Annotated in this window: 60 protein-coding genes, 1 rRNA gene and 1 riboswitch (1 of these 62 cut by a window edge); of the genes, 48 read left to right on the forward strand and 13 right to left on the reverse strand. The window is 68.9% G+C overall.

The features are described from left to right. Positions 1–180: 180 nt before the first annotated feature. Positions 181–293: ribosomal RNA gene (gene rrf / locus HHL11_RS24535) — 5S ribosomal RNA — on the forward strand. A gap of 65 nt (positions 294–358) precedes the next feature. On the opposite strand, the gene HHL11_RS24540 is transcribed toward rrf, so the two are convergent. Continuing rightward, positions 359–1,276: an MBL fold metallo-hydrolase gene (locus HHL11_RS24540; RefSeq protein WP_169421247.1), complete on the reverse strand. Its 918-nt coding sequence runs from the start codon at positions 1,274–1,276 to the stop codon at positions 359–361. A gap of 12 nt (positions 1,277–1,288) precedes the next feature. Next, positions 1,289–2,977: an AMP-binding protein gene (locus HHL11_RS24545; protein WP_169421248.1), complete on the reverse strand. Its 1,689-nt coding sequence runs from the start codon at positions 2,975–2,977 to the stop codon at positions 1,289–1,291. Positions 2,978–3,086: 109 nt separating this feature from the next. Between HHL11_RS24545 and HHL11_RS24550 the strand changes: the two genes are divergently transcribed. From HHL11_RS24550 to HHL11_RS24560, 3 genes are all read left to right on the forward strand, one after another. Next, positions 3,087–4,019, forward strand: a complete 933-nt coding sequence (locus HHL11_RS24550) for an esterase/lipase family protein (protein WP_169421249.1) — start codon at positions 3,087–3,089, stop codon at positions 4,017–4,019. An 80-nt stretch (positions 4,020–4,099) separates the two neighbouring features. Next, the gene (locus HHL11_RS24555; RefSeq protein ID WP_169421250.1) at positions 4,100–4,753 is read left to right on the forward strand and encodes a helix-turn-helix transcriptional regulator; all 654 of its coding nucleotides are present in this window, start codon (positions 4,100–4,102) and stop codon (positions 4,751–4,753) included. Between the two features lie 61 nt (positions 4,754–4,814). Next, the gene (locus tag HHL11_RS24560; RefSeq protein ID WP_169421251.1) at positions 4,815–5,474 is read left to right on the forward strand and encodes a Crp/Fnr family transcriptional regulator; all 660 of its coding nucleotides are present in this window, start codon (positions 4,815–4,817) and stop codon (positions 5,472–5,474) included. 6 nt (positions 5,475–5,480) lie between these two features. Here the strand turns inward: HHL11_RS24560 and HHL11_RS24565 are convergent, their stop codons facing one another. After that, the gene (locus tag HHL11_RS24565; RefSeq protein WP_169421252.1) at positions 5,481–7,220 is read right to left on the reverse strand and encodes an adenylate/guanylate cyclase domain-containing protein; all 1,740 of its coding nucleotides are present in this window, start codon (positions 7,218–7,220) and stop codon (positions 5,481–5,483) included. A 188-nt stretch (positions 7,221–7,408) separates the two neighbouring features. Between HHL11_RS24565 and HHL11_RS24570 the strand changes: the two genes are divergently transcribed. From HHL11_RS24570 to HHL11_RS24650, 17 genes are all read left to right on the forward strand, one after another. Further along, the gene (locus HHL11_RS24570; protein WP_169421253.1) at positions 7,409–8,065 is read left to right on the forward strand and encodes a GNAT family N-acetyltransferase; all 657 of its coding nucleotides are present in this window, start codon (positions 7,409–7,411) and stop codon (positions 8,063–8,065) included. Positions 8,066–8,144: 79 nt separating this feature from the next. Beyond that, positions 8,145–9,038, forward strand: coding sequence for a transporter associated domain-containing protein (locus tag HHL11_RS24575; protein WP_169421254.1), 894 nt, complete (start codon positions 8,145–8,147; stop codon positions 9,036–9,038). Further along, positions 9,035–10,579 carry an apolipoprotein N-acyltransferase gene (gene lnt, locus HHL11_RS24580; protein WP_240980428.1) on the forward strand — a complete coding sequence of 515 codons (1,545 nt, stop codon included), beginning with the start codon at positions 9,035–9,037 and terminating at the stop codon, positions 10,577–10,579. Before HHL11_RS24575 ends, lnt begins: the two co-directional genes overlap by 4 nt. A 90-nt stretch (positions 10,580–10,669) precedes the next feature. After that, the gene (gene glyQ, locus HHL11_RS24585) at positions 10,670–11,575 is read left to right on the forward strand and encodes a glycine--tRNA ligase subunit alpha (protein ID WP_169421255.1); all 906 of its coding nucleotides are present in this window, start codon (positions 10,670–10,672) and stop codon (positions 11,573–11,575) included. Positions 11,576–11,578: 3 nt separating this feature from the next. Then, positions 11,579–13,684 carry a glycine--tRNA ligase subunit beta gene (glyS, locus tag HHL11_RS24590; protein ID WP_169421256.1) on the forward strand — a complete coding sequence of 702 codons (2,106 nt, stop codon included), beginning with the start codon at positions 11,579–11,581 and terminating at the stop codon, positions 13,682–13,684. Continuing rightward, the gene (gene gmhB / locus HHL11_RS24595; protein ID WP_169421257.1) at positions 13,681–14,280 is read left to right on the forward strand and encodes a D-glycero-beta-D-manno-heptose 1,7-bisphosphate 7-phosphatase; all 600 of its coding nucleotides are present in this window, start codon (positions 13,681–13,683) and stop codon (positions 14,278–14,280) included. Before glyS ends, gmhB begins: the two co-directional genes overlap by 4 nt. After that, complete coding sequence (locus HHL11_RS24600; protein WP_169421258.1) at positions 14,277–15,050, forward strand: lysophospholipid acyltransferase family protein; 774 nt, start codon at positions 14,277–14,279, stop codon at positions 15,048–15,050. The genes gmhB and HHL11_RS24600 overlap by 4 nt, the downstream gene beginning before the upstream one ends. A gap of 41 nt (positions 15,051–15,091) precedes the next feature. After that, positions 15,092–15,988, forward strand: a complete 897-nt coding sequence (locus HHL11_RS24605) for a M48 family metallopeptidase (RefSeq protein ID WP_169421259.1) — start codon at positions 15,092–15,094, stop codon at positions 15,986–15,988. 42 nt (positions 15,989–16,030) lie between these two features. Further along, entirely contained in the window at positions 16,031–16,444 is a 414-nt protein-coding gene (locus HHL11_RS24610) for a MerR family transcriptional regulator (RefSeq protein WP_169421260.1), read from the forward strand. A 35-nt stretch (positions 16,445–16,479) separates the two neighbouring features. Continuing rightward, positions 16,480–16,938 (forward strand): PaaI family thioesterase, encoded by a 459-nt coding sequence (locus HHL11_RS24615; protein ID WP_169421261.1) that lies wholly within the window; start codon positions 16,480–16,482, stop codon positions 16,936–16,938. Positions 16,939–16,955: 17 nt separating this feature from the next. Beyond that, a complete protein-coding gene (locus HHL11_RS24620; protein WP_169421262.1) occupies positions 16,956–18,134 on the forward strand; it encodes an isovaleryl-CoA dehydrogenase in 1,179 nt (392 codons plus the stop codon). 27 nt (positions 18,135–18,161) lie between these two features. Continuing rightward, complete coding sequence (can, locus tag HHL11_RS24625) at positions 18,162–18,815, forward strand: carbonate dehydratase (RefSeq protein WP_169421263.1); 654 nt, start codon at positions 18,162–18,164, stop codon at positions 18,813–18,815. A 26-nt stretch (positions 18,816–18,841) separates the two neighbouring features. Next, complete coding sequence (locus HHL11_RS24630) at positions 18,842–19,633, forward strand: alpha/beta hydrolase (RefSeq protein ID WP_169421264.1); 792 nt, start codon at positions 18,842–18,844, stop codon at positions 19,631–19,633. A gap of 36 nt (positions 19,634–19,669) precedes the next feature. Beyond that, positions 19,670–20,851 carry an acetyl-CoA C-acyltransferase gene (locus HHL11_RS24635; RefSeq protein WP_169421265.1) on the forward strand — a complete coding sequence of 394 codons (1,182 nt, stop codon included), beginning with the start codon at positions 19,670–19,672 and terminating at the stop codon, positions 20,849–20,851. Further along, complete coding sequence (locus tag HHL11_RS24640) at positions 20,848–21,513, forward strand: SDR family oxidoreductase (protein ID WP_169421266.1); 666 nt, start codon at positions 20,848–20,850, stop codon at positions 21,511–21,513. The genes HHL11_RS24635 and HHL11_RS24640 overlap by 4 nt, the downstream gene beginning before the upstream one ends. 49 nt (positions 21,514–21,562) lie before the next feature. Further along, positions 21,563–22,816, forward strand: a complete 1,254-nt coding sequence (locus tag HHL11_RS24645) for a glutamate carboxypeptidase (protein ID WP_169421267.1) — start codon at positions 21,563–21,565, stop codon at positions 22,814–22,816. 13 nt (positions 22,817–22,829) lie between these two features. Continuing rightward, positions 22,830–23,960, forward strand: coding sequence for an acyl-CoA dehydrogenase family protein (locus HHL11_RS24650; protein ID WP_169421268.1), 1,131 nt, complete (start codon positions 22,830–22,832; stop codon positions 23,958–23,960). Here the strand turns inward: HHL11_RS24650 and HHL11_RS24655 are convergent, their stop codons facing one another. From HHL11_RS24655 to HHL11_RS24665, 3 genes are read right to left on the reverse strand one after another with little or no spacing between them, the layout of a single operon-like run. Further along, positions 23,961–24,368, reverse strand: coding sequence for a response regulator transcription factor (locus HHL11_RS24655; protein WP_169421269.1), 408 nt, complete (start codon positions 24,366–24,368; stop codon positions 23,961–23,963). It lies immediately after the preceding gene. A 7-nt stretch (positions 24,369–24,375) separates the two neighbouring features. Then, positions 24,376–24,771, reverse strand: coding sequence for a hypothetical protein (locus HHL11_RS24660; RefSeq protein ID WP_169421270.1), 396 nt, complete (start codon positions 24,769–24,771; stop codon positions 24,376–24,378). Between the two features lie 57 nt (positions 24,772–24,828). Continuing rightward, complete coding sequence (locus HHL11_RS24665; protein ID WP_169421271.1) at positions 24,829–25,230, reverse strand: YybH family protein; 402 nt, start codon at positions 25,228–25,230, stop codon at positions 24,829–24,831. 50 nt (positions 25,231–25,280) lie between these two features. Between HHL11_RS24665 and HHL11_RS34190 the strand changes: the two genes are divergently transcribed. The 9 genes from HHL11_RS34190 to HHL11_RS24700 all read left to right on the forward strand — a co-directional run bounded on the left by HHL11_RS34190 (position 25,281) and on the right by HHL11_RS24700 (position 32,328). Beyond that, entirely contained in the window at positions 25,281–25,700 is a 420-nt protein-coding gene (locus HHL11_RS34190; RefSeq protein ID WP_205964639.1) for a rhodanese-like domain-containing protein, read from the forward strand. Beyond that, entirely contained in the window at positions 25,697–26,107 is a 411-nt protein-coding gene (locus tag HHL11_RS34195; RefSeq protein WP_205964640.1) for a YchJ family protein, read from the forward strand. The genes HHL11_RS34190 and HHL11_RS34195 overlap by 4 nt, the downstream gene beginning before the upstream one ends. After that, a complete protein-coding gene (locus HHL11_RS34200) occupies positions 26,104–26,772 on the forward strand; it encodes an HAD family hydrolase (RefSeq protein ID WP_240980429.1) in 669 nt (222 codons plus the stop codon). Before HHL11_RS34195 ends, HHL11_RS34200 begins: the two co-directional genes overlap by 4 nt. A gap of 93 nt (positions 26,773–26,865) precedes the next feature. Next, complete coding sequence (locus HHL11_RS24675; protein WP_169421272.1) at positions 26,866–27,723, forward strand: STAS domain-containing protein; 858 nt, start codon at positions 26,866–26,868, stop codon at positions 27,721–27,723. Positions 27,724–27,732: 9 nt separating this feature from the next. Beyond that, positions 27,733–28,107, forward strand: a complete 375-nt coding sequence (locus tag HHL11_RS24680) for an STAS domain-containing protein (protein WP_169421273.1) — start codon at positions 27,733–27,735, stop codon at positions 28,105–28,107. Next, on the forward strand, positions 28,097–28,504 hold the full coding sequence (locus HHL11_RS24685) for an anti-sigma regulatory factor (protein ID WP_169421274.1): 408 nt from the start codon (positions 28,097–28,099) through the stop codon (positions 28,502–28,504). The genes HHL11_RS24680 and HHL11_RS24685 overlap by 11 nt, the downstream gene beginning before the upstream one ends. Continuing rightward, a complete protein-coding gene (locus tag HHL11_RS24690) occupies positions 28,495–29,511 on the forward strand; it encodes an ATP-binding protein (protein ID WP_342593271.1) in 1,017 nt (338 codons plus the stop codon). The genes HHL11_RS24685 and HHL11_RS24690 overlap by 10 nt, the downstream gene beginning before the upstream one ends. A gap of 1 nt (position 29,512) precedes the next feature. Further along, positions 29,513–30,358: a sensor histidine kinase gene (locus HHL11_RS24695; RefSeq protein ID WP_169421275.1), complete on the forward strand. Its 846-nt coding sequence runs from the start codon at positions 29,513–29,515 to the stop codon at positions 30,356–30,358. Beyond that, positions 30,355–32,328 (forward strand): hybrid sensor histidine kinase/response regulator, encoded by a 1,974-nt coding sequence (locus tag HHL11_RS24700; RefSeq protein ID WP_169421276.1) that lies wholly within the window; start codon positions 30,355–30,357, stop codon positions 32,326–32,328. The genes HHL11_RS24695 and HHL11_RS24700 overlap by 4 nt, the downstream gene beginning before the upstream one ends. Before the next feature lie 17 nt (positions 32,329–32,345). Here HHL11_RS24700 and HHL11_RS24705 read toward each other — a convergent pair whose 3' ends face one another. Both HHL11_RS24705 and HHL11_RS24710 read right to left on the reverse strand, forming a co-directional pair. Then, a complete protein-coding gene (locus HHL11_RS24705) occupies positions 32,346–33,674 on the reverse strand; it encodes an EAL domain-containing protein (RefSeq protein WP_205964642.1) in 1,329 nt (442 codons plus the stop codon). Between the two features lie 139 nt (positions 33,675–33,813). Then, complete coding sequence (locus tag HHL11_RS24710; protein WP_169421277.1) at positions 33,814–34,515, reverse strand: GntR family transcriptional regulator; 702 nt, start codon at positions 34,513–34,515, stop codon at positions 33,814–33,816. 87 nt (positions 34,516–34,602) lie between these two features. Here HHL11_RS24710 and HHL11_RS24715 point away from each other — a divergent pair, with 87 nt between their 5' ends. Next, positions 34,603–35,577 (forward strand): Bug family tripartite tricarboxylate transporter substrate binding protein, encoded by a 975-nt coding sequence (locus HHL11_RS24715; RefSeq protein ID WP_169421278.1) that lies wholly within the window; start codon positions 34,603–34,605, stop codon positions 35,575–35,577. A 13-nt stretch (positions 35,578–35,590) separates the two neighbouring features. Further along, on the forward strand, positions 35,591–36,862 hold the full coding sequence (locus HHL11_RS24720) for a glucarate dehydratase family protein (RefSeq protein WP_169421279.1): 1,272 nt from the start codon (positions 35,591–35,593) through the stop codon (positions 36,860–36,862). On the opposite strand, the gene HHL11_RS24725 is transcribed toward HHL11_RS24720, so the two are convergent. Beyond that, positions 36,859–37,782, reverse strand: a complete 924-nt coding sequence (locus HHL11_RS24725; RefSeq protein ID WP_169421280.1) for a LysR substrate-binding domain-containing protein — start codon at positions 37,780–37,782, stop codon at positions 36,859–36,861. The two genes, HHL11_RS24720 and HHL11_RS24725, sit on opposite strands and share 4 nt — an antisense overlap. Positions 37,783–37,868: 86 nt before the next feature. Here HHL11_RS24725 and HHL11_RS24730 point away from each other — a divergent pair, with 86 nt between their 5' ends. Genes HHL11_RS24730 through HHL11_RS24755 form a run of 6 tightly spaced genes read left to right on the forward strand, consistent with a single transcriptional unit; the run spans position 37,869 to position 42,845 of the window. Continuing rightward, complete coding sequence (locus HHL11_RS24730) at positions 37,869–39,320, forward strand: lyase family protein (RefSeq protein ID WP_169421281.1); 1,452 nt, start codon at positions 37,869–37,871, stop codon at positions 39,318–39,320. Between the two features lie 32 nt (positions 39,321–39,352). Then, positions 39,353–40,312: a Bug family tripartite tricarboxylate transporter substrate binding protein gene (locus tag HHL11_RS24735; protein ID WP_169421282.1), complete on the forward strand. Its 960-nt coding sequence runs from the start codon at positions 39,353–39,355 to the stop codon at positions 40,310–40,312. A 25-nt stretch (positions 40,313–40,337) separates the two neighbouring features. Then, positions 40,338–40,769 (forward strand): FKBP-type peptidyl-prolyl cis-trans isomerase, encoded by a 432-nt coding sequence (locus HHL11_RS24740; RefSeq protein ID WP_169421283.1) that lies wholly within the window; start codon positions 40,338–40,340, stop codon positions 40,767–40,769. A 35-nt stretch (positions 40,770–40,804) separates the two neighbouring features. Next, positions 40,805–41,428 (forward strand): glutathione S-transferase family protein, encoded by a 624-nt coding sequence (locus HHL11_RS24745; RefSeq protein WP_169421284.1) that lies wholly within the window; start codon positions 40,805–40,807, stop codon positions 41,426–41,428. A gap of 3 nt (positions 41,429–41,431) precedes the next feature. After that, positions 41,432–42,208 (forward strand): SDR family NAD(P)-dependent oxidoreductase, encoded by a 777-nt coding sequence (locus HHL11_RS24750; RefSeq protein ID WP_169421285.1) that lies wholly within the window; start codon positions 41,432–41,434, stop codon positions 42,206–42,208. Between the two features lie 10 nt (positions 42,209–42,218). Further along, a complete protein-coding gene (locus HHL11_RS24755) occupies positions 42,219–42,845 on the forward strand; it encodes a phosphatase PAP2 family protein (RefSeq protein WP_169421286.1) in 627 nt (208 codons plus the stop codon). 7 nt (positions 42,846–42,852) lie between these two features. Here HHL11_RS24755 and HHL11_RS24760 read toward each other — a convergent pair whose 3' ends face one another. From HHL11_RS24760 to HHL11_RS24770, 3 genes are read right to left on the reverse strand one after another with little or no spacing between them, the layout of a single operon-like run. Beyond that, a complete protein-coding gene (locus HHL11_RS24760; RefSeq protein ID WP_205964643.1) occupies positions 42,853–43,917 on the reverse strand; it encodes an NAD/NADP octopine/nopaline dehydrogenase family protein in 1,065 nt (354 codons plus the stop codon). Then, complete coding sequence (locus tag HHL11_RS24765) at positions 43,914–44,879, reverse strand: Bug family tripartite tricarboxylate transporter substrate binding protein (RefSeq protein WP_240980430.1); 966 nt, start codon at positions 44,877–44,879, stop codon at positions 43,914–43,916. Before HHL11_RS24765 ends, HHL11_RS24760 begins: the two co-directional genes overlap by 4 nt. A gap of 22 nt (positions 44,880–44,901) precedes the next feature. Continuing rightward, positions 44,902–45,111, reverse strand: a complete 210-nt coding sequence (locus HHL11_RS24770; RefSeq protein WP_169421288.1) for a DUF6356 family protein — start codon at positions 45,109–45,111, stop codon at positions 44,902–44,904. A gap of 127 nt (positions 45,112–45,238) precedes the next feature. Between HHL11_RS24770 and HHL11_RS24775 the strand changes: the two genes are divergently transcribed. Then, a complete protein-coding gene (locus HHL11_RS24775) occupies positions 45,239–45,700 on the forward strand; it encodes an Lrp/AsnC family transcriptional regulator (RefSeq protein ID WP_169421289.1) in 462 nt (153 codons plus the stop codon). Positions 45,701–45,706: 6 nt separating this feature from the next. Here HHL11_RS24775 and HHL11_RS24780 read toward each other — a convergent pair whose 3' ends face one another. Beyond that, positions 45,707–46,801, reverse strand: coding sequence for an amidohydrolase family protein (locus tag HHL11_RS24780; RefSeq protein WP_169421290.1), 1,095 nt, complete (start codon positions 46,799–46,801; stop codon positions 45,707–45,709). A 91-nt stretch (positions 46,802–46,892) separates the two neighbouring features. Between HHL11_RS24780 and lhpI the strand changes: the two genes are divergently transcribed. The 9 genes from lhpI to HHL11_RS24825 all read left to right on the forward strand — a co-directional run. Further along, the gene (lhpI, locus tag HHL11_RS24785; protein ID WP_169421291.1) at positions 46,893–47,840 is read left to right on the forward strand and encodes a bifunctional Delta(1)-pyrroline-2-carboxylate/Delta(1)-piperideine-2-carboxylate reductase; all 948 of its coding nucleotides are present in this window, start codon (positions 46,893–46,895) and stop codon (positions 47,838–47,840) included. A 10-nt stretch (positions 47,841–47,850) separates the two neighbouring features. Further along, on the forward strand, positions 47,851–48,198 hold the full coding sequence (locus HHL11_RS24790; RefSeq protein ID WP_169421292.1) for a RidA family protein: 348 nt from the start codon (positions 47,851–47,853) through the stop codon (positions 48,196–48,198). 22 nt (positions 48,199–48,220) lie between these two features. Continuing rightward, the gene (locus HHL11_RS24795) at positions 48,221–48,496 is read left to right on the forward strand and encodes a DUF2164 domain-containing protein (RefSeq protein ID WP_169421293.1); all 276 of its coding nucleotides are present in this window, start codon (positions 48,221–48,223) and stop codon (positions 48,494–48,496) included. Between the two features lie 16 nt (positions 48,497–48,512). After that, positions 48,513–48,608: riboswitch (TPP riboswitch) on the forward strand. A gap of 61 nt (positions 48,609–48,669) precedes the next feature. Further along, on the forward strand, positions 48,670–49,509 hold the full coding sequence (gene thiD, locus HHL11_RS24800) for a bifunctional hydroxymethylpyrimidine kinase/phosphomethylpyrimidine kinase (protein ID WP_169421294.1): 840 nt from the start codon (positions 48,670–48,672) through the stop codon (positions 49,507–49,509). Continuing rightward, on the forward strand, positions 49,506–50,600 hold the full coding sequence (locus HHL11_RS24805) for a LuxE/PaaK family acyltransferase (protein WP_169421295.1): 1,095 nt from the start codon (positions 49,506–49,508) through the stop codon (positions 50,598–50,600). Before thiD ends, HHL11_RS24805 begins: the two co-directional genes overlap by 4 nt. Continuing rightward, the gene (locus HHL11_RS24810; protein WP_169421296.1) at positions 50,597–52,054 is read left to right on the forward strand and encodes an acyl-CoA reductase; all 1,458 of its coding nucleotides are present in this window, start codon (positions 50,597–50,599) and stop codon (positions 52,052–52,054) included. The genes HHL11_RS24805 and HHL11_RS24810 overlap by 4 nt, the downstream gene beginning before the upstream one ends. Then, complete coding sequence (locus tag HHL11_RS24815; RefSeq protein ID WP_169421297.1) at positions 52,051–52,776, forward strand: ABC transporter ATP-binding protein; 726 nt, start codon at positions 52,051–52,053, stop codon at positions 52,774–52,776. Before HHL11_RS24810 ends, HHL11_RS24815 begins: the two co-directional genes overlap by 4 nt. Beyond that, positions 52,773–53,522 carry an ABC transporter permease gene (locus HHL11_RS24820; RefSeq protein WP_169421298.1) on the forward strand — a complete coding sequence of 250 codons (750 nt, stop codon included), beginning with the start codon at positions 52,773–52,775 and terminating at the stop codon, positions 53,520–53,522. Before HHL11_RS24815 ends, HHL11_RS24820 begins: the two co-directional genes overlap by 4 nt. An 11-nt stretch (positions 53,523–53,533) precedes the next feature. Continuing rightward, positions 53,534–53,725, forward strand: the 5' portion of a protein-coding gene (locus HHL11_RS24825; protein ID WP_169421299.1) for an ABC transporter substrate-binding protein. 804 nt of this gene lie beyond the right edge of the window; only the first 192 of its 996 coding nucleotides appear in the window; the start codon lies at positions 53,534–53,536; the stop codon falls past the right edge of the window.

Here is a 53,725-nt window from a genome sequence, read left to right on the forward strand (position 1 = left end):
AATGCGTTAAGCTAACCAGTACTAATTGCTCGTGCGGCTTGACCCTATAACTTTGATCAGACGATCAAGGTGTTGTGCCAGGGTTGAACGCAATCAAAATCCCACAGCTGTAAAGCTGCTGCTGATAAGACTCTATGAATTGGCTGCCTTGCTCCAAAAGCAAGGTGGCAACAAGTTATGCCTGATGACCATAGCGAGGTGGTCCCACTCCTTCCCATCCCGAACAGGACAGTGAAACGCCTCTGCGCCGATGATAGTGCGGATTCCCGTGTGAAAGTAGGACATCGTCAGGCTGTTATAGCGAGAAAGGCCCGTCAGTAATGACGGGCCTTTTCTTTTGCGCGCGCGGAAATCGCACTTAGCGATTCGCGATGTACTCGCCTTCGCGCAAGGCGACGCCGGATCGCTCGAGATCGGAAACGAGCGCATCAAACCAGGCTTCCGCGGACATCGACGAGAACCAGCGCGCCCGAACCATCCCGAAATAGCGCGTTGCGAGCGCCCACTGCAGCAGCTCGGCGCGTGGCACGCTCTGCAATTCCAGCAACTTGAACTTCAGCAGCACTTTGGCGCCGTGCGAGGCATGCCGCTCGGGTTGCGCCAGGTAGGCTGCAAGCCGGCTGCGTGCGCGGCCCAGCGCCAACCCGACGTCCGAGAACACGCTGCCATGCCCAGGCACCACAACGGCCGGTTGCAGGGCCTCGATCAGGTCCAGCGTCGCCGCGACTGCATCGAACGCATGCTCGCCCTCCAGTTCGGGGAACACCACGCCGAATCCGCTTTCCCAGAGTGCGTCGGCCGACAGCAGGGTGCGCGAGCAGGGCTCGAACAGCACAAGTGAATGCGGGTCATGCCCTGGAGCCGCGTGGACTTGCCACAGGTGGTCACCCAGCTGCAATTCGGAGCCGGGCCGCAGCATGTCCGTGAAGCTGAACCGCTCGCACGACTGCCCGGTGGTCGCATAGCTGAGAGCCACCGTGTCCCATCGGCTCACAGCGCCGGCTTGCGTCGCGGGAACCCAGGTCCGGAGCTCGGGGAACCCCGTCTGCAAATCCGCATTGCCGCCGCAGTGGTCGCTGTGCAGGTGAGTGTTCACCAGGACGTCGAGATTCCTCCCTTGAAGCGCATCGCGCACCAAAGCCAGTGTTTGCTGCGAATGCGTCGCATAGCCGCTGTCGACCAGCGCTGTGCCGCGATCGCCAAGGAACAGGATGTTGTTCGACGACAGCCAGCCACGCTCGAAAACACGCATCCCATGCAACAGCGGCGCGGACATCGAGCGTTTCCCTCAGGCCGACGCCCGCAGCTCACGCCGCAGGACCTTGCCAACATTGCTCTTGGGCAGCTCGTCGCGGAACTCGATGTACTTCGGCAGCTTGTAGCCGGTCAGGTGCTGCCGGCAATGGCTTGCCACACTCTCCTCGGAAAGCGTGGGATCGTTCTTGACGACGAACACCTTGATCGCTTCGCCCTGCTTCTCGTCGGCCACGCCAACGGCAGCGCACTCTACGACGCCCGGACAGGTGGAGATGACGTTCTCGAGCTCGGTCGGATAGACGTTGAAGCCACTCACCAGGATCATGTCCTTCTTGCGATCGACGATGCGGGTACGGCCGCCGTCGTCCATGATGCCGACATCGCCGGTGCGCAGAAAGCCGTCGGCGGTGAAGGCCCTGGCATTTTCCTCCGGCTGGCAGTAGTAGCCGGCCATCACGTTGGGTCCACGAATGCAGATCTCGCCCGCTTGGCCGACGGCCAGCGAGCGTCCCGCATCGTCCTTGATCGCGATCTCGATTCCGGGCAGCGGCAGCCCGATCGTGCCGGAGAAATCGGCGCTGTCGACCGGGTTGTTCGTGCCGATCGCGCACGTCTCGCTCATGCCCCAGCCCTCCACCATCACGCAGCCCGTGGCCAGCCGCCATTGCCGTGCCGTTCCCGGAGTGGCTGCCATGCCGCCCGCCTGGGATACCGCAAGCTGCGAGAAATCGATGCTGCGGAATTGCGGATGCTGGAGCAACGCATTGAACAGCGTGTTCACCGCCGGCAGGATATGGAACGGCCGCCTCTTCAACACTTCGACGAACCGCCCGACGTCGCGCGGGTTGGGGACCAGCGTCATGTGCGCTCCCCAGCGCATGGCAAGCAGGCAAAGGCCCAGCGCGAACACGTGGTACAGGGGAAGAGCCGCCACGACGTTGGCGCGGCTGACGTCACCAACGCGCTTCAGCGCCGGCGTGAACCAAGCTTCGGCCTGCAGGATCGCGGACACGATGTTGCCGTGCGTCAGCACCGCGCCTTTCGAGACTCCGGTCGTCCCGCCGGTGTACTGCAGGAAGGCCACCGATTCCAGCGTCTGTGCCGAAGGCTTCAGCTGCAGGCGCCCGCCCTCGTGCAACGCCGCGGCAAGCGGCGTCAGCGTGCGCCCATCCTCCAACGGCAACCGGAAGGCCGGCACCATTTTCGCCAAGTGCCGGACCGCAAACGTCATCCAATGGCCGTACAGGCCGCCCAGCAGGTCGCCCATGCCCGTGAGCACCACGTGGCGGACCGGCGTGCGGCCGATCACTTCCGACAGCGTCTTGCCGAAGTTCTCGAGGAGGATGATCGCCGACGCGCCCGAATCCTTCAGCTGGTGCTCCAGCTCGCGCGGGGTGTACAGGGGATTGACGTTGACACATGTGTAGCCCGCTCGCAGCACGGCCGCCATCGCCACCGGGAACTGCGGGATGTTCGGCAGCATGATGGCCACGCGCGCACCCGGCTCGAGCCCGCGCGACTGCAGCCAGGCACCCAGCGCTCGCGACCACTCATCCAGCTCCCGATAGGTCATCCACCTTTCGAAACACACGCTCACGGGCCGCGCCGCATGCTTGCGAAACGACTCCTCCAGCAAATGTGTAAGTGACGTGTACTGTCGCGGCTCCACGTCGTGCGGGACACCGGGAGGGTAGTTCTTCAGCCAGGGCTTGTGCTCCATGCCCGACATTGTGGAAAGCGGAGCGCGCGGCGCCAGCGGACTTGTCCTAGGGCGCCAGCAGCGTCGTCCCACAGGTGACAAGTGGCAGGCATCAGGGATACTGCGCCGCATGCCGCGCAGCTCCGAACTCGCACGACTTTCCCGCGCCACCGGCGCGCTGCAACTGGCAGTCCTGATTGGCTGGCTCCTCTGGTGGGCGCCGCGTTCGACGGTGACAGCAGTGGCCGGTGCACTGGTCCTGCTGGCCATCGGTCCGGTGACGCTTGCAGTCGAATTCGTCCTGCTGGTGCTCGTGCAGCGCGGCGACCCCGGCATTCCCAAGCCGACCCTGCGCGAACTGGCACGGTCCTGGGCCGGCGAAACGCGCGAGATGTACCGCGTCTTCTACTGGCGCCAGCCGCTGCGATGGCGCGACCCGCCGGACCTGCTGCCCCAGGACGCGCAAGGTCGACAAGGCGTAGTCTTCATCCACGGCTTCGTCTGCAACCGGGGCTTCTGGGCGCCGTGGCTTCGGCGACTGCGCGCGCGCGGCCAGCCCTGCATCGCGATCAACCTGGAGCCGGTCTTCGCGCCGATCGGCGACTACACGCCGCTGGTGGAGGACGCGGTGCGGCGCATCACGGCCTGCACCGGCCGGCCGCCCATCCTCGTCTGCCACAGCATGGGCGGCATCGTCGCTCGTTCGTGGCTGCGCGACATGCGCGCGGGCGAGCGCATCGCGCGCCTGGTCACCTTGTGCAGTCCGCACCATGGTACCTGGCTGGGACGCTTCAGCCGCCGGCCGAACGGGCTCCAGATGCGGCTGCAAAGCACGTGGCTGCGGCAACTGGAGGCGGACGAAGCGGCGCTGCCGCAGCCGCCGCGGACCTGCTGGTACACCAACTGCGACAACATCGTCTTCCCGGCTTCCACGGCGTCGCTCCCGGGCGCGGACAACCGGCTGGTTCGCGGCTTTGCCCATGTGCAGATGGCCTTCACTCCCGCCGTGATGGACGCGGTTCTGGATGCGCTTAGCGCAGGCGACCCCGTGCCGTCCAGGTGAATCTTTCACAAACACCCCGGGGAAATTGCCTCGCAGCCCATGCGTCGGCTTCCTAAGCTTGTCACAAACGGGGGGAAAACATGAACGAATTCGCTGATGCAAGCAGCGAGGCCGGACTCGGCCATCCGCTCCAGGGCGCGGAAGTCGGCGGCGCGTTGACGCTGCTGGTCGACGAACTGGCGCATGGCGTCGTCGTCTCCTCGGCCGAAGGCCGCGTCCTCCATGCCAACCAGGCTGCGCGGCACGAGCTCTCCAGGCGCGACGTGCTCGCCGTTCACCAGGGCCACCTGCAGGCCCACGACCCCAAGCAATCCCGGCTGCTGCTCCAGGCCCTGGCCAAGGGCGGCACCGGACTGCGCAGCATGATCGCGCTGCGCAATCCATCGGGCTGGTCTCTCAGCGTGGCTGTCGTTCCCCTGCGTGCCGAGTCGTCCGCGCAGGGCGCCATGCTGGGCCTGTTCCTGTCCCGCAGCGCCGTGTGCGACTCGCTCATGCTGTGCTTCTTCGCGCGTACCCACGGCCTCACGAACAGCGAGGAGCAGGTGCTGGCCATCCTGTGCCAGGGCTTTTCCGCCCCGGAGGTCGCCGCGCAGCTGCATGTCGCTGTCTCCACCGTCCGCAGCCACGTGCGCAGCATGTGCGCCAAGACCCACTCCAACGGCGTGAGGGCGCTGGTGGGGCTGGTCGCCGTGCTGCCGCCGCTCGGGAGCTCGCTGCACCATCCCGTGCACTAGGCGCCGGCCCTCTTGGGCGGCGCAGCGCGCCATGCTAGAGTGAATTCACAGGGGGGACGCCATGAACGTGTCCAGGAACGCCGCCGACCAGGAGCGGCTCATCTCCAATCTGGAGCCATCCATCGGCCGGCTGGCTGCCCGCGGCATCCTGCGCAGTTACCGCAAGAACACGATCATCCTCAACGAAGGCGAACCGGGCGACTCGCTCTTCGTCCTCCTGCAAGGCCAGGTCAAGGTCTACGCCACCGACGAAAACGGCCGCGAAATCACCTTTGGCTTCATCGTCGCCGGCGACTATTTCGGCGAGATGTCCCTCGATGGCGGCCCGCGCTCGGCCTCCGTCATGTCCATCGAGCCGGTGCTGTGCGCGCTGGTGCCGCGCCAGGCCGTGCAGCAGCACCTGGACGACGAACCGGGCTTCGCGATCAAGCTGGTGACGCAAGTGATCCGGCGCGCGCGCAACGCCACCGAGACGGCGCGGCAGATGGCGCTGCTGGACGTCTACGGGCGCGTGATCCACACGCTCGAAAGCCAGCAGGGCCCCGCTGGCCTGCAGTCGCCGGTGGAGCTGACGCAGATCACCCACCAGCAGATCGCCAGCCGCGTCGGCGCCTCGCGTGAAATGGTCAGCCGCCTGCTGAAGGATCTCGAAAAGGGCGGCTACGTGGAACTGGGCGTGAAGCGCATCACGCTCAAGAAGAAGCTTCCGGCTCGCTGGTAGGCCGCGTCAGCCGGGCGGCGCGCCCACCTGTGCCAGGTACTCCGAGACACGGCGCAACACCGTGTCGCAAGCCGGGCAATCGGCCTGCATGCGAGCCAGCGTGAAATCGGGGCGGACACGCAGCAGCCGCTGCAGGCTGGCCTTCGCGCCGGCATGCTGGCCCGCAGCCGCTTGCGCCGCCACCAACTGGACGTGCGCCGCCGCGAATTCCGGTTGGCGCGCCACTGCGCTTTCCGACAGCAGCAGCGCCTGCGGGAGGTCTCCCGCCACCAGCGCCGCCAGGCCCGCGACCTGCTCGTACCAGTAGCGCAAGGGCGCGAGCATGCACAACGCCAGCGCCCGCTGCGCGGTGCGGTGCGCGGCAGCGCCCTCGTCGCGAAAGGCGTGCAGCTCCGCCTGCAACAGCAGTCCCAGGGAGTCGTCGGCGCGGGCGCGCAGCACCTGCGCGTAACGGGTGGCCGCGCCATCGGGGTCCCGCAGCAGCCGCAGTTTCACCTGCCCGTCCATGCACAGGGCCAGCGGCGCGTATCCGTCGGCCTGGAGGGCGGCGGTGGCATGCGAGCGCGCCATTGCCGTGTGCTCCTGTGCGTCTTCCGCCAATCCCAGCCGCAGTTGCAGCAGGTGCCAATGGGACAACCAGGCATGGGCCGCGGGCTGGCGCGGGTTCCGCTCCACCAGTTCCTCCAGCATGGCCCGCGACCGCTCCAGGTCCGCGGATGCCAGGCAATGCATCGCGGCGAGCCCCGCGAACAGCAGCGTGGGACTGGAAAGCGAAGGGAAGGGCTGGCCCTGCGCGCGTTCCGCCTCGCGTGCCATCACGCCGGAAGCGACGCCCGCCACGAGGCCGCGCAGCAGCGCCGTGTCGTCCGAGAACAGGTCCGCCGTGCGGCCCTTGAAGCTGTGCGCCCACACGATGTGTGAGTTCGCGATGTCGCCGAGTTCCGCGAACACCGCCACCGCTTCGCCGGCACGTCGCACATGGCCGCGCAACAGGAAGCTCGCCCGCTCCAGCGGGAACGCCGCGGTGGTCAGCCGGGACACCACCTGCAGTTCCGGCACGCGCGTGAGCCCGGCCACCGCTTCGTCCGCGATTGCCTCGCCCAGGCCTTCGCCGTCCGGCGCGCCTGCGAAGGGCAGCACGGCCACGGTGGCGCGGGTGAGCAGGCGTCCCGCCGCGGAGGCGGCCGGCAGCACCGGCGCACGGCCGGCGCGGCCAACACGATAGGCGCGCACCGGCTGCCGCACGTGCTTCAGGTGGCAGATTCCCAGGTCTTCCAGCAGGACGGCGGGGTGGTCCTGTAGCCGTTCGCGCAAGGCAGCCGAGATCACAATCTCGCCCGGGCCGGCCAGCGTCGCGATGCGGGCCGTGAGATTGACGTCGGTGCCGTAGATGTCGTGTTCGTCGGAAACGAATTCGGCGATGTGCGCCCCGATGCGCAGGTGCACGTGGCGCTCCGCAGCCAGGCCCTGGTTGCCTTCGTTGAACCAGGACTGCATCGCGAGCGTCGCGCGCACGCAGCCGGCGGGGTCGCCGAACTCGATCATCAAGCCGTCGCCCAGGCTCTTGTGCAAGCGCCCGGACTCGCCAGGCAGGTGCTGCTTCACGAACTCGACGAAGCCGTGCCAGCGCTGGATGAACTCCTGTTCGTCGAGTTCCATCAGCCGCACCGACTCCACCACGTCGGCCACGGCGATGACCTTGGTGTGGCGTGCGAAATCCGTGGCATCGACCCAGGAGAAGGACATGACGGTTGCGGCAGCAAGCCTGCCCGTCATTTTGAAACAAGCTGCGACAAATGTGCCAAGCTGGCGGCTGCCTCACCCATTGGGACACTATCGCGCAACGCTACGCACCTGTGAGCTTGTCCGCGCAGGCGACGCATTTCCGCCGCAGCGGTCTTGTTGTGCTACGGGTTAACCCTTATATATCGAACATGGCCGAACCGAAACACAAACCCCGTTCCGGGCGGATCGTGCCGATCCGCGCCCTGGGCGCCGGCCACCGGGAGCGCATCGCCCAGCACCTGCTGGATCTCGAGCCGGACGACCGCTACCTCCGTTTCGGCTACGCCGCGACCGATGAACAGATCCGCCGCTACGTCGACGGCCTCGACTTCGAGCGCGACGAGGTGTTCGGCATCTTCAACCGCAAGCTGGAACTGATCGCGATTGCCCACCTCGCCTTCATTCCCGACCCGGACGGCGCGCCGGGCGCGGAGTTCGGCGTCTCCGTGGCGAAGAAGGCCCGCGGCCGCGGTTACGGTGCTCGCCTGTTCGACCGCGCCGTCATGAACGCGCGCAACGAAGGCGTGGAGCTCATGTTCATCCACGCGCTGTCCGAGAACACGGCGATGATCAAGATTGCGCGCAATGCCGGCGCCACGATCGAGCGCGCCGGCAGCGAGACCGAGGCCTATCTGCGCTTGCCTCCCGCCACCCTGGACAGCCGGGTGACCGAGATGCTGGAAGCGCGCATCGCCGAAACCGACTACGGCCTGAAGAAACAGGCGCGCAAGTTCCTGCAGTTCCTGTCCAACCTGCAGGAAATCCGCGCCGGCGCGATCGGCGCGCGCGGCAAATCGGGCCGCTGAGCGCCCATGCGGGCACGGAAGAGGCAGCAACGCGGCCAATCCGCTATGCTATGTGTCCCTCCACTCCCGCCTGACGGCCGTGTCAGACCCTCACCCTACGCGGCCTGCGCACGACAAGCAGGACAAGCAGGACAAGCGCACCTTCCTGCAAAAGGTCGCCGAGTTCATCCACCCGGGCCCGGACTCCACCGAGGAACTGATCGAAACGCTGGCGGACGCCGAGGACAACGAGGTCATCGGCCCGGAGTCGCGCGTCATGCTCGAAGGCGTGATCCGGATGGCCGAGCTCACCGCCGGCGACGTCATGGTGGCAGCGCCGCGGATGGACCTGGTGGACATCGATGCGCCTTACGAGGACATCCTCAACCTCGTCATCCATACGGCGCATTCGCGCTTCCCGGTCTACGAGCGCGACCGCGAGAACATCATCGGCATCCTGATGGCCAAGGACCTGCTGAAGCTGCAGCGGTCGCCGGGTTTCAATCCGCGCCAACTGCTGCGGCCGGCGTCTTTCGTGCCGGAGAGCAAGGGCCTCAACGACCTGTTGCGGGAATTCCGCGGCAACCGCAACCACCTGGCCATCGTCATCGATGAATTCGGCCGCGTGGCGGGCCTCATCACCATCGAGGACGTGCTGGAGCAGATCGTCGGCGAGATCGAGGACGAGTTCGACATCGTCACCGACGAGGGCGACATCTTCGGCCTGGCCGATCGCACGTTCCGTGTGAGCGGAGACACCTCCATCGACCGCGTCAACGAGGCCTTCAACGTCAGCATCGTGCCCACCGACGGCGAGCGCGCGTTCGACACCATCGGCGGCCTGATCGCCCACGAGATGGGCCACGTGCCCAAGCGCGGGGAAGCCCTGGACCTCGCCGGACTGCGCTTCGTCGTGCTGCACACCAAGGGCGGCGCCGTGCGCTGGTTCAAGGTGAGCCCGGCCGAGCCAGCCACTGGCGGCAAGCCGGCTTGATCCGCCGCCTGGCCAGTTCCGCCTTCCTGGGGCTCGCCTTGCTGGCTGGCCTCGCCCAGGCCTTTTCCATCGCCTCGCCCTGGAACGGGCAGCCGCAGTGGTGGCTGCAACTGCTTTCGCTCGCCGTGCTGGCCGGCCTCGTGCAGCGCCAGGCGACGCCTTGGCGCGCGGCGTTCGCCGGCTGGCTGTTCGCCATCGCCTGGCTGGCCGGCACCTTCTGGTGGCTGTTCATCTCCATGCACGTGTACGGCGGGCTGCCGTCCGTGCTGGCCGCCTTGGCGGTGCTCGCGCTGGCGGCTTTCCTCGGACTTTATTACGCCGCGACCTGTGGCGTGACGCGCTGGCTGGCGCCGTCCGGCGGCTGGCGCGCCACGGTGGTGTTTGCCGCCTGCTGGCTGGGCGCCGCGCTGATGCGCGCCACCTGGTTCACCGGTTTCCCATGGGGCGAGGGCGGCTACGCGCACGTGGACGGGCCGCTGGCCTTCCTGGCGCCGTGGATCGGCGTGCATGGCATCACGGCCATCGCGGCAGGGCTCGCCGCATTGCTGTCGCTACTGGTGCGCGGCGAGGCTCGCGCCTCCTTGCGGCATTGGGTTGCCGTCGCCGTGGCCGCCGGCCTGCTGGCGGCCTGTAACGTGATCGCTCCGCGCATGGCCGCGCCGGCGCCAGACACGCCCGCGCTGCGCGTCGCCCTGCTGCAGGGGAACATCCCGCAGGACGAAAAATTCGAGACCGGCACCGGCGTGCCGCTGGCCCTGGGCTGGTACGCGGAAGCGGTGGCTTCGGCGCCGGCGCAACTGGTAGTCACGCCGGAAACGGCTGTTCCACTGTTGCCGGAGCAGCTGCCGGACGGCTACCTGGACCAGCTGAAGGCCAGCCTGGCCGCCAACGGCCGCGCGGCGCTGGTCGGCATCCCGCTCGGCAACTTCGAGCAGGGCTACACCAACTCGGTGATCGGGCTGAAGCCGGGCGTTCCGGAGGCGGAGCGTTACCGCTACGACAAGCACCACCTGGTGCCCTTCGGCGAGTTCATCCCGCCTTTCTTCAAGTGGTTCACGCGGATGATGAACATCCCGCTGGGCGACTTCAACCGCGGCGAGGTCGGGCAGCCCTCGTTCGAGTGGCAAGGCGAGCGGCTCGCGCCCAACATCTGCTACGAAGACTTGTTCGGAGAGGAGCTCGGCGCGCGCTTCCGCGACGAGGCGCACTCGCCCACCATCTTCGTCAACGCCAGCAACATCGGCTGGTTCGGCAACACCATCGCCATCGACCAGCACCTGCAGATCAGCCGGATGCGGGCGCTGGAATTCGCCCGGCCGATGATCCGGGCCACCAACACGGGCGCCACGGTCATCATCGACAGCGCCGGCAACGTGACCCACGCCTTGCCGCGCCACACCCGCGGGGTGCTGCTGGGCGAGGTCCATGGCGGCCGCGCGCTGACGCCCTACGCCTGGTGGATCGCCCGCCTCGGCCTGTGGCCCTTGTGGGCGCTGGCGCTCGGCATCCCAGCGCTGGCCTGGGCCCTGCGCCGGCGCTGACGCGCGCCCTACAATCGACGGTTCCGCGGGCCGCCGGTCCGCGCCCGACAGCCTGAATCCGGGACCCGGCCACGCGCCGACCCGCAGCCTATGCTCACATTCCAGCAACTCATCCTGAAGCTGCAGTCGTACTGGGACGCCCAGGGCTGCGCGCTGCTGCAGCCGTACGACATGGAAGTCGGCGCGGGCACCTCGCACACCGCCACCTTCCTGCGCGCCATCGGCCCCGAGCCCTGGAAGGCCGCCTACGTGCAGCCCAGCCGCCGGCCCAAGGACGGCCGCTATGGCCAGAACCCGAACCGCATGCAGCACTACTACCAGTACCAGGTGGTGCTCAAGCCGGCGCCGGCCAACATCCTGGAGCTGTACCTCGGTTCGCTGGAAGCCGTCGGCTTCGACCTGAAGAAGAACGACATCCGCTTCGTCGAGGACGACTGGGAGAACCCGACGCTCGGCGCCTGGGGCCTGGGCTGGGAGGTCTGGCTCAATGGCATGGAAGTCACGCAGTTCACCTACTTCCAGCAGGTGGGCGGCATCGAGTGCAAGCCGATCACCGGCGAGATCACCTACGGCCTGGAGCGCCTGGCCATGTACCTGCAGGGCGTGGACAATGTCTACGACCTGAAGTGGACCGAAGGCTTGACCTATGGCGACGTCTACCACCAGAACGAGGTGGAGCAGTCGACCTACAACTTCGAGCACGCCGACGTCGACTTCCTGTTCACGGCCTTCACCGCGTACGAGAAGCAGGCGAAGAACCTGATGGAGCAGCAGCTGGCGCTGCCCGCCTACGAGCAGGTGCTGAAGGCGGCGCACACCTTCAACCTGCTGGACGCACGCGGCGCGATCAGCGTGACCGAACGCGCGGCCTACATCGGCCGCATCCGCAACCTCGCGCGCACCGTCGCGCAAAGCTACTACGACAGCCGCGAGCGCCTGGGCTTCCCCATGGCGCCGCGCGAGTGGGTGGCCGAAATGCAGAAGAAGGCGGCCTGAGCGATGGCGAGCAAGAACCTCCTGGTCGAACTGTTTGTCGAGGAACTCCCGCCCAAGGCGCTGAAGAAGCTGGGCGAGTCCTTCGCTGTAGTGCTGCTGGAGCAGCTGAAGGCGCAAGGCCTGGCTTCCGGCGACTCCAAGCTGACTTCCTTCGCTTCGCCGCGCCGCCTGGCCGCGCACATCACCATCGTCGCGGGCCAGGCACCCGACAAGGCGGTGTCGCAGAAGCTGATGCCGGTGAGCGTGGGCCTGGATGCCAGCGGCAACGCCAGCCCGGCGCTGCTGAAGAAGCTGCAGGCGCTGGGCGCCGACGCGTCCGCCGTCCCCGGCCTGAAGAAGCAGATGGACGGCAAGGCCGAAGCGCTGTTCTACGACAGCAACGTCAAGGGCGCGACCCTGGCCGAAGGCCTGCAGAAGGCGCTGGCCGAGAGCATCGCCAGGCTACCCATTCCCAAGGTCATGACCTACCAGCTGCAGGACGGCTGGACCGACGTCAAGTTCGTGCGCCCGGCGCACGCGCTCGTCGCGCTGCACGGCAGCGAGGTGGTTCCGCTGCAGGCGCTGGGCCTGCACGCCGGCCGCCTCACGCAGGGCCACCGCTTCGAAGCCGCCAAGCCTTCGGTCAGCATCGCCGATGCCGACAGTTACGCGGCGACGCTGGAACGGGACGGCGCCGTCATCGCCAGCTTCGAAGCCCGCCGCGCCGACATCGTGCGCCAGCTGCAGGAAGCCGCGGCGCGTGTCGGCGGCGGCGTGCAGCCGATAGCCGACGAAGCGCTGCTGGACGAAGTGACCGCGCTGGTCGAGCGTCCCAACGTGCTGGTGTGCCAGTTCGAGGAGCAGTTCCTGCAGGTGCCGCAGGAATGCCTGATCCTCACGATGAAGGCCAACCAGAAGTACTTCCCGCTGCTGGACGCCAAAGGCAAGCTGACGAACAAGTTCCTGGTGGTGAGCAACATCCGCCCGCAGGATCCGTCCGCCGTCGTCGGCGGCAACGAGCGCGTTGTGCGCCCGCGCCTGGCAGACGCCAAGTTCTTCTTCGACCAGGACCGCAAGAAGACGCTGGAGTCGCGCGTCCCCGGCCTGGCGAAGGTCGTGTACCACAACAAGCTGGGCACGCAGGGCGAGCGCATCGACCGCGTGCGCGCCATCGCCAAGGTGATCGGCGCGCAACTGGGCAGCGACCAGCTCGCGCATCAAGCGGATGTCGCGGCCAAGCTGGCCAAGGCCGACCTGCTGACCGACATGGTGGGCGAGTTCCCCGAGCTGCAGGGCATCATGGGCGGCTACTACGCCCGCCACGACCAGTTGGGCGACGACGTCGCGATCGCCATCGAGGACCACTACCGTCCGCGCTTCGCCGGCGACGAATTGCCGCGCAACCAGCTGGGCGTCGTCGTGGCGCTGGCCGACAAGCTGGAGACGCTGGCGGGCCTGTTCGCCATCGGCCAGCTGCCCACCGGCGACAAGGACCCGTTCGCGCTGCGCCGCCATGCCCTGGGCATCGTGCGCATGCTGATGGAAAAGGACCTGCCGCTGAACCTGGGCGACCTGGTCACCGAGGCGCTGGGCCTGTTCCCGCAGGCGACGCCGGAGACCGCGGAGCAGCTGGCCAACTTCATCTACGAGCGCCTGGCCGGCATGCTGCGCGAGCAGGGCTACAGCGCGCAGGAAGTGGACGCCGTGCTGGCGTTGCGTCCGCAGCGCCTGGGCGACGTCGCCAAGCGCCTGGCGGCGGTGCGTGCTTTCGCTGCGCTGCCGGAAGCGCCGGCACTGGCGGCTGCCAACAAGCGCATCGGCAACATCCTGAAGAAGGCCGAAAAGGCCGACGCGCATGTCAGCGACAAGCTGTTGCAGGAAGACGCCGAGAAGGCGCTCTACGCCGCCACGCAGCAGATCGCGCCGCAGGCCCGCAGCCAGTTCGAAGCCGGCGACTATACGGCCTCGCTGCAGACGCTGGCTGCGCTGCGTGGCCCGGTGGACGCCTTCTTCGACGGCGTGATGGTGAACGCGGAGCAGACCGACCTGCGCTTGAACCGTCTCGGCCTGCTTGCTACCCTGCACGAGGCGATGAACCGCGTCGCCGATTTGTCCAGGCTCGCGTCATGAAGCTCGTCATCCTCGATCGCGACGGCACCATCAACGTCGACAGCGACGAGTACATCAAGACGCCCGAGGAGTGGGTGCCGATCCCCGGCGCGCTGGAGGCGATCGCGCGCCTGAACCACGCGGGCTGGCACGTGGCGATCGCGTCCAACCAGTCCGGCCTCGGCCGCGGCCTGTTCGACGTGGCTTCGCTCAATGCCATCCACGGCAAGATGCACAAGATGCTGGCCGTGCTCGGCGGCCGCGTCGATGCCGTCTTCTACTGCCCGCACAGCCCCGACGAGGGCTGCCAGTGCCGCAAGCCGCTGCCCGGCCTGTTCGAGCAGATCGGCGAGCGCTTCGGCGTCGACCTGAAAACGGTGCCCGTCGTGGGCGATACGGCGCGCGACCTGGTCGCCGGCGCCACCGTCGGCTGCCAGCCGCACCTGGTGCTCACCGGCAAGGCCGAAGCGCTGCGTGACAAGCCGCTGCCGTCCGGCGTGTATCCGGACAACACCATGGCGCACAAGGACCTCGCCGCCTTCGCCGACTGGCTGATCGCGCGCGCACCGGCGCCGCGCCCGGTGGTCGGCGCCGCACCGGAGGACGTGGCGCGATGAGCTTCCTGCGCTCCTTCATCCACGCCTTGTGGATGCTGGTGACCGTGATCCCCTGGGCGATCATCATGATCGTGGCTTCGCCCTTCCGCAGCGGCGTGGCCATGTACGGCATGGCGCAGACGTGGCTGGGCTGGGCGATCCATGGCTTGCGCGTCATCTGCGGCGTGCGCTGGCGCGTGCAGGGCATGGAGAACCTGCCGCAAGGCGAGACCAGCCCCGCCATCCTGCTGGTGAAGCACCAGTCGACGATGGAAACCTTCCTGATGCCGCTGCTGATGCCGCATCCGCTGGCCTACGTGTTCAAGAAGGAACTGCTGTCGGTGCCCTTCTTCGGCTGGGCGATGGGCAAGCTGGACATGATCCACATCGACCGCAGCCTGCGCACGCAGGCCTTCAACAAGGTCGTGGAGCAGGGCAAGCGGCTGCTGGCGCAAGGGATCTGGGTGATCATGTTCCCGGAGGGCACGCGCATTCCGCGCGGCCAGGCCGGCCAGTACAAGTCCGGAGGCACACGGCTCGCGGTGGCCACCGGCGCGCCGGTGATCCCCGTGGCCGTGGCGTCCGGCCGCTGCTGGCCGCGCAAGTCCTTCGTCAAGTATCCGGGCGTCGTCGAGGTTTCCATCGGCAAGCCGATCCCGAGCGAAGGCCGCAGCGCGGACGAACTGATGCGCGAAGTGGAAGCCTGGATCGAAGGCGAGATGCGCCGGCTGGATCCGGAAGCCTACGCGCACGAGAAAAATAACCCGGTGGCGTCCTCGGCCCAGGTTTGAGCGGCTGGCGCGCGCTGCCGCGCCCCGTAAAATCGCGGCCCATGCAATCGCCGTTTCAGCTCATTCTCGACCTGTTCGACGAGCCGAAACCGAAGCAGCCGCCCCCGCCGCGCCCGGCGCCTCCCGTTCCCGTCTACACCGGCCCGCCGGCGGAGCCGCTGGCAAGCGTGCTCACGCCGGAGGCCTTCCGCCACCCCGACGCCAACCGCGAAGCGCTGCTCGGCGAGGTGCTGGTGGCCTACGAATTCCGGCGCGTCAAGCGCAAGACCATCGGCTTCGTCGTCGGCCCCGAAGGCCTGGTGGTGAGCGCCCCGCGCTGGGTGCCGCTCGGTGAAGTCGACCTGGCGGTGAAGAACAAGGCGCGCTGGATCGTCACCAAGCTCGAGGCCGCGCGCGAGCGCCTGGCCAGGCTGGAAGCCGCCCGCATCGAATGGAAGGACGGCGCCAGCCTGCCCTTCCTGGGCGAGCCACTGATCGTCGTGCTCGATCCGCGCCAGGACGCCGGCGGCCTGCTGAAGACCGACAACACCACGCTGCCTGGCGTGGCCCGCCGCACGCTGCACATCGGGCTGCCGCAAAGCGCGCAGCCCTCGCAGATCCGCGACGCGGTGCAGGCCTGGCTGATGCGGCAGGCGAAGAAGCTGTTCGCCGAACGCCTGGACCACTACGCGCCGCAGCTGGGCGTGCAATGGCGCAAGCTCACCCTCACCAGCGCCGGCACGCTGTGGGGCACCGCCCACAGCGACGGCGCGATCCGCCTCAACTGGCGCCTGATCCACTTCGGCCTGCCGGTGATCGACTACGTGGTCGCCCACGAACTGAGCCACCTGCGGGTCATGGACCACAGCCCGCGCTTCTGGGAGACCGTGAAGTCGGTCGTCCCCAATTACTCCGAACTGCGCGGCAAGCTGAAGGACGAGGCGCTGCCGGCCTGGTGACATTGACGTTGACGTAAACGTCAGATGTAATCGGCGCCAACCATGGCCGCCAACCTCCAGACCGTTACCTACAGCATCAGCGACCTCGCGCGCGAGTTCGACCTCACCACGCGCGCCATCCGCTTCTACGAGGACATGGGCCTGCTGCAGCCGGAACGGTCCGGCCCGGGCGGGCGCAACCGCGTCTACAGCCCGCGCGACCGCACCCGGCTGAAGCTGACCCTGCGCGCCAAGCGCCTCGGCCTCTCCCTGACGGAGGCCAAGGACATCATCGACATGTACGACAGCCCGCGCGACACCGGTCCGCAGCTGCGTAAGTTCCTCACCGTGCTGGCCGCGCACCGCCAGCAGCTGGAGGAACAGATGGCCGAGCTCCAGGCCAACCTGGACGAAGTCCGGACCCACGAAAGGGAGGCCAAGGCCCTGCTGGCCAAGGCGGACAAGGCCAAGGCATAATTGACGTTTACGTAAACGTCAATCCCGGAGGCCCCATGGATGCCAGCCGCTTCGAGCCCGCCGACGCTGCCTTTGCCCAGCGGGTGCGCGCCAGCTTCGACCGCCAGGCCGCCATGGCGACCATCGGCGCTTCGCTGGCGCTGGTCGAACCCGGGAAGGTCTTCATCGAGCTGCCCTACGACCCGAAGCTGGCCCAGCAGCACGGCTTCCTGCACGCCGGCATGGTTGCCACCGCGCTCGACTCGGCCTGCGGCTATGCCGGCTTCAGCCTGATGGCGGCGGACGCCGCCGTGCTCACCATCGAATTCAAGATCAACCTGCTGGCGCCCGCCGAGGGCGAGCGTTTCCGCATGGAAGGCCTGGTGCTGAAGCCCGGGCGCACGATCACCGTCACCGAAGGCCGCGCCTATGCGATCGCGGCCGGACGCGAGAAACTGGTCGCGACGATGGGGGCCACGCTGATGGCCGTCACCGGCCGCGGCATCCAGCACTGAACCCAAGGAGACCCGACATGCAAATCCACGGCCTGAACTTCGGCCTCGGCGAGGACCTCGAGGCGCTGCGCGACGCGGTGCATGCCTTTGCCCAGAGCGAGATCGCCCCGCGTGCCGCGGAAATCGACCGCAGCGACCAGTTCCCCATGGACCTGTGGCGCAAGATGGGCGAGCTGGGCGTGCTGGGCATCACCGTGCCGGAGGAATACGGCGGCGCCAACATGGGCTACGTTGCGCACATGCTGGCGATGGAGGAGATCTCGCGCGCGTCCGCCTCGGTGGGCCTGTCGTACGGCGCACACAGCAACCTGTGCGTCAACCAGATCAAGCGCAACGGCAGCGAAGCGCAGAAGAAGAAGTACCTGCCGAAGCTGATTTCCGGCGAGCACGTAGGCGCGCTCGCGATGAGCGAGCCCGGTGCCGGCAGCGACGTCATCTCGATGAAGCTGCGCGCCGAGGACAAGGGCGGCTACTACGTGCTGAACGGCAGCAAGTTCTGGATCACCAACGGCCCCGACGCCGACACGCTGGTGGTCTACGCCAAGACCGAGCCCGAGCTGGGCGCTCGCGGCGTCACCGCCTTCCTGATCGAGAAGGACATGAAGGGCTTCTCCATCGCGCAGAAGCTCGACAAGCTGGGCATGCGCGGCAGCCACACCGGCGAGCTGGTGTTCCAGAACGTCGAAGTGCCGGCGGAGAACGTGCTCGGTTCGCTGAACGGCGGCGCGAAGGTGCTGATGAGCGGCCTCGACTACGAGCGCGCGGTGCTCGCGGCCGGCCCCATCGGCATCATGCAGTCGGTGATGGACAACGTGATCCCGTACGTCCACGACCGCAAGCAGTTCGGCCAGAGCATCGGCGAGTTCCAGCTGATCCAGGGCAAGATGGCCGACATGTACACGGTGCTGCAGGCGGCGCGCGCCTTCTGCTACACGGTGGGCAAGAACCTGGACATGCTGGGCACCGAGCACGTGCGCCAGGTGCGCAAGGACTGCGCTTCCGTCATCCTCTACTGCGCCGAGAAGGCCACCTGGATGGCCGGCGAGGGCATCCAGATCTACGGCGGCAACGGCTACATCAACGAATTCCCGCTGGGCCGCCTGTGGCGCGACGCCAAGCTCTACGAGATCGGCGCCGGCACCAGCGAGATCCGCCGCATGCTGATCGGGCGCGAGCTGTTCGCCGAGACGATGTGATGGCCGCGCACGCGCGACAATAGCTCCATGCCCACCATCAACGACCTCTTCGCCCACAACCGCGCCTGGGCTGCGGAAATGGAGCGGACGCGCCCCGGCTTCTTCACGAGCCTGGTGAAGCAGCAGAAACCCAAGTTCATGTGGATCGGCTGTTCCGACAGCCGCGTGCCCGCGAATCAGATCACCGGCCTCGACCCCGGCGAGGTATTCGTGCACCGGAACGTCGCCAACGTCATCGTGCACTCGGACCTCAACGCGCTGTCCACCGTGCAGTTCGCGGTGGACATGCTGAAGGTGGAGCACATCATGATCGTCGGCCACTACGGCTGCGGCGGCGTGCTCGCGGCCTTGAACAACACGCGCGTCGGCCTTGTCGACAACTGGATCCGCCACATCCAGGACGTGCGCGACCGCCATCGCCAGATCCTGGAGAACATCGCGCCGGAGCAGCGCGGCGACGCGCTGGTGGACCTGAACGTGATCGAGCAGGTGGTGAACCTGTCCGTCAGCACCGTGATGATGGACGCCTGGGCCAAGGGCCAGAAGGTCACCGTCCACGGCTGGGCCTTCGGCGTCAACGACGGCCTGCTGCAGGACCTGCACATGACGGTGGCCGACACCGACCAGATCGAGCCGGCCTACCGCGCCGCCATCGAAGGCGTGATCGCCGCGCGCAAGTAGCCGCCGGCACGCAGCGAGGTGGCGCAATGAAGGCCTGGATTGCAACCTTGCTGCTGGCCGCCTGCGGAATGGCGGCGGCCCAGGAGCAGCGCGCCGTGGACTTGCCCACGCGGCCAGGCGTCACCGAGCGCATTGGCGTGCTCGCGCCGGCGGCTCCCAAGGCCGTCGTCGTGTTGATGTCCGGCGGCGAAGGCCGGATCGACGTCGCCGACGACGGCCGGCCGCGTCGCGCGGGCAACTTCCTGATCCGCTCGCGCGAGCGCTTCGCCGCGCAAGGGCTCGCCGTGCTGATGCTGGACACGCCCAGCGACAGGAGCAACCGGCCGTTCCTGGGCGGCGGCTTTCGCGAGAGCGCGGAGCACGCAGCCGACATGGGCGCAGCGATCGCCTGGGCGCGCGACACCTACAAGCTGCCGGTTTGGATGGTCGGGACGAGCCGCGGCACGGAATCGACAGCGCAGGCCGCGACCCGGCTCACGGGCGCACAGGCGCCGGACGGGATCGTTCTGACCTCCAGCATCCTCGCGCAGCCGCGGTTCGCCAATGAGACGGGCCAACCGGTGACCGCCATGGACCTCGCGCGCATCCACATGCCGGTGCTGGTGGTCCACCACGAACAGGATCCCTGCGGCGCCTGTCCGCCCGACGAATTGCCCGCATTGATGGCGAAATTCCCCGCCGGACTCGCCGAACTGAAGACGTATTCCGGCGGCATCTCGCAAGGCCCCGCCTGCGAAGCCTTCTCGCACCACGGCTACAACGGCATCGAGGACCGAGTGGTCGCGGACATCGCGGCCTGGCTGCTGGCGCACCACTGAACATCCATCGTCATCGAACTCTGAAGGAGAACCCACATGGCTGAATCCATCGTCATCGTCGGCGCAGCGCGCACCCCCATGGGCGGCTTCCAGGGCGACTTCGCTTCGCTCGCGGCCCACGACCTGGGCGGCGCGGCGATCCGTGCCGCCGTCGAACGTGCCGGCGTTTCCGCCGACGCCGTCGGCGAAGTGCTGTTCGGCAACTGCCTGATGGCGGGCCAGGGCCAGGCGCCGGCGCGCCAAGCCTTGTTCAAGGCCGGCCTGCCCAAGAGCACGGGCGCCGTCACGCTGTCCAAGATGTGCGGCTCCGGCATGAAGGCCGCCATGCTGGCGCATGACATGCTGCTGGCCGGCAGCCACGAGATCGTGGTGGCCGGCGGCATGGAGAGCATGACCAACGCGCCCTACCTGCTGCTCAAGGGCCGCGGCGGCTACCGCATGGGCCACGACAAGGTGTACGACCACATGATGCTGGACGGCCTGGAGGATGCCTACCAGCCGGGCCGCTCCATGGGCACCTTCGGCGAAGACTGCGCGGCCAAGTACCAGTTCACGCGCGAGCAGCAGGACGCCTTCGCCACCGCCTCCGTGCAGCGCGCCAAGAAGGCCACCGAGACCGGCGCCTTCGCCGCCGAGATCACGCCGGTGACGGTGAAGGACCGCGCCGGTGAGCGCGTCATCAGCATCGACGAAGGCCCCGGCAAGGTGAAGCTGGACAAGATCCCGCAATTGAAGCCCGCGTTCAAGAAAGACGGCACGATCACCGCCGCCTCTTCGTCCTCCATCAACGACGGTGCCGCGGCGCTGGTGCTGATGACCGAGAGCACGGCGAAGCGCCTGGGCCTGAAGCCGCTGGCGCGCATCGTCGGCCACACGACGCATGCGCAGGAGCCGGAATGGTTCTCCACCGCGCCGGTCGGCGCCACGCAGAAGCTGCTGGCCAAGACCGGCTGGAAGGTCAGCGACGTCGACCTGTGGGAAGTGAACGAGGCCTTTGCCGTCGTGCCGATGGCGCTGATGGCGGAACTCGATGTGAAACACGACATCGTCAACGTCAACGGCGGCGCCTGCGCGCTGGGCCACCCGATCGGCGCTTCCGGCGCCCGCATCATGGTGACCCTGCTGCATGCGCTGAAGGCGCGCGGCGGCAAGCGCGGCATCGCCACGCTGTGCATCGGAGGCGGCGAAGGCACGGCGGTGGCGCTGGAACTGGTGTGAACGTCCTCGTCATCGGCGCCTCGCGCGGCATCGGCCACGAGTTCGTGCGCCAGTACCTCGCCGACGGCGATCGCGTGATCGCCACCGCCCGCGACGCCACCGCCTTGCAGGAACTGGAGTCGCTGGGCGCGAAGCCGCTGAAGCTGGACGTGGCCGACCTGGCCAGCATCAGCGGCCTCGGCTGGCAGCTCGATGGCGAGAAGCTGGACCTGGCGCTCTACGTCGCCGGCGTGTACACGCAGGGCGGCGCCAGGGAGCCGCCGGCGCAGGCGGAGTTCGACCGCGCCATGCGCACCAACGTGCTGGGCGCCATGCAGGCGATCCCGCAGGTGGCGCCGCTGGTGGAAGACGCGGGCGGCAAGTTCGTGTTCGTTACCAGCCAGATGGGCCGAATCGCCGACGTGGACAACAGCCATGGCTGGGTGTACCGCGTGAGCAAGGCGGCGTTGAACATGGCCGTGGTCGCCGCGCAGCCCGATTACCCGAAGGCGACGCTGGCGGTCATCAACCCGGGCTGGGTGCAGACCGACATGGGCGGCGCCGGCGCGCCCTTGACAGTGCGGGACAGCGTGGCCGCCATGCGGCGCACCATCGCCGGCATGAAGGACGCCGATCGCGGCGCATTCCTCAATCACGACGGCCAGCGCTTCGAGAGCTGGTGACGCGCGGCCTCTGGCAAGATCGATCTGTTTCCCCCCACTGGAGTTTTTCTTGAAGTTGTTCCCGCCCGCGGCCCGTCTCGCCGCCGTGTCCGCCGCCGTCCTCGCCTGCAGCCTGCCCGCCGCGGCGCAACAGCGTGACGATGCCCTGTTGCAGGCCGCCAGCGCGGAGCAGGCCGCTGTGGTCCGCACGCTGGAAAGCCTGGTGAACATCGAGACCGGCACCGGCAACCCCGAAGGCATCGCCGCCATGGACAACCTGCTGGAGCAGCGCCTGCAGGCGCTGGGCGGCAAGGTCGTGCGGCACAAGGCGGTGGCCAACGTGGTGGGCGACAACGTGCAAGCCACCTTCACGGGCCGCGGCGGCAAGCGCATCCTGCTGATCGCGCATATGGACACCGTCTACGTCAAGGGCACGCTGGCCAAGGCGCCCTTCCGCGTGGAGGGCAATCGCGCCTACGGCCCCGGCATCGCCGACGACAAGAGCGGCGTGGCCGTCATCCTGCACACGCTGGCGCTGCTGAAGGCGCGCAACTTCCAGGACTTCGGGCAGATCACCGTGCTGTTCAACACGGACGAGGAGCGCGGCTCCTTCGGCTCGCGCGAGCTGATCCAGAAGGTGGCCGGCGAGCACGACTTCGTGCTGTCTTTCGAGCCCACCGGAGCCGACCACGAGAACCTCACGCTGGGCACTTCCGGCATCGTCTACTACAAGGTCGGCGTCAAGGGCCTGGCCGCGCACGCCGGCGCCAACCCCGAGGCCGGCGTCAATGCCGCCGTGGAAGCCTCGGACATCGTGCTGCGCACCATGGACCTGGACGACAGGAGCCGCGAGCTGCGCTTCAATTGGACGGTCGTGAAGGCGGGCCAGGTGTCCAACATCATCCCGGACGACGCCTACCTGGAAGCCAACATCCGCTACGGCCGCAAGGAAGACCTCGACGGCCTGCTGAAGACGCTGGAAGACCGCATCGAACACAAGAAGCGCGTCCCCAAGGCGGAAAACAAGATCACCGTGGATTACGGCCGTCCCGCCTTCAACGCCGATGCGGACGGCAAGCGCATGATCGAGAAGGCCGTCGCGATCTACCGCGAAACCGGCGCCGAACTCAAGGTCTCGCAGCGTGGCGGCGGCGGCACCGACGCCGCCTATGCCGCGTTGTCCGGCAAGCCGGTCATCGAGAGCCTGGGCCTGCCCGGCTTCGGCTACCACAGCAACCAGGCCGAATACGTGATGGTCGACGCCATCCCGCGCCGCCTGTACCTCGCCAGCCGCCTGGTGATGGACCTGGCGCAAGGCCGCTAAAGCGAGACCGACGATGCTGCTGACGCCCGACCAGGAAATGATCCGTGATGCGGTGCGCGATTTCGCGCAGCGCGAACTCTGGCCGCACGCCGCGCGCTGGGACCGCGAGCACCACTTTCCGCGCGAAGCCCACCAGGGCCTCGCGGCGTTGGGCGCCTACGGCATCTGCGTGCCCGAGGAGTTCGGCGGCGCCGGGCTCGACTACCTGAGCCTGGCGCTGGTGCTGGAGGAGATCGCCGCCGGCGACGGTGGCACCAGCACCGCGATCAGCGTCACCAACTGCCCGGTGAACGCCATCCTCATGCGCTATGGGAGTGCGGCGCAGAAGCAGCAGTGGCTGACGAAGCTGGCGCAGGGCGAACTGCTCGGCGTGTTCTGCCTGACCGAGCCGCACGTGGGCAGCGACGCCGCGGCGCTGCGCACGACGGCCACGCGCGACGGTGACGGCTACGTGCTGAACGGCGTCAAGCAGTTCATCACCAGCGGCAAGAACGGCCAGCTGGCCGTCGTCATCGCGGTCACCGACAAGGGCGCCGGCAAGCGCGGCATGAGCGCCTTCCTGGTGCCCACCGACACCCCGGGCTACGTGGTCGCGCGGCTGGAGGAGAAGACCGGCCAGCACTCCAGCGACACGGCGCAGATCAACTTCGAGAACTGCCGCATTCCCGCCGCCAGCCTGATCGGCGAGGAAGGCGAGGGTTACCGCATCGCGCTGTCCGCGCTGGAAGGCGGCCGCATCGGCATCGCCGCGCAGAGCGTCGGCATGGCGCGCAGCGCCTTCGAAGTGGCGCTGGCGTACGCGAAGGAGCGCGAAAGCTTCGGCACCGCCATCTTCAACCACCAGGCGGTGGGCTTCCGGCTGGCCGATTGCGCGACGCAACTGGAAGCGGCGCGCCAGCTGATCTGGCATGCGGCGAGCCTGCGAGATGCCGGCAAGCCTTGCCTGAAGGAAGCCGCGATGGCCAAGCTGTTCGCCAGCGAGATGGCCGAGCGCGTCTGCAGCGCCGCCATCCAGACCCTGGGAGGCTACGGCTACGTGCAGGACTTCCCGGTGGAGCGCATCTGGCGCGACGTGCGCGTGTGCCAGATCTACGAAGGCACGTCGGACGTGCAGAAGATCCTCATCCAGCGGGCGCTGGCGTAGTCAGCGCATCCGCTCTTCCAGCACCCCGCGGAAGGCGACCAGGTCGCCTTTCTCGATCAGCTGGTAGACGCCCATCCGCGCGCAGTCCTCGCGGATCTCCTTCCACAGGTGCGCGCTGAGCGCCACCACCGTCCCGGGCCGGGGCTGCGCGAACAGCCGCCGGATGACGTCGCGGCTCGCGTCGCCGGGCAGCGTGAGGTCGACGAAGGCCACGTGCCAGCCGCTGCGATCCCACACGGTCCAGTCCACCAGCGCTTCGGCGTTGTCGAAAGCGCCCGCGAGCTGCAGCCCCTCGATCGAGCCGACCACTTCGGTCATGTGCGCGAGCAGGGCCTGCGGATGCGCCAGCAGCAGCACGCGCTGCGGGCCGCCAAGCTTCATGCGAACGGGAGAGGAGGCAAGGGCCATGGGGTGTTTACATCAACTGCTTCTGCACGAATCCGCGAAATGCCTCCAGGTCGTCCCGGGGGAGCAGCTCGCGGATGCCCACCCGGTCGCAGGTCTCGCGCGCGGCCGGGGACACCTCGTCGGCGACGGCGACCACTGTACCTGCATCGCGCCGGCTTGCGACCTGTCGCAGCCATTCCTGCGCCGGGCCGTTCCACAAGGCGAGGTCCACGAAGGCGTAGTGCCAGGGCTGGTGCGTCCAGACCAGCCACTCGAGCAGGTCGGCCGCGGCGCCGAACTGGCCGGCGACGCGCACGCCGGGCACGGCCGCGAGGATGTCGACCCAGGCCTGCCGCAGCTGCGCCGAGCCCGCCACCAGGAGCACCTGGACGGGGCCGCCGGATCGCAGGCGCTGCGTGGCCATGATGAGCCACTATAGGAAGCGCAGCGCGCGAGGACAAGGCGGCTGATCAGCCGCGAGTCAGGTGCGTGGCGGCGCCACCGGCGCGAGCAGGTTGGCGTCGCGCGCCAGCAGCCAGCGGCCGTTCTCCTTGCGCAGCAAGGTCAGAGTGTGGCCGGCGCGTTCGATGGGCGGACCGCCGGCCGGCGTGGCCACCACGCGCAGCCGGGTCCGCACGAAGGCCCAGTCGCCCAGCACCTGCAGCTCCTGGATCTCGCTTTCGCCTTCCATGCGCGGCGCATCGCCGGCCGCCTGGGCGCGCGCGAGCGCGGCGAACTCCGGCTTGTGCATGGGCGGGCGGCCCGGCAGCAGGAACACCACGTCGTCGCTCATCAGGCCGAGCACGGTCTCGACATCGCCCTTCTGGCTGGCTTCGAGCCAGGTGCGCACCAAGGCCCGGATCTGCTGTTCGTCACTGTCCATGCCCGCAGGTTAGGAGCAAGTTAGGATGCAGGCAACCACAGGAGGAACGCATGGCGATCACCAAGGGCTACCGTGCGCTGGTCGACGAAGCGATGGCGCAGGTGAAGACCTATTCCGTAGTCGAGGTGCGGCAGCGGCTGGACGACCCCGCGCTGCAGCTGGTCGACATCCGCGATGTCCGTGAGCTGCAGGCCGAAGGCACCGTGCCGGGCAGCTACCACGCCCCACGCGGCATGCTGGAGTTCTGGGTGGACCCGGACTCGCCGTACTTCAAGAAGATCTTCGCCGACGCCGGCAAGGAGTTCGTGCTCTTCTGCGGCGCCGGCTGGCGCAGCGCGCTGGCCACGAAGACGCTGCAGGATATGGGCATGCGCAACGTCGCCCACATCGACGGCGGCTTCACCGAGTGGGCGAAGCAGGGCGGCGCGGTGGAGACGCTGGAAGAGCGCAAGGCAAGGAAGCCGGCATGACCCTCACGCATGCCGCGCCTTGCCCTTGCGGACGCCGCGACGCGCGCGGCCTGCCGCTTGCCTTCGCGCGTTGCTGCGGCCGCTACCTCGCCGATTTCCCGCACACGCCGGCGCCGGACGCCGAATCGCTCATGCGCTCGCGCTACTGCGCCTTCCTGCTGGAGGACGGGCCCTATCTGCTAGGCACCTGGCACGACTCGCGTCGGCCCGCCTCGATCGACTTCGAGCCCGGCCTCAAGTGGCTCGGGCTGGAGGTGCGGCAGCATCGCCTGCTCGACGCCGGGCACGCCGAAGTCGAATTCGTGGCACGCTCGCGCCTTTCGGGTCGCGGCCACCGGCTGCACGAGCGCAGCCGCTTCGTGCGCGAAGACGGCCGCTGGTTCTACGTGGATGGAGAAGTCTCTTGAAGGAACGCTTCGACGCCGTGCTGTTCGACTGCGACGGCGTGCTGGTGGACAGCGAAACGATCACCTGCAGCGTGCTGCGCGACATGCTGGAAGAGGCGGGCTGGAAGCTCACGCTCGCCGAGTGCATGCGCATCTTCGTCGGCAAGGCTGTGAAGGACGAACACGCGCTGATCGAAGCCCACACCGGCCAGCCGCTCGGCGAAGAGTGGTTCGTGCGCTTTCGCGAGCGCCGCAACGAAGGCCTGGCCGCGCGCGTGCAGCCCATCGCGAATGCGGTGGCGGCCGTGGCCGGCCTCAGCGAGCGCTTCCAGGGCCGGCTGGCCTGCTGCTCCGGCGCCGACCGCTTCAAGGTGGAACTGCAGTTGAAGAAGTGCGGCCTTCTGCCTTACTTCGAGGGCCGCGTCTTCAGCGGCCACGAGACGCCGCGCTCCAAGCCCTTCCCCGATGTCTACCTCGCGGCGATGGAGGTGCTGGGCGTCCAGGCAGGCCGCAGCGCGGTGGTCGAGGACACGGTGACGGGGGTGCGCGCCGGCGTCGCGGCAGGGGCCACGGTGTTCGGCTACAGCCCGCCGGAAGCGGGGCACGATGCACCGGCCGTCTTGCGCGAAGCGGGGGCGCAAGTCATATTCACGAACATGGCGCAGTTGCCGACGCTCCTCGATTGAGTTGTGTCGACCAGTGTCAGGCTTTTCCTACACCGTGTGCTCGGCCTCGCTGCTCATAATGGTTGAGTCATAGTCCACCTTCCTTCCACTCCCATGAACCAAGAAGCCGAGATCGTGCTCCGCCTCCTGACGCAGCACGAAGAGCAGATCACTTCCGAGTGGTTGGAGGAGGCAGGAGCCGCTTCCTCCCGCCTGACCGACGCCAACCGGCGCGCCATGCGCGGCGAGGCCGCGGACCTGTTGCGCACCTTGCGCGAAGGCCTCCAGGCCAGCGGCGACCCCGAGCAGTTCCAGGCCGCTGCCTGGACGCCGCTGCGCGAGGTGCTGGCGACGCTGTCACGTTCGCGCGCGGCGCAGGGCCAGTCGGCCGGCGACACCAGCGCGTTCGTGCTCGCCTTCAAGCGGCCGCTGTTCAAGGCCATCCAGCGCGAGCTGGGCGGCGACGCGGGCCGGCAGATGGCAACCGTGTGGACGATCTCCGCGCTGGTCGACAAGATGGCGCAGTGGACCGTGTCCACCTACCAGCTGACCCGTGAGGAACTCATCAAACGGCAACAGCAGGACCTGCTGGAGCTGTCCACCCCGGTGATCAAGCTGTTCGAGGGCGTGCTGGCCGTTCCCATGATCGGCACGCTGGACTCCAGCCGCACGCAGGTGGTGATGGAGACGCTGCTGGAGCGCATCGTGGCGACCGGTTCGCGGCTGGCCATCATCGACATCACCGGCGTGCCCACCGTGGACACGCTGGTGGCGCAGCACCTGCTCAAGACGGTCAGCGCCATCCGGCTGATGGGCGCCGAATGCATCATCAGCGGCATCCGGCCGCAGATCGCGCAGACCATCGTGCACCTGGGCATCGACCTGCAGGGCATCGCGACCAAGGCCAGCCTGGCCGACGCGCTGGAACTCGCCATGGAGCAGCAGGGCTTCACGGTCACGCGCACGCGCTAGGGCCCTCCCATGAATCGCATCCCGATCCTGCAGATGGGGCAGACGCTGCTGGTCACCATCCAGGTGGACATGCAGGACCAGATGGCGCTGGCGCTGCAGGACGACCTGGCCAACAAGATCGCCGACAGCGGCGCCCGCGGCGTGCTGATCGACATCTCCGCGCTGGAAATCGTGGACTCCTTCGTCGGCCGCATGCTGGGCAGCATTTCCGGCATCTCGCGCATCCTCGACGCCACCACGGTGGTGGTAGGCATGCAGCCGGCGGTGGCCATCACGCTGGTGGAGCTGGGCCTGTCGCTGGAAGGCGTGCGGACCGCGCTGAACGTCGAGCGCGGCATGGAACTGCTGGCGCAGGGCCGCAAGGAGACGCGCATTGCCCGCTGAAGACCATCGAGGCAGCGTGCCGTTGCGGGCCGAGGAGGACATCGTCGCCAGCCGGCAAAAAGTGCGTGTGCTGACCCAGCAGCTCAAATTCTCGCTGGTCGACCAGACCAAGATGATCACCGCGGCCAGCGAGCTTTCGCGCAATACCCTGGTCCACGGCGGCGGCGGTGACATGCACTGGGAACTGTTGGAAGACGGCGTGCGGCGTGGCCTGCGCCTGCAGTTCGTCGACCAGGGCCCCGGTATCCCCGACGTCCAGCTGGCCCTCACCGACGGCTGGACTTCCGGTGGCGGCATGGGCCTGGGCCTGCCGGGCAGCAAGCGCCTGGTGCACGAATTCGAGCTGCAGTCGGCACCTGGGGCCGGCACCCGCGTTAGCATCGTCCGGTGGAAGTGATCACCGGCAGTCACCATGTCGTCTTCCCCATGGACGACGCCAGCCGCGTAGGCGAGGCGCGCCGCCATGCCGCGAGGCTGGCGCATGAGAACGGCTTCGAAGAGGTGGAGGCCGGCCGGCTGGCGCTGGTCGTCACCGAGCTCGCCACCAACCTGGTGCGCCACGCACACAAGGGCCGGCTCCTGCTGGCCGCACGACCGTTGCGGGCGGAGGTGGAGGTGGTGTCCATCGACGAAGGGCCGGGCATCGCCGACGTGGAGCGTTCGCTGGGCGATGGCTATTCCACCGGTGGCACGCCCGGCACCGGCCTCGGCGCGGTGCGCCGGCTGGCCAGCGAGTTCGACCTGCATTCCAGCGTGCCCGGCGGCACGCTGGCCGTGGCGCGGATCCGCTCGCGCATGCCGGCGCAGGCCGGCGGCGACAACGCGATCTGCGTGGGCGCGATCTCGCTCGCCGCACCGGGCGAGCACGTCTGCGGCGACGCCTGGGCCTTCGCCGTGCATGGCAACAAGTCGGCCATGGCCGTGGTCGACGGTCTCGGCCATGGGCCCGACGCGGCGGAGGCCGCGGATGCGGCGATCGCCGTGTTCCAGGCGGAGCCCATGGTCGCGCCGCGCCAGTTGCTGGAGCGCATGCACGCGCGGCTGCGCAGCACGCGCGGCGCCGCGGTGGCGCTGCTGCAGGCCGACGCCACGGCGGATGTGGTCCGCCTGGCCGGCGCGGGCAATGTCGTCGGCCGCCTCGTGTCCGGGACCAGCGACCGCACATTGCTCACGCAGCATGGCACCGCCGGCGTCACCATCCGCACGCCCGACGAGACGCTGTTGCCCTGGCCGGCCCACGCGCTCCTGGTGGTCTGCAGCGACGGCATCAACACGCGCTGGCAGCCGGACATCCTGGTGCCGGTGCTGGGCCGCGATCCCACTCTTGCGGCCGCGCTGCTGGTGCGCGACCATTGCCGGGGGCGCGACGACGCGACCGTCGCCGTGCTCCGGCGGAAGGATTGAGATGGCGTCCACCGACCCACCGGACCTGACCCACGCGCTCGAGGCAAGCCGCCGCGAGGCGCACGAGTTGCGCGCCGAGCTGGAAGAAACCAACCGCGGCGTGCTGGCGCTCTACGCCGAGCTCGATGCCCAGGCCGACCAGCTGCGGCAGGCCACCGAGCTCAAGAGCCGCTTCCTGGCCTACATGAGCCATGAGTTCCGCACCCCGATCAACTCCATCCGCAGCATCGCGCGCCTGCTGATCGACCGCGTGGACGGCCCGCTCACCGAGGAACAGGCGCGGCAGGTCGAATTCATCCAGCAGAACGCCACCGAGTTCGCCGAGATGGTCGACGACCTGCTGGACCTGGCCAAGGTGGAAGCTGGCCGGGTGGAGATCTCGCCGGCCTGGTTCGAGATGGTCGACCTGTTCTCGGCGCTGCGCGGCATGTTCAAGCCGGTGCTGACCAACCCCGCGGTGAACCTGGTGTTCGAGGAGCCGCGCGACGTGCCCAAGCTCTATACGGACGACCGCAAGCTGTCGCAGATCCTGCGCAACTTCATCTCCAACGCGCTCAAGTTCACGCCCAAGGGCGAGGTGCGCGTCTCCGCGCTGCTGCAGGGCGACCGCATCACCTTTTCGGTCACCGACACCGGCATCGGCATTGCGCCCGAGTTCCACAACACCATCTTCCAGGACTTCGCGCAGGTGCGCTCGCCACTGCAGAAGCGGCTGCGCGGCACCGGCCTGGGCCTGTCGCTCAGCAAGAAGCTCGCCGAGCTGCTGGGCGGCTCGGTCGCGCTGGAGAGCGAACCCGGCAAGGGCTCGGTCTTCTCGGTGACCATCCCGGTGCAACTGCAGCCATGATGGAAGCGGACGTCATCAACACCACCATCGACCGCGGCCGGCACACGGTGCTGGTCGTCGACGACAACCCGGCGACGCGCTATTCGACGGCGCGCGTGATCCGGGCCGCCGGCTTCCAGACCGCCGAGGCCGGCACCGGCGGCGAAGCGCTCGAACTGGTGGCGCAGGGCATGTCGGCGGTGGTGCTGGACGTGCACCTGCCGGACACCGACGGCTTCGAGGTCTGCCGCGTGATCCGCAGCCGGCCCGCCACGGCTTCGCTGCCGGTGGTGCATCTCTCGGCCGAGTTCATCCGCAATGAAGACCGCGTCACCGGCCTCAATGCCGGCGCCGACGGCTACATGGTGCATCCGGTGGAACCGGCGCTGCTGGTCGCCACCTTGCAGGCGCTGATCCGGGCGCGGACCGCGGAGGACGAACTGCGCCGCAGCGAGCAGCGCTTCCGCGCCATCTACGACCAGGCGCAGAGCGGCATCGCGCTGGTGGACGGCGAGGGCCGCTTCGCCGACGTGAACCCGGCGCTGGAGCAGATGCTGGCGCGCCCGCGCGAGGCGCTGATCGGCCACGGCATCGCCGAACTGGCGCCGCCCGAGTGGCGCACGAGCGTCGAGCGCAACATCACCGCGTCGGGACGCGGCGGCGCGCCCTGGCGCGGCGAATTCCCGCTGTTGGCGGCGGACGGCCGCCCGGTGTTCCTGGAGTGGAGCATCTCGGCCCATGTGGAACCGGGCGTGCGCATCGCCATCGCCATCGACGTGTCGGACCGCCACGAGCTGGAGACGCGCCGGCGCGACGTGCTGGAGCGCGAACAGGCCGCGCGCGTGGTGGCCGAGCGCCACAGCCGCACCAAGGACGATTTCATCGCCGTGCTCTCGCACGAACTGCGCACGCCGCTGAACGCCATCGTCGGCTGGGTCCACGTGCTGAAGAAGCGCGGCGTGCTGCCCGAGGGCATGAGGGGCATCGACGCGATCGAGCGCAACGTGAAGACGCAGGCGCGCATCATCTCCGACATCCTCGACGTCTCGCGCATCAACTCCGGCAAGCTGCGCCTGGACCGCGAGCTGGCCGACCCGGCGGAGCTGGTCACCAGCTCGATCGAAGCGCTGGGCGCCAGCGTGCAGGAAAAGAAGCTGCAGGTGCAGGCCGAGGTGGATGGCGCGCACCAGCCCGCGTGGCTGGACGCGGCGCGCTTCCAGCAGATCTTCTGGAACCTGATGACCAACGCCATCAAGTTCTCGCCCGAAGGCGGCAAGGTGCTGGTGAGCCTGAAGCGCGAAGGCGAGCGCCTGCGGCTGGAGGTGCGCGACTTCGGCCAGGGCATCAAGCCGGATTTCATCCCGCACCTGTTCGACCGCTTCACGCAGAGCGACGCGCCCGGCAACCGCTCGCATGGCGGGCTGGGGCTGGGCCTGTCCATCGTCAAGCACCTGGTGGACCTGCATGGCGGCACCGTGGTGGCCGAAAGCGAAGGCCTGGGGCAGGGCACCGTCATGCGCGTGGACCTGCCGGTGGAGCCGGGGCCGGACAGCGCCTGGGGCGAGCCGGAGAACGACCCGGCCGCCGAAGGCGAGGAACAGATCGAGGCCCTGAGCGGGCTCGACGTGCTGCTGGTGGAAGACGACCGCGAGGCGGTGGAGATGATGCAGCTGGTGCTGTCCGAACGCGGCGCGCGCGTGCGGGCGGCGCACGACTACGAGAGTGCGCTGGCCGCCTTGCGCGAAGCCTGGCCTGACGTGCTGGTCAGCGACATCGGCCTGCCCGGGCGCGATGGCTACGAGCTGGCGCGCGCGGTGCGCCAACTGGAGCCGCTCGAGCGCGCCGAAGCCTTGCCGATCATCGCGCTGACCGCCTTCACGCGGCCGCAGGACCGGCAGCGGACGCTGGACGCCGGCTTCGACCTGCACCTGGGCAAGCCGCTGAAGCCGCACCTGTTGCTCGAGGCCATCGCGCGCGCCGCACGGCGCTGACGCCTTGGCGACACTGCCTATTTCCTGAGCAGCCCGGCGCCGGCAGGCACGCGCCTTGATTCTGCTGGGGCCGTACTGTTTTCTGCGGAATCCTTGTCCACAGCGGCGGTGGATATCTCGCGCTCCAGCGCCGACGAATGCCCTTGACACGCGGCCGCGTGCGCAGTGAAAACCGGCAGTGGCGCCGGTCTGCCGAGCAGGAAACCCTGCGCCTTGTCGATGCCCAGCTGGCGCAGCACCTGCAGTTCCGCCTCGGTTTCCACGCCTTCCGCCACCACCGTGCAACCGGTCTGGTCCGCGAAGCGGGCCAGCGCGCCGGCGAGCGCGCGCGCGCCGGCGTCACGGTCGATGCGCGCGATCAGGCTGCCATCGAGCTTGATCAGGTCCGGCCGCAGCCGCAGGATGTGGCGGAAGCTGGCGAAGCCGGCGCCGGCGTCGTCCACTGCGATGCGCAGGCCCTGCGCGCGCAGCGGCGCGAGCCGCGCGACGACCGTTTCGTAGTCCTCCACCGAGGCGTGCTCGGTCAGTTCCAGCACCAGGCGTGGCAGCGGCTGCGCCTGCAGCATGCGCAGGAAGCCGGGCTCCAGCAACGTGGCGGGCGACACGTTGACCGACAGGTAGGCCTTGCGCGGCACGCTGCGCAAGCCGCTGAGCGCCGCCGTCACCGCGGCGGTCTCCACCTGCGCCTGCAAGCCCACGGCCTCGGCTTCGGCGAACCACCAGTCGGGCGGCCGCTGCGGGTCGCAGTGGAAGCGGGTGAGCGCTTCGTAGCCTTCCAGCGTCTGGCTGGCGACGTCGAGGATCGGCTGGTAGACGGTGGTCAGCTGCGCCTCCTCCAGCGCGCGCTGCAGGCGCTGCAGGCGCACGCGCCGGATCCGGTTGGCGTCGGCCTGGCCTTCGAGCAGGCGCGCCACCAGCGCCGCCAGCAGGCGCACCGCGCTGGCGTCGCCCGAGCGCAGCCCGGGATGCGGCGCCGCGCGGAAGCAGCAGACGGCGCCGAACATCGTGGCGTCGTGGAAGCGGATGGGCGCCGACAGCCAGGCGCCCAGCGGCCGGCCGGCCGCGCTGGCGAGCGCGGCGGCTTCCGGCGCGGCGCGCGCATCGGGCAGCACGGGCGGCAGCAGGCCCTCGACCATGCGCATGCACAGGGCGGTGGCGTGGGGTTCGGCAAACGCGTCGGCCGAGGAGGCGCAGTCGGCCAGCAGCAGCAGGCGCTGGCCGTTGCGGAAGGCGCAGAGGAAGGCAACGTCCATCGCGAACTGCAGCCGCAAGGTCTGCAGCGCCTCGCGCAGCACGCCGGTGATGGACGCTGCGGGCAGGGCGGACGCATATTGGGCAAAAGGCACTACGCTCAGGCGGTGGTGATCCTTTTCCCATGATGGGTGCGTGCTCCGATTTCAGGAGCTCGCCGTTGCAATTGCTTGCGCGCCGGTCAGGCATCGCGCGCAGCTTTTCACGCCACGCTTGCGCGGCGGCGGAAGCGGCCTACACGACGAAGTCGGGATGCTCGGCGCGAATGCGGTCCACCTGCGCCAGCGTGCCCGACAGGTGTTCGCGCAGGCGCTCGCGCGCTTCGCCGGGCTGGCCGGCGGCGATGGCCTCGAGCACGCGCTTGTGGTCGCGCACGACGGCGCGCGCCTTGCCGGCGCTCGGCAGGTGCAGCCGCCGCAGCCGGTCGACGTGGCCGCTGCGCCGGCACACCAGGTCGTAGAGGTCGGGCACGCCGGCCGCCACGTACATCAGCCGGTGGAACTCGCGGTCGGCGGCGATGAACTGGTCGTAGTCCTCGCCACCGGCCAGCGCCTGCTGGATCTCCAGCTGCGCGCGCAGTTGCGCCAGCAGCAACTCCGTCGGCTTGCGGGCCAGCGCGTCCACCACTTCGAGCTCGATCGCGCGGCGCAGGAAGTGCGCCTGCAGCGCCGAGGCCACGTCGATGCGGCTCACGTGCGTGGCGTGCTGCGGAAAGATGTCGACCAGGCCTTCCTCGCTCAGCTTGATCAGCGCGTCGCGCACCGGCGTCTGGCTGACGCCGAACATGGTCGCGAGGTCGGCGCGGGCCAGCACGGTGCCGGGCGCCAGTTCCAGCGCGATGATCATTTCGCGCAGGCGCTCGAACACCTGCGGCGCGGCCTGGCGCGTGCGGTCCAGGCGCTTGGGGCGGTGGGCGGGAGCGAGGGCGGCGGCCATGGCGCGATTCTAAGGCGGGCGCGCCGGCATTGACGCACTAATATATTTGTGTTTCACTCCAGGTCCCGCACCGAGGAGACAAGAACCATGGATCGCCGCCAAGCCCTGTCCTGCATCGCCGCCGCCGTCGCGGCGCCGGCCGCCTTCGCCGAAACCGCCTGGCCCGCCGCCAAGCCGATCACCTACGTCGTGCCCTTCACGCCCGGCGGCAGCACCGACGTCGTCGGCCGCGTGATCGCCGAGAAACTGGGCGCCGCGCTGCACCAGTCGGTGGTGATCGACAACAAGCCGGGTACCGGCGGCGGCATCGGCGCCAGCTTCGTCGCCAAGGCGCCGGCCGACGGCTACACGTTGCTGGGCGGCACGATCAGCACGCACGCAATCAACGCCAGCCTGTACAAGAACCTGCCCTATGACCCGGTGAAGGACTTCGAGCCGGTGTCGCTGGTGGCCTTCCTGCCCAACGTGCTGCTGGTGGACCCGAACGCAGGCGTCAACAACGTGCAGGAACTGATCGCGCTGCTGAAGAAGGACCCGAAGCGCCGCAACTTCGCGTCCTCCGGCGCCGGCACCTCCACCCACCTCGCGGGAGAAATGTTCGCCGACCTGATCGGCGTGCCGCTCACGCACATCGCCTACAAGGGCACGCCGCCGGCGATGGTCGACGTCTCGGCCGGCCAGGTCACCTTCATGTTCGACCAGATGACCGCTGCCCTGCCGCTGCTGCAGGCGGGCAAGCTGAAGCTGCTGGCGGTGACCACCGCCAAGCGCATCGCGCTGTCGCCGAACACGCCGACGATGATCGAAGCCGGCGTGCCGGGCTTCGAGATGTCGTCCTGGCAGGCCGTCTACGCGCCCAAGGGCACGCCGAAGCCTGTCGTGCAACGCCTGTCGCAGGAGATCGCCAAGGCGCTGAAGCTGCCCGACGTCCAGGAGAAGCTGGGCAAGCAGATGGGCATGGAGATCGTGGCTGGCAGCCCCGAGGACCTGGCCGCCCTCATGCAGAAGGAAATCCCGCGCTGGGCCGCGCTCGTGAAGAAATCGGGCGCCAGCGCCAACTGAGCAGCAGAGAAGAATGAACCGCGACGTCCGCATCACCCAGGTCCGCATCACGCCCGTTGCCTTTCGCGACGGGCCGCTGCTCAACGCCGCGGGCATCCACGAGCCCTGGGCGCTGCGCGCGATCCTGGAACTCGAAACCTCCGACGGGCGGGTCGGCATCAACGAGACCTACGGCGATGCGCCGATGCTCGCGGTTCTGGAGCAGGCCAAGGCGCACGTGCTGGGGCTCTCGCCCTTCGAACTGAATCGGATGGAGGAGCGCCTGCGCGGCTCGATCCGCCGCGAGGATGCGCCGGCGTACACGCTCGCGCCGGGATCCGACCCGTCGCGCAATACGGCCAAGGCGATCAGTGCCTTCGAGGTGGCGATGCTGGACCTGCAAGGCCAGATGGTCAACGCCCCCGTCGTCGACCTGCTCGGAGGCGCCGTGCGCTCCAGCGTCGCCTACAGCGCCTACCTGTTCTTCAAGTACGCGGAGCACCACGGCAAGCCCTACGAGCCCGATGCCTGGGGCGAGGGCATCAGCCCGGAGCAGATCGTCGCGCAGGCGAAGCGGATGATCGGCCTGTACGGCTTCCAGAGCATCAAGCTCAAGGGGGGCGTGTTCGAGCCGGCGCACGAGGTCGCCTGCATGCAGGCACTGCACGAGGCCTTCCCCGGCCTGCCGCTGCGCCTGGATCCCAATGCCAACTGGTCGCTCGCCAGCAGCATCGCGGCTGCGCCGGCGCTTGACCAGGTGCTGGAGTACTACGAAGACCCGTGCCCCGGCCTCGACGGCATGGCCGAATTGAAGAAGCACACCAGGCTGCCCCTGGCCACCAACATGGTCGTGACCTCGATGGCGGAGTTCCGTGCCAACGTGCAGAAGCAGGCGGTGGACGTGGTGCTGTCCGACCACCACTACTGGGGCGGCCTGCGCGCCACCCAGCAGCTCGCGCGCATGTGCGAGCTGTGGGGCCTGGGCCTGTCGATGCACTCCAACTCGCACCTGGGCATCAGCCTGATGGCGATGACGCACGTGGCGGCCGCGGTGCCGAACCTGAGCTACGCGTGCGACACGCATTACCCGTGGCAGGACGAGGACATCGTGGTCGGCGGCCGGATCGCGTTCAGCGAAGGCGCGGTGCGCGTGCCGGCCAAGCCGGGCCTGGGCGTCGAGATCGATCGCAACGCGATGGCGAAGCTGCACGACCAGTACCTGCACTGCGGCATCCGCAAGCGGGACGACCTCGCGCAGATGCGCAAGTACGACCCGTCGTTCAGCGGGAAGACGCCGCGCTTCTAGTCCAGTCTTGCCTCGATCGCTCTGCGCGACCACTTCGGCGCCACCATGTGGATGAAGTCGAAGGCAAACGGCTTCAGCAGGTGGTCCTTGCGCAGGCTGATCATGGCGCTGGAGGCCGGGAACAGGTGCTCGATGGGGATCGCGCGCAGGTCCTTGTCGAGCGCCGCGTCGAAGGCCATCTTCTGCAGGATGGCCACGCCCATGCCCGCGGCGACGTAGGCCTTGATGATGCTGGCGTCCATCGCCCGCATCACCACGTTGGGGGTCACGCCGTGCCGCTCGAATTCGCGCTGCACCACCGAGCCCGAGGTGTAGCTGTTGTCGTAGGTGATGAGCGGCCAGCGCGCCAGTTCCTCGATCGTCAGGTGCTGCACTTTCAGCAGCGGATGCCGCGGCGGCACGACGAGGCAGCGGCCGATGTCGTAGGCCTTGACCGAGACCACGCCTTTGGGCACCGGGTCCGGCAAGGTGCATAGCGTGATGTCGATGGTGCCGGCCACCACGCCGCCCAGCATCTGCGCCGGCGAGCCCACCGTGAATTCGAGCTTCACCTTCGGCCACGCGGCCATGAAGCGCTTCGTCACGCCGATCAGGGAGTAGCGCGCGTGCACGTGGGTCGTGCCCACGCGCAGCGTGCCTTCGTCCTGGCCCGGGACGGCTTCCTTCAGGCGTTGCAGCGCGCGGGCGTCCTGCAACACGCGCTCGCACAGGGCCAGTGCTTCCCGGCCGGCATCGGTCAGCGCCGTCAGGCGGTTGCCGGAGCGAACGAAGATCTCGACGCCGATCTCCTTCTCCAGGCCCCGGATCATCTTGCTGACCCCGGGCTGGGTGGTGTGCAGCGCCTCCGCCGCGCGCGACACGCTGAAGCCGTTGGCCACCACCTGGCGCACGCACCGCAATTGCTGGAAGGTCAAGGGCATCGCATCCTCACTATTCCTTCCTGGCAATGATAGGGGAGGAAAAATTCATTTCACAGAATGAAGGCCGGCGCGAAGAATGCGCTTCGATGAAGAACCCTCCCGAGTCCGCCGAGCCGCACGACGTCAATGCCAGCTTCCGCGGCGGCGGCCAGTCGGTCGGCTGCCTCGACCAGATCAACAAGGCCTCGCTCGTGGCCCTGGCCGAAGCCCGCATCCTCGAACCCGGACTGGCCCGTCGCATCGCGGCGGGTATCCTGGCCCTGGTCGAGGAAGACCGCGGGCGGCCGCCGCGCTGGTCTGCTGACTACCTGGACTACGAGCCGCGGCTGGTCGCGCTGGCGGGCGCCGAGGCTTCCTGCCTGCACAGCGGCCGCAGCCGGCAGGACATCTCCGCGACCATCGCGCGCATGAACCTGCGCGCCGTGTTGCTGGACACGTCGGCGGCGCTGAACGAGGCGCGGCAGGCCATCCTCGCGCTGGCGCAGCTGCACCAGCAGACCATCGTGCCGGCCTATACGCACGGCGTGCAGGCGCAGCCGACGACCCTGGGCCACTACCTGCTGGCGCTGGATGCGGCACTGGCGCGCACGGGCGAGCGGATGCGCGCTGCCTATGCCCACGTGAACCAGGGGCCGCTGGGTGCGGCCGCGCTCAGCACCTCCAGCTTCGCGCTGGATCGCCATCGGCTGGCCGGGCTGCTCGGGTTCGACGGCCTGGTGGTGAACGCGTATGACGCCAACCACCTGGCGCCGGTCGACACGGCGCTCGAAGTGGCGGGTGCGCTGGCCATTGCCGCCGTCCAGGTGGGCCAGTTCGCCCAGGACCTGCACGCGCAGTACGCCGATGCGGCGCCCTGGATCACGCTGCAGCGCGGCGAGCTGGTCGGGGTCAGCAGCATCATGCCGCAGAAGCGCAACCCGGCCGCCCTGGAACAGCTGCGCGTCCAGGGCAGCCTGCTGCTGGGCGAGATGCAGTCGGTCGCGCTGTTGTCGCACAACGTGCGCACCGGCATGTTCGACTACCGCGCCTACGACCCGGTGCCCGGCACCCGCGCCGTGGCCTTGCTGGAGCTGCTGCGCAAGGTGGCGGCCTCGCTGGTCGTCGACCGCGAGCGCGCCTTGGCCGAAGTGCATGCGGACTATTCGACGGCCACCGAGCTGGCCGACGTGCTGCTGCAGCGCGCCGGCGTGCCCTTCCGCACCGGCCACCGCTTCGCATCGGCGCTGACCGATTTCGGCCGCGCCCAGGGCCTGGGCCTGCGCGACATCCCTTACCGCGAGGCCGCCCGCATCTACGAGGCCATGGCTTCGCAGCCGCTGCCGCTGGACGCACACGCGTTCGCCGAAGCCATCAGCCCCGAAGCCATGGTCTTCGGCCGCAAGGGCGCCGGCGGCCCGCAACTGGCCGAAGTCGAACGCATGCTGGCCGCGCAACGGCGAGCCCTGGCCGATGCCGGCAGCTGGGTGCAGGCCCGCCGCGACGCCCTGGCGCAGGCCGCGGCGCGGCTCGATGCCGCGGTGGCCACACTGGCTTCCTGAATCCCTCCATCACTTTCCTCACGAGGCAAATCATGAAAAGGCTCCTCGCCCTGCTGGCGACCCTCACGCTTTCGCTGGCCGCCGCGGCTGGTGGCTACCCCGACAAGCCGGTGCGCATCGTCGTTCCCTATTCGCCGGGCGGCGGCGGCGACGTCGTCGGTCGCCCGCTGGCGGTGGAACTGGGCAAGCAGCTCAAGGGCTCCTTCATCATCGACAACCGTGGCGGCGCCGGCGGCAACATCGGCATGGAATACGTCGCCCAGCAGCCGGCCGACGGCTACGCGCTGGTGCTGGCGCTGACTTCGCAGCTGGCCATCAACCAGGCGCTGTACCCGTCGCTGCGCTACGACGCGCTGAAGGACTTCGAGCCGGTCACGCTGCTCGGTTCCGCGCCTTACTTCCTCGCGGTCAACAGCTCGCTGCCGGTCAAGAACCTGGCGGAGTTCATCAAGCTGGCCAAGGAGAAGCCGGGCCAGATGTCCTATGCGTCCACCGGCAACGGCAGCGGACTGCACCTGTCGATGGAACTGCTCAAGTCCATGGCCGGCATCAACCTCGTGCACGTGCCTTACAAGGGCGGCGGCGCGGCGCTGACCGACCTGCTGTCTGGCAACGTGCAAGCCATGTTCGTCAGCTACGGCACCGGCGCCGCCCAGATCAAGGCCGGCAAGATCCGCGTGCTGGCGGTTTCCTCCAGCCATCGTTCGACGGCGCTGCCCGACGTGCCCACGATCGCCGAAGCCGGCGTGCCGGGCTACGACTCGGGCACCTGGTACGCGCTGCTGGCGCCCAAGGGCACGCCGCCGGACGTCATCAAGCGCCTGCATGACGCCTCGGTCACCGCGCTGCGCTCGAAAGAGCTGGGCGAGCGCTTCGCCGCCGACGGCGTCAAGCCGATCGGGTCGACGCCGGAGGAGCTCACCCGCTACATCAACAGCGAGCGCGTCAAGTGGACAGAAGTGGTGAAGCGCTCCGGCGCCACCGTGGAATAGCGTCCTTGGAGGAATAATGGGGGCCATGCAAACCCTGCGCATCCCCCTCATCCTTTCCTCCCTGCTGCTGGCCGCCGGCTGCGCAGTCGCGGCGGACCCGTCCACCGCCACCGGCAGCGCCAAGGTCACCACGGCCAGCGGCCTGGTGTTCGAATCGCTGGTCGCCGGCAGCGGCGCCTCGCCCAAGGCCACGGATACCGTGCGCGTCAACTACCGCGGCACCTTCCCGGACGGCCGTGAGTTCGACAGCTCGTACAAGCGCGGCCAGCCGGCCGAGTTCCCGCTCAACCGCGTCATCCCCTGCTGGACCGAGGCCGTGCAGATGATGAAGCCGGGCGGCAAGGCGAAGATCACCTGCCCGTCCTCCATCGCCTACGGCGAGCGCGGCGCCGGCAACGGCCTGATCCCGCCGAACGCGACGCTGAACTTCGAGATCGAGCTGCTCGCGGTCAAGTAGCGCCACAATAGGCGGGCCACCACAGGAGTCCGTCCATGCTCAAGCTCTACTACGCACCCGGCACCTGCGCGCTTGCCTCCCACATCGCCCTGGAATACGCTGGCGCGCCCTACGAGGCCGTCCGCCTGGACTTCAAGGCGCAGCAGCAACGCTCGCCCGAGTACCTGAAGATCAACCCCAAGGGCCGCGTGCCGGCCCTGGTCACCGACCGCGGCGCGCTGACCGAGACGCCGGCGCTGCTGCTGTACATCGCCCAGGCCTGGCCGGCCGCGCAGCTGGCGCCGCTGGACGACCCCTTCGCGCTGGCGAAGATGAACGAGTTCAACAGCTATCTCTGTTCCACGGTGCATCCGTACCACGCGCATGGCGCGCGCGGCTCGCGCTGGTCCGACGACGCGGCGGCCATCGAAAGCATGAAGAAGAAGGTGCCCCAGACCATGGGCGAGAGCTTCACGCTGATCGAGGAGCAGTTCTTCAAGGGCCCGTGGGTGCTGGGCGAGCGCATGAGCACCTGCGACCTGTACCTGTACACCATTGCGCGCTGGCTGAAGGGCGACGGCGTCGACCCGGCGCGTTTCCCGCGCGTGGCCGACATGGCGGCGCGCCTGGAGCAGCAGCCCCAGGTGCAGAAGGTCCTGGCGGCGCAACAGGCGGGCTGAGCCATGTACGCGCCCTTCGACCTCAGCGGCCGCGGCGTCGTGGTGACCGGCGGCAACGGCGGCATCGGCCTGGGCATGGCGCGGGCCTTGCTCGCCGCCGGCGCCGAGGTGGCGATCTGGGGCTCCAACCCCGAGAAGACCGAACGTGCCCGCGCCGAACTGGCCGAAGGCTGCGGCGACGCCACGCGCGTCTATGCCTTCGCCTGCGACGTCGGCGACGAAGCCCAGGTGGAGCGCGCCTTCGCTGCGTCGGCTAAGGCGCTGGGCACCGTGCATGCCTGCTTCGCCAATGCAGGCGTCTCCAGCCCCGGCGTCCCGCTGCTGGAGATGGACCTGGCCGAATTCCGTCGGGTGCAGCGCATCAACGTCGAAGGCGTGTTCCTCACCTTCCGTGCCGCGGCGCGCCACATGGCGCAGCACGGGCAGGGCGGCTCGCTGGTGGCGACCGCCAGCACGGCGGCGGTGGAAGGCGCGGCGCGCAACAGCCACTACGGCGCCTCCAAGGGCGCGGTGACGGCCTACGTGCGCGCGCTGGCGGTGGAACTGGCGCGTTATCGCATCCGCGCCAATTCCATCCTGCCCGGCTGGATCGAGACCGACATGACGGAGCGCAGCTTCGGCAACAGCAAGTTCGCCGAGGCGGTGCTGCCGCGCGTGCCGGCACGGCGCTGGGGCGCCATCGACGACTTCGGCGGCATCGCGGTGTACCTGGCCAGTGACGCCTCGGGCTACACGACCGGCGAACAGTTCCTCATCGACGGCGGCTACACCAAGTTCTGAAGCCGTCCTGATGTCGTTGTCGTGGCCGCGGCCGAGGGCCGCGCTCATCTCTGTTTGCCTCGCGCTGCTGCTGTTCGCGCTGTTCGCGTGGCAGCTGCTGGCGCAAGGGCCCATGGCGCGGGTGGACCAGGCCGTGACCCTGTGGCTGGCGGCGCACCGGCAGCCCGGGCTCACGACAGCGATGGCGCTGGTGAGCGACCTGCACCAGACCTGGGTGCTGTTGCTGGCCTCGGCGCTGCTGGCCGGCTGGTTTGCCTGGCGCCTGCATCCGCGGTGGGGCTACACGCTGCTCGTGGTGCCCAGCGGCATGCTGTTGAACGACGGCGTGAAGAACGTCTTCCGCCGCGCCCGGCCGGTGCTGGAGCAGCCGCTGGTGCACTACGACAGCTACAGCTTCCCGAGCGGCCATGCGGCGGGAGCGACGGTGTTCTGGGGCGCGGTGTTGCTGGTGGTGTTCGCGCATGCGAGGCACCGCGGCATACGCGCCGCCGCCGCGGTGATCACGCCGGCGTTGGTCGCACTGGTGTGCTTCAGCCGGGTGTACCTGGGCGCGCACTACCTGAGCGACGTGCTGGCGGCGGTAGGCCTGTCGACCGCGTGGCTGGTCGCTTTCGCGACCGCCATGCACCGCCGCTAGCCGCGGCTTACGCCGAAACGCGCTTCTGCAAGCCCGCGAGCGTCTCGCCGCGCAAGCCCAGCGCGGCTATCAGGTCGTTCTCCGCGGCCAGATCGCGGTCCAGCACCATGCTCGCCATCTGCACCAGCGTGCGCGTGGCCGGCGTCGGCACGCCCGCCATGGCGCCCAGCACTTCGCAGAAGGCCAGGCCGTAAGGCATGTCCTCGGCGAGGAAGCGCGTGTTGATGTCGGTCGGGCCGGGCGGGCCGCCCCGCTTGGCGTGCAGTTCGGCGGCGATCTCGGCCAGCGTCGGCGTCGTCGTGCCGAAGGACTTGGCGAAATGCTCTTCGATCGTGCGCACCTGCAGGCCGAAGGCACTCGCCAGTGCCAGCCGCTCGGCGTCGAGCTTGAGGATGACGCCGGCAACCGTCGGCGTCATGTAGTGGTACTGCGGCCAGTTCTCGGCGCGCTCGATGCGCGTCCAGTTGAACAGCGCCAGCGGGCCATGCGCCACCGGGTTGATGTTGGTCAGCGTCGCCGCCAGGCAGTTGGCCTGCGGCACGAACAGCTCGCCGAACAAGGTGCGGCACAAGGCCAGCGCCTGCTCTGAGCGCGCGGCGGGCAGCGTGGCCACGCCCAGCTCGCTGCGGCGGGTCATGATGCGCACCTGCGCCGGGCCGCTGCGGCGCGCCGTCAGCACCGTGGTGCCGAAGCCGGCCACCGTGATGTCGGCGCCGCGCTGCCTGGCCTGTTCGTAGAGGTACAGCGCCGACAGCGAAGCCATCGAGCTCACGATCACCGTCTGGCCGCTGCGCAGGTGCGGCAGCAGCTGGTCCATCACGTTCTTGTGGCCGTTCACCGGCACCGCGATCAGCAGCACCTCGGCGTCGCGCGCCAGGTCCGCCGCATCCGCGGCCACGCCCACGCGCACGCTCGCCTGCAGCACGCCTTCGGCTTGCAGCGGCGCGTCGCGCAGCGCTGCCGCGCCCTGGCCGCCCGGCGACCACACCTTCACTTCATGGCCCGCATGGGCCAGCCAGGCGGCGCTGGCGTAACCGATGCCGCCTGTTCCTGCGATCCCGATCTTCATCATTCGCCCTTGATGTTCCCCTGGCGAATCACCTTGCCCCAGCGGGCGTAGTCTTCGGAGACCACCTTGTCCATCTCCTTGCTGCCGCCGCAGGTGACGAGCGCGCCCAGGCCCTTGAAGCGCTCCTGCGTCTCGGGCAGGTTGCACACCGCCTGGATCTCGGCGGACAGCTTCTCGACGACCGCCGCGGGCGTCTTCGCCGGCGCCATCAGGCCCACCCACACGGGCACTTCCAGGCCCTTGAAGCCGCTGGCCTCGTTCATGGTGGGCACGCCCGGCAGGTTGGACAGGTGCTGCGTGGTGAAGGACGCCAGCACGCGCGCCTTCTTGTCCTGCGCCATTGGGTCGATGGACGCGGAGCTGGTCACGATCATGGAGACCTGGCCGCCCATCAGGTCGGTGATGGCGGGCGCGGCGCCGCGATAGGGCACGTGCAGGAACTTCACGCCCGCGGTCTGCGCGAGCAGCTCGCCCGTCAGGTGCGAGATGGTGCCGTTGCCGGTGGAGGCGTAGCTCACCTGGCCCGGGCGCGCCTTGGCGTCCTTCAGCACGTCGGCCACGCTTTGGTAGGGGCTCTGCGCGCGCACCGCCAGGGTCATGGGCGTGTCGGCCACGATGGCCACCGACACGAAGTCCTTGCGCGCGTCGTAGGGCAGCTTGGCATTGAGGTGGGGCGCGATCGAGATGGCGCCGCCGGTGGCCAGCAGCAGCGTGTTGCCGTCCGGCGCGGCCTTGGCCACGGCATCGGCCGCGATCTCGCCGCCGGCGCCCGCCTTGTTGTCGATCACCACCGGCACGCCCAGGCGGGCCTGCAGCTTGGTGCCCAGGTAGCGGCCAATGACGTCCTGCGCGCCGCCGGCCGCGAAGGGCACGACGATGTGCAGCGGCTGGCCGGAGGAGGCAGGCGCCTGGGCGAAGGATGCCGCGCTGGCGAGCAGCGTGGCGGACAGGAGCAGCTTGTTCATCATCCCGTATTTGTACCGTAATTCAGCGGACGCGCCGGCGGTTGGCGACCATGCGGTCGTGCAGGCGCGTGATGATGCGGCTGCCCGTGGACGTCAGCAGGAAGGGAAAGACGCTGTGCACGAAGGCGGCGCCGGCGCCGGCCAGCATTGCGCCGGCAAAGGACAGCGAGGCGCCCATGTGCTCCCAGTAGCTCTCGCCCACGCTGCGGGGGTGTTCGGTGAAGGCTTTCATGGCTGGAAAGTCTAGGTGCGAGGGCGGGCAATTCGATTGCCTTTTGCGGCCCGGCTCGCAGGGGCGTGGAGCATTCTGTTCTACGATCCGGCGGATTCCTGGAATCAAATTGCCCCAAGCGCCAAAAATGGACAAATTCGACCGCGCCATCCTCGACGCCCTGCAGGCCGACGCCAGCCTGCCCATCGCCGAACTCGCCGAGCGCATCGGCCTCACCGCCACGCCTTGCTGGCGCCGCGTGCAGCGGCTGGAGGCGCAGGGCATCATCCGCAAGCGGGTGGCGCTGCTCGATGCGCGCAAGCTCAATCTGGGCGTGACGGTGTTCGTGTCGGTGCGCACCAGCCACCACAGCGCGGACTGGCTCAAGTCCTTCCACAAGCTGGTGTCCTCCGTGCCGGAGGTGGTGGAGTTCTACCGGATGGCGGGCCAGACCGACTACCTGCTGAAGGTGGTCGTGCCCGACATCGCCGCCTACGACCGCGTCTACAAGCGGCTGATCCAGGGCACCGACCTGGCCGACGTGAGTTCCAGCTTCGCCATGGAGGAGATCAAGTGCACCTCGCGGCTGCCGCTGGACTACGCGGACTGAGCCGCCTCAGGCCGGCAGGCGCAGCATCCGCTCCAGGTTGCCGCCCAGGATGCCGATCCGGTCCTGCTCCGGCAGGTCGGTGGAAGTCGCGATGATGTCCGCCGTCTCCGGCCAGTTGTAGGGCATGTCCGAGCCGTAGACCACGTGGTCGGCGCCGCAGGTGGCGACGAGGTGGCGCAGGCCCTCGTGCGAGAAGACCATGGAGTCCACGTACAGCTGGTCGCGAAAGTACTCCGCCGGCTGGCGCTTGTTGGCGCACTTCGCCAGCGGCCGCGACGCACAGGCGACGTCCGTGCGTCCCAGGTAGGAAGCAATGTAGCCGCCGCCATGGGCGAGGATCACCTTCAGCTTGGGGAAGCGATCCAGCGTGCCGTCGAAGATCATGCGCGACGCGAACAGGGTGGTCTCCAGCGGGTTGCCGATCACATTGATCAGGTCGCCGCGGCCGTCGAAGCCACCCGGCTTGACCAGGTTCTCGGCCCCGCCGGGGTGCATGAAGACCGGCACGTCCAGCTCCTGCGCCTTGGCCCAGAACGGGTCGTATTCGGGGCCGGACGGGACGCGCCCGTTGACGTGCCCGCCGACCGAGGCGCCGCGGGCGCCCAGCGTCTTCACGGCGTATTCGAGCTGCTGCGCGGCGAGCTCGGGGTGCTGCAGCGCCGGCGAGCTCAGGAAGAAGAAGCGCCCTGGGTGTTTCGCGACGATGTCGCGCAAGCCTTCGTCCTGGAAGCGGATGAAGCGTGCGGCATCGTCGGGCGTGGCCGGATACCACCAATACTGGTTGACGCTGAGGACGCCGACGTCGATGCCGCGCGCGTCCATCTGCGCGATGCGCGCATCGCCGATCGTGAGCGAGCGGGCGATGGGCGTGCCCTCGGCCGGGTTCGCGGCGGCAGCCAGTTCGCCCGCGTTGATCATGCGGGCCGAACCCGGCACGTAGCAATGCGCGTGGATGTCGATGACGCGGGCGGGGCGGGCGCCGACGGCGATGCGCTTGCGGGTGGCAGGCTGCGCGAAAACGCGAGGTGCCGCCGGCAGCAGCGACAGGCCGGCGCCGAGCAGCAGGCTGCGGCGGGCGGAATTCGGGGCGGGGTGATCCATGGTGTCTCCTCTCTACGGCTCTTGATGGCCGGGCCATGATACGAAGCGCGCGGCGGAACGCAACCGGGGTGTGCCCGGTACCATCGATCCCATGCAAGTCCTGGATGCTGCCGCTACCCGCGCCGCCTTGCCCTTCGAGCGCCTGGTGCCCGCCTTGCGCGAACTGTTTGCCAAAGGTTGCACGGTGCCACCGCGCCAGGTGCTGGACCTGGGCAGCTTCACCTCGCTGGTGATGCCCGCCTGGGCCGAGGGGCGCTACTACGGCGTCAAGGTGATCAACATCGCGCCCGGCAACGCGTCGCGCGGCCTGCCCGGGCTGCATGCGAGCTACCTGCTGTTCGATGGCGTGACCGGCGTGCCGGTGGCGCTGCTCGATGGCGACGAGATCACGGCGCGGCGCACGGCCGCGGCTTCGGCGCTGGCCGCTTCCTGCCTGGCGCGCGAGGACGCGCGACACCTGTTGGTGGTCGGCGCCGGCCGCATCGCGCGGCTGCTGCCGGCGGCGCATGCCGTGGTGCGGCCGCTGGAGCGCGTGAGCGTCTGGGCGCGAGATGCCGCCAAGGCGCAGGCGCTGGCGGCGCAATGGCGCGAGGAAGGCTTCGATGCCCATGTGGCGACCGACCTCGTCCTGTCCTGCCGGGCCGCCGACATCGTGAGCTGCGCCACCTTGGCGACCGAGCCGGTGGTGCAGGGCGCCTGGCTGGCTCCGGGCAGCCACCTCGACCTGATCGGCAGTTTCACGCCGGCCATGCGCGAGGCGGACGATGCCTGCTTCGCCGGCGCCGCGCTGTACCTCGACACGGAAGAGGCGCTGAAGAAAAGCGGTGAACTGCTGGGGCCGATGGCGCGCGGGGTGTTTCGCGCCGAGGACGTGCGCGGCACTCTGGAGCAGTTGGCGCGCGGCGAGGTGCGGGGACGGCGCAGCAAGGAAGAGCGCACCGTATTCAAGTCGGTGGGGACGGCGCTGGAAGACCTGGCGGCGGCGATGCTGGTCGTCGGGGAGAATGGGCGCCCTGGATCCCCGCCTTCGCGGGGATGACGACACGCACATGAACATCCAACGCTTCGACGTCGGTGCCCGCCTCTCCGAGATGGCGGTGCACAACGGCACCATCTACCTTGCCGGCCAGGTGCCGGACGACGCCACGCAGGACATCCGCGGCCAGACGCAGCAGGTGCTGGGCATGGTCGACAAGCTGCTGGCGCGCGCCGGCTCCGACAAGACGAAGATCCTGATGGCGCAGATCTTCCTGGCGGACCTGGCCGATTTCGACGGCATGAACGCCGCGTGGGACGCCTGGATCCCGGCCGGCAACACGCCGCCGCGCGCCACGGTGCAGGCGAAGCTGGGCAAGCCCGACTGGCGCATCGAGATCGTCGTCACGGCCGCGGCCTGAGGCCGCAACACCGGAGCGCACCATGGCCATCGAACTGCCCAAGGACCTGCGCCAGCAGGCCATCGCCTCCATCGAGCGCTACTTCGCCGAGAACATGGAAGAGCGCATCGGCAACGTCGCCGCCGGCGCGCTGCTCGGCTTCTTCCTGGAGGAGATCGGGCCCGCCATCTACAACAAGGGCGTGCTCGACGTGCAGGAGCGCCTGCAGACGCGCGTCTCGGAGATCGACCTCGAGGTGCACGAGGACGAGTTCCAGTACTGGCGGCGCTTCGAGAAGGCCAGGCGCGGCAAGTCCTGAGCGCCTGTGTCACAATGCCCTTGCTCCGGGGTGTACGCGCCAGCGTGCTGAGATCCAGACCCGTGAACTTGAACCGGCTCATACCGGCGGAAGAAGAGCAGTCTCCCTGACCCGTCAGCGGTCGCGGGGGCGTTTCCCTTCGGAGCAAAGCATTCGCTCGCGAAGGAGCCCCCTTGGACACAGCATCCCCATCCCGCTATCCGCGCGTCCTGAGCATTGCCGGCTCCGACAGCGGCGGCGGCGCCGGCATCCAGGCCGACCTCAAGACCTTTGCCGCGCTGGGCTGCTTCGGCATGACGGCCATCACGGCCTTGACGGCGCAGAACACGCGCGGCGTGCGGTCCATCCACGCGGTGCCGCTGCAGATCCTGTCTGACCAGATCGACGCCGTGGTCGAGGACATCGGCGTCGACGCCGTCAAGATCGGCATGCTGCATTCCGCCGACACCGTGCGCACCGTCGCCGCCGCGCTGCAACGCCACCAGCTGCGCACGGTGGTGCTGGACCCGGTGATGATCGCCACCAGCGGCGCCGTGCTGATCGATACCGATGCGGTGGCCGTGCTGGTGCGCGAGCTGTTCCCGCTGGCCAGGTTGGTCACGCCCAATCTCGACGAGGCCGCCCACCTGGTCGGCCGCCAGCTCGAAAGCGAAGCGGACATGGAAGCGGCAGCGCGCCAGCTGCTGGCGATGGGCGCCCCGGCCGTACTGGTGAAAGGCGGCCACCTGGCCGGCGACACGGTCAGCGACCTGCTGCTGGCCGAGGGCGGCGCGCCCGTGTGGATGCGCGACGCCCGCATCGCCACCATCAACAGCCACGGCACCGGCTGCACGCTGTCCAGCGCCATCGCGGCGCGGCTCGCCCTGGGTGACGCGCTGCGGGACGCCGTGCAGCGCGCGCGGGCTTTCGTGCGCGGCGCGCTGCAGGCCGGCGCGGGCGTGCGCACCGGCGGCGGCAATGGGCCACTCAACCACGGCTTCGCTCCCGAAGCCATGCGCGTGCTCGCGTCATGAGCCTCACGCCCGCAGCCAGCGAGTTGGTCGAAGCCGTCCTTGCCTTCATCGGGCAGGACGGCTGCAGCGACGCCGAATTCGATGCGCTGGCCTTGCGCCTGTTCGCATTCCAGCACGCGAACAACGAAGCCTTCCGCCGCTTCTGCCAACGCCGCGGCGCCACGCCGCGCACCGTCAAGAGCTGGCGCGAGATCCCGGCGGTGCCGATCTCCGCCTTCAAGGAAGTGACGCTCAGCAGCCTGCCGGCGGCGCAGGCGCAGCGCGTCTTCATGACCAGCGGCACCACGCGCAAGGAAGTGAAGGGCCGGCACTACCACCCGAGCATCGCGGTCTACGACCGCTCGATGACCAAGAACTTCGGCGCGCGCTTCATGGCTGGCGCCGAGCGCCTGCCCATGGCCATCCTGTTTCCGGGCGAGCAGGACCTGCCCAACTCCTCGCTGGCGCACTACCTGGCGCTGGCTGTCGCGCATTGCGGCAGCGAAGACAGCCATGTCTTCGTCACGCCCGAAGGCATGGACAGCGCCGGCCTGCGCGCCTGGCTGCGGGCACGCGCAGCCGAAGGCCGGCCCTGCGCCGTGCTGGGTGCGAGTTATGCCTTCGTTCACCTGGTGGACGAACTGCGGCGCGCCGGCGAGAGCTTCCACCTGCCGGCGGGCAGCCGCATCCTGGACACCGGTGGCTACAAGGGCCAGGCGCGCGAGCTGCCGCTGGAAGACTTCTATGTCGGCCTGCAGGACGCCTTCGGCGTGCCGCGCGAGCGCTGCATCAACATGTACGGCATGACGGAGCTGAGCACGCAGCTCTACGACGATGGCAACGTGCTGGTGCCTTCGGTGAAGTCGGGGCCGCACTGGATCCGCTCGCGCCTGCTCGATCCGCTGACCGGGCGCGAGGTGGCGCAGGGCCAACGCGGCGTGCTGGCGCACTGCGACTTGGGCAACTTCAACTCGGTGACGACCATCCTCACGGAGGACGTCGGGGTCGGCGTTGCCACGGGGGGGGTCCTGCTGCTGGGGCGCGCCGAAGGCGCCGAAGCGAAGGGTTGCTCGCTCGCCGTCGAAGAGTTCCTGCGGGCGAACGCGCCATGACGCAAGCCTGGCGCGCCGGCTACCTGCCCGGACTCGCGGAAGGCGAGGTGCAATGGCACGCGCTCGAATTCAACGGCGTCGCCATCGAAGTGCCTCGCCTCGCGCCGGCGCAATTGCAGGCGCTGGCTCGGCGCGTGCAGGTGGCTGCGCAACGCGAGCTGCAGCCGCTGCCGGTGTCGCAAGTGATCACCATCCTCGATGCTGCGATCGCGCGCCTGCTCGATCCGCGCGATCCTTACCGCCGCGAGGCCGAACGCCTGCTGCCCGCCGTCACCGGCTACGACCCGGAGATGGTGCGGCTCGGCCTCAGCGCGTACCTGCAGACTTTCCGCGCGCCGCAACTGCACCGCTTCGTCGCCGAGGACTTCGCCAACCCCAAGGTGCTGGACGAGTTCCAGCCCGCCGCCAAGGGCGGCTGGGTGCGCGCGTTCGGGCCGCAGCTGCTGGTGCACAGCTGGGCCGGCAACGTGCCGGCGCTGCCGCTGTGGAGCCTGGCTTGCGGGCTGCTGGTGAAGGGCGGCAACGTCGGCAAGCTGCCGAGCGCCGAGCCGGTGTTCGCGAGCCTGTTCGCGCGGCTGCTGGCCGAAGTGCATCCGCCGCTCGCGGATTGCCTGGCCGTGGTGTGGTGGAAAGGCGGCGACGCGCAGGGCGCGCAGGCGCTGTTCGGCGAGGCCGACACCGTGCTGGCGTACGGCGGCAACGAGGCGATTGCGCAAGTGCGGACGCAGGTGCCGGCAAGCACACGTTTCCTCGGCTACGGCCACAAGCTGGGCTTCGGCCTGGTGGCGCGCTCGGCGCTCGATGCGCAACGCGGGCCGGACAGCGCGCGCGCCGCCGCCCACGACATCGTGCGCTACGAGCAGCAGGGCTGTTACTCGCCGCACTTGTTCTATGTCGAACGTGGCGGCGCGGTCGGCCCGCGCGAGTTCGCGCGCTATCTCGCGGCGGAACTTTCCAACCTGCAGCACCGCTTCCCGCGTCGCGCGCTGGCACTCGAAGAGGCCGCGGCCCTGGCCGGCTGGCGCCAGGCCGCGGAGCTGAAAGCCATGCAGGTGGAACACGCGGACTTGCTGGGCGATGAAGGCACGGCCTGGAGCGTCGCCTACGTCGATGCGCCGCAAGGGCTCGCGCCCACGGCGGGCGGCCGCAGCATCCTGGTCGCCGCGGTCGATTCGCTGGACCAGGCGGTGGAACTGGTCGCGCCACACGCACGCTTCCTGCAGACGGCCGGCATCGCCGCCGAACCGCGAGAGCTGTTCCGCCTCGGTGAATCCCTGGGACGCGCCGGCGTTACGCGCATCGCGGCGCTGGGTGCGATGACGGCGCCCGAAGCGGGCTGGCACCACGACGGCCGCTTCAACCTGCTGGACCTGGTGCGTATGGTGGAGATCGAGGCCTCCGCCGAACGCGCGGCCGATGCGCTCGCGCCGTATGCGCAGGAGGACCGGCGATGAGCGATGCCCTCGTGATCCAGGACGTCGACTACACCTTCCCCGGCTGGCCGCCGGTGGTGCAGGGCGCCAACCTGCGCGTGGAAGCCGGCCAGATCTGCTGCCTGGTCGGCCGCAGCGGCTGCGGCAAGACCACGCTGCTGAAGCTGGCCGCCGGCCTGCTGCAGCCGGATCGCGGGCACATCGAACGCGGTGCCGATGCCGGTTTCGTGTTCCAGGCGCCGACCTTGCTGGAGTGGCTGCGCGTTGTCGACAACGTGCTGCTGCCGGTGTCGCTGAAGCGTCGCGTCACTTCGCTGGACCTGCAGCGCGCGCAGCAGCTGCTGGAACAGCTCGGACTGGGCGCGCTGGCGCAGCGCTATCCGCGCCAGCTTTCAGGCGGCCAGCAGAGCCGCGTGTCGCTGGCCCGCGCGCTGATCCTGCGGCCCGCGCTGCTGCTGCTGGACGAACCCTTCGCGGCGCTCGATGCGATCACGCGCGAGGAACTGCAGCACGACCTGCACGAGCTGTGTGCGCAGCAGGGCACGACGGTGGTCTTCGTCACGCACGACATCGCCGAAGCGGTGTACCTGGGCGATCGCGTCGCGGTGGTCGACGCGGGCCGCGTGGCGCAGGAGATCGCGGTGCGGCTGCCGCGGCCCCGGCTGCGTTCCAGCCTGCCATTTGCCGAAGCCTGCACGCAGGTGCGGACCGCCATGCACCTGGACGAGGAGGCGCCCGCATGAACCGGCTCGGGTCCTTCGTCCTGCTCGTGCTGCTTTTGGTCGGCTGGGAAGCTGGGTGCCGCGTGTTCGACGTGCCGCAGCTGGTGCTGCCCGCGCCCAGCGTGGTCGCGGCCTCGCTGTGGAAAGGCCTGGCCAGCGGCTACTTCTGGCCGCACATCCGCGCCACGGCGCTGGAACTGGTGCTGGGCACGCTCGCCGGCTGCGCGCTGGGCTTCCTCACCGGCGTGCTGATGGCCGAGGCCGCGGGACTGCGCCGCCTGTTGATGCCCTATGTGGTGGTGAGCCAGGTCGTGCCCAAGCTGGCGCTGGCGCCGCTGTTCGTGCTGTGGTTCGGCTTCGGCACGAGCTCGCGGGTGGTCATCACCGCGCTGATCTGCTTCTTCCCGCTGCTGGAGAACACGCTCACGGCCTTGCAGCAGGTCGGCCCGGAGCGGCTCGAGCTGTTCCGCCTGCTCGGCGCGTCTCGCCTGCAGACGCTGCTGCGCCTGAAGCTACCCTCGGGACTGCCCGGCATCCTGGCCGGCGTGCGCGTCGCCGTGGTGCTGGCGCTGGTGGGCGCCGTCGTCGGCGAATTCGTCAGCGCCAACCAGGGACTCGGCGCGCTGGTGATCGCCTCCCAGGGCAACCTGGATACACCGCTCATGTTCGCCGTGCTGCTGCTGATCGCGGCGCTCGGCATGCTTGCCTACCAGGCCACGCTGCTGCTGGAGCGCTGGCTGCTGCTGCCTTTCACCCGCACTTCCTGATGGAGAACACCATGAACAAGCAACTCCAGCGCCGTGATGCGCTCGCCGCGCTCGCGGCCCTGGCCGTGGCGCCGCTCGCGCGCGCGCAGGCCAAGCCCCTGGACAAATTCACCGTCGCCGGCTGGAGCAAGCCCATCACCGAGGTCACGCCCCTGCTGGTGGACGAGGACAAGGGCTTTTACAAGGCACAGGGCCTGGCGCTG

It is taken from the genome of Ramlibacter agri (assembly GCF_012927085.1).
Taxonomy (GTDB): Bacteria; Pseudomonadota; Gammaproteobacteria; order Burkholderiales; family Burkholderiaceae_C; genus Ramlibacter; species Ramlibacter agri.

Coding starts and splice junctions, on each gene's coding strand:
- HHL11_RS24720 (WP_169421279.1), top strand. CDS start 35,591: ATGAACCGCGACGTCCGCATCACCCAGGTCCGCATCACGCCCGTTGCC.
- HHL11_RS24770 (WP_169421288.1), bottom strand. CDS start 45,111: ATGAAAGCCTTCACCGAACACCCCCGCAGCGTGGGCGAGAGCTACTGG.
- HHL11_RS24755 (WP_169421286.1), top strand. CDS start 42,219: ATGTCGTTGTCGTGGCCGCGGCCGAGGGCCGCGCTCATCTCTGTTTGC.
- HHL11_RS24570 (WP_169421253.1), top strand. CDS start 7,409: ATGGCCGAACCGAAACACAAACCCCGTTCCGGGCGGATCGTGCCGATC.
- HHL11_RS24695 (WP_169421275.1), top strand. CDS start 29,513: ATGGCGTCCACCGACCCACCGGACCTGACCCACGCGCTCGAGGCAAGC.
- HHL11_RS24605 (WP_169421259.1), top strand. CDS start 15,092: ATGCAATCGCCGTTTCAGCTCATTCTCGACCTGTTCGACGAGCCGAAA.
- HHL11_RS34190 (WP_205964639.1), top strand. CDS start 25,281: ATGGCGATCACCAAGGGCTACCGTGCGCTGGTCGACGAAGCGATGGCG.
- HHL11_RS24660 (WP_169421270.1), bottom strand. CDS start 24,771: ATGGCCACGCAGCGCCTGCGATCCGGCGGCCCCGTCCAGGTGCTCCTG.
- glyS (WP_169421256.1), top strand. CDS start 11,579: ATGGCGAGCAAGAACCTCCTGGTCGAACTGTTTGTCGAGGAACTCCCG.
- HHL11_RS24545 (WP_169421248.1), bottom strand. CDS start 2,977: ATGGAGCACAAGCCCTGGCTGAAGAACTACCCTCCCGGTGTCCCGCAC.
- HHL11_RS34195 (WP_205964640.1), top strand. CDS start 25,697: ATGACCCTCACGCATGCCGCGCCTTGCCCTTGCGGACGCCGCGACGCG.
- HHL11_RS24725 (WP_169421280.1), bottom strand. CDS start 37,782: ATGCCCTTGACCTTCCAGCAATTGCGGTGCGTGCGCCAGGTGGTGGCC.
- HHL11_RS24715 (WP_169421278.1), top strand. CDS start 34,603: ATGGATCGCCGCCAAGCCCTGTCCTGCATCGCCGCCGCCGTCGCGGCG.
- can (WP_169421263.1), top strand. CDS start 18,162: ATGCCCACCATCAACGACCTCTTCGCCCACAACCGCGCCTGGGCTGCG.
- HHL11_RS24680 (WP_169421273.1), top strand. CDS start 27,733: ATGAATCGCATCCCGATCCTGCAGATGGGGCAGACGCTGCTGGTCACC.
- HHL11_RS24630 (WP_169421264.1), top strand. CDS start 18,842: ATGAAGGCCTGGATTGCAACCTTGCTGCTGGCCGCCTGCGGAATGGCG.
- HHL11_RS24550 (WP_169421249.1), top strand. CDS start 3,087: ATGCCGCGCAGCTCCGAACTCGCACGACTTTCCCGCGCCACCGGCGCG.
- HHL11_RS24635 (WP_169421265.1), top strand. CDS start 19,670: ATGGCTGAATCCATCGTCATCGTCGGCGCAGCGCGCACCCCCATGGGC.
- HHL11_RS24750 (WP_169421285.1), top strand. CDS start 41,432: ATGTACGCGCCCTTCGACCTCAGCGGCCGCGGCGTCGTGGTGACCGGC.
- HHL11_RS24760 (WP_205964643.1), bottom strand. CDS start 43,917: ATGATGAAGATCGGGATCGCAGGAACAGGCGGCATCGGTTACGCCAGC.
- HHL11_RS24650 (WP_169421268.1), top strand. CDS start 22,830: ATGCTGCTGACGCCCGACCAGGAAATGATCCGTGATGCGGTGCGCGAT.
- HHL11_RS24610 (WP_169421260.1), top strand. CDS start 16,031: ATGGCCGCCAACCTCCAGACCGTTACCTACAGCATCAGCGACCTCGCG.
- HHL11_RS24560 (WP_169421251.1), top strand. CDS start 4,815: ATGAACGTGTCCAGGAACGCCGCCGACCAGGAGCGGCTCATCTCCAAT.
- HHL11_RS24795 (WP_169421293.1), top strand. CDS start 48,221: ATGGCCATCGAACTGCCCAAGGACCTGCGCCAGCAGGCCATCGCCTCC.
- gmhB (WP_169421257.1), top strand. CDS start 13,681: ATGAAGCTCGTCATCCTCGATCGCGACGGCACCATCAACGTCGACAGC.
- HHL11_RS24730 (WP_169421281.1), top strand. CDS start 37,869: ATGAAGAACCCTCCCGAGTCCGCCGAGCCGCACGACGTCAATGCCAGC.
- HHL11_RS24805 (WP_169421295.1), top strand. CDS start 49,506: ATGAGCCTCACGCCCGCAGCCAGCGAGTTGGTCGAAGCCGTCCTTGCC.
- HHL11_RS24700 (WP_169421276.1), top strand. CDS start 30,355: ATGATGGAAGCGGACGTCATCAACACCACCATCGACCGCGGCCGGCAC.
- HHL11_RS24620 (WP_169421262.1), top strand. CDS start 16,956: ATGCAAATCCACGGCCTGAACTTCGGCCTCGGCGAGGACCTCGAGGCG.
- HHL11_RS24675 (WP_169421272.1), top strand. CDS start 26,866: ATGAACCAAGAAGCCGAGATCGTGCTCCGCCTCCTGACGCAGCACGAA.
- HHL11_RS24815 (WP_169421297.1), top strand. CDS start 52,051: ATGAGCGATGCCCTCGTGATCCAGGACGTCGACTACACCTTCCCCGGC.
- HHL11_RS24655 (WP_169421269.1), bottom strand. CDS start 24,368: ATGGCCCTTGCCTCCTCTCCCGTTCGCATGAAGCTTGGCGGCCCGCAG.
- HHL11_RS24735 (WP_169421282.1), top strand. CDS start 39,353: ATGAAAAGGCTCCTCGCCCTGCTGGCGACCCTCACGCTTTCGCTGGCC.
- HHL11_RS24665 (WP_169421271.1), bottom strand. CDS start 25,230: ATGGACAGTGACGAACAGCAGATCCGGGCCTTGGTGCGCACCTGGCTC.
- lhpI (WP_169421291.1), top strand. CDS start 46,893: ATGCAAGTCCTGGATGCTGCCGCTACCCGCGCCGCCTTGCCCTTCGAG.
- HHL11_RS24555 (WP_169421250.1), top strand. CDS start 4,100: ATGAACGAATTCGCTGATGCAAGCAGCGAGGCCGGACTCGGCCATCCG.
- HHL11_RS24790 (WP_169421292.1), top strand. CDS start 47,851: ATGAACATCCAACGCTTCGACGTCGGTGCCCGCCTCTCCGAGATGGCG.
- HHL11_RS24600 (WP_169421258.1), top strand. CDS start 14,277: ATGAGCTTCCTGCGCTCCTTCATCCACGCCTTGTGGATGCTGGTGACC.
- HHL11_RS24565 (WP_169421252.1), bottom strand. CDS start 7,220: ATGTCCTTCTCCTGGGTCGATGCCACGGATTTCGCACGCCACACCAAG.
- HHL11_RS24775 (WP_169421289.1), top strand. CDS start 45,239: ATGGACAAATTCGACCGCGCCATCCTCGACGCCCTGCAGGCCGACGCC.
- HHL11_RS24780 (WP_169421290.1), bottom strand. CDS start 46,801: ATGGATCACCCCGCCCCGAATTCCGCCCGCCGCAGCCTGCTGCTCGGC.
- HHL11_RS24540 (WP_169421247.1), bottom strand. CDS start 1,276: ATGTCCGCGCCGCTGTTGCATGGGATGCGTGTTTTCGAGCGTGGCTGG.
- HHL11_RS24710 (WP_169421277.1), bottom strand. CDS start 34,515: ATGGCCGCCGCCCTCGCTCCCGCCCACCGCCCCAAGCGCCTGGACCGC.
- HHL11_RS24765 (WP_240980430.1), bottom strand. CDS start 44,879: ATGAACAAGCTGCTCCTGTCCGCCACGCTGCTCGCCAGCGCGGCATCC.
- HHL11_RS24810 (WP_169421296.1), top strand. CDS start 50,597: ATGACGCAAGCCTGGCGCGCCGGCTACCTGCCCGGACTCGCGGAAGGC.
- HHL11_RS24740 (WP_169421283.1), top strand. CDS start 40,338: ATGCAAACCCTGCGCATCCCCCTCATCCTTTCCTCCCTGCTGCTGGCC.
- HHL11_RS24615 (WP_169421261.1), top strand. CDS start 16,480: ATGGATGCCAGCCGCTTCGAGCCCGCCGACGCTGCCTTTGCCCAGCGG.
- HHL11_RS24745 (WP_169421284.1), top strand. CDS start 40,805: ATGCTCAAGCTCTACTACGCACCCGGCACCTGCGCGCTTGCCTCCCAC.
- HHL11_RS24820 (WP_169421298.1), top strand. CDS start 52,773: ATGAACCGGCTCGGGTCCTTCGTCCTGCTCGTGCTGCTTTTGGTCGGC.
- glyQ (WP_169421255.1), top strand. CDS start 10,670: ATGCTCACATTCCAGCAACTCATCCTGAAGCTGCAGTCGTACTGGGAC.